Origin of the sequence: Pseudomonas sp. H11T01, assembly GCF_048515765.1 — a bacterium.
In the GTDB taxonomy this organism is placed as follows: Bacteria; Pseudomonadota; Gammaproteobacteria; order Pseudomonadales; family Pseudomonadaceae; genus Aquipseudomonas.
Genome location: NZ_JBLYED010000029.1, coordinates 1 through 57,671, shown reverse-complemented (window position 1 = coordinate 57,671; position 57,671 = coordinate 1). Strand labels below are relative to the sequence as shown.

Genomic DNA, 57,671 nt, shown 5'->3' with positions numbered 1-57,671 from the left:
TGAGCGGCTTTTCTTCGATGCTCAGGGCACGACCCGAGGCGTCGAACTCAACCACGCCAAAACGCTCAGGATCTGAAACGTGGTAACCGAACACTGTAGCGCCGTGTTGTTGGGTAGTGGCAGAGCGCAGATTATCCGAGAAGTGCTGACCGTAGAAGATGTTATCGCCCAGGATCAGACAGCATGGATCCTTACCGATGAACTCTTCGCCGATGATAAAGGCTTGGGCCAAGCCGTCCGGGCTTGGCTGCTCGGCATAAGTCAGCTGAATACCGTACAAACTGCCATCACCCAGCAGCTTGCGGAAGCACGGCAAATCTTCAGGAGTGGAGATGATCAAAATCTCACGCATACCCGCGAGCATCAGTACTGACAGCGGATAAAAAATCATCGGCTTGTCGTAGATGGGCAGCATTTGCTTCGACACACCCAGTGTCAACGGATGCAAACGCGTACCCGAGCCGCCTGCGAGGATGATGCCTTTGCGATTTGTCGTGTTGATCATTTATTGAGAACTTCCATAAGCATTCGGGTTACGCCACTTTGCCAATCCGGCAGATGCAGAGAAAAACTGTCACGCAGCTTCTGAGTATTCATTCGGGAATTCAGAGGCCGGCGGGCGGGTGTCGGATAAGCCACCGTGTCTATGGGAGTAATCTCAACCACGGCTAACTGCTCACCATTGGCCCGCGCAAAATTTATTACATGACTAGCATAGCCGTGCCACGAGACTTCGCCGGCGGCCGCCAAGTGATACACGCCCACCAGGCCAGGACGATCAACGATCTTTGGAATCGCCAACGCTGTAACGTCTGCGATCAGATCTGCACCAGTGGGTGCGCCGATCTGATCAGCAATAACGCTCAAAGTTTCCCGGTCCTTGGCCAAACGCAACATGGTCTTGGCAAAGTTGTTACCGCGGGCGCCATAGACCCAACTGGTGCGAAAGATCAGGTGCTTGCAGCCCGAAGCGGTAATGGCCTGCTCGCCAGCAAGTTTACTCGCACCGTAATGATTCACTGGCGCAACTGCGTCATCTTCTTGCCATGGCTTTTGCCCGCTGCCGCTGAACACGTAGTCCGTCGAGTAGTGAATCAGCCAGGCATCCAGGGACAACGCTTCCTCGGCCATGACCTGGCTCGCCAGAGCATTTACGCGCGTTGCGAGCTCAGGCTCTGATTCGGCTTTATCCACCGCCGTGTAAGCCGCAGCGTTGACGATCACATCGGGTTTGACCTGACGAATCGTTGCACGCAGCGCGTCAAGATCGGACAAGTCACCGCATAGCCCATCGACCGCATGACGGTCCAAAGCGATCACCTCGCCGAGTGGCGAAAGTGAACGCTGCAGTTCCCAGCCAACCTGCCCGTTCTTTCCAAGCAGTAGGATTTTCATGCTTTGCCTGAGCGATCGGCATAGTTTTTATCAATCCACTGTTGATAGCTGCCACTTTTCACGTGTGCAACCCATTCAGTGTTGTTGAGGTACCACTCGACGGTTTTGCGGATTCCGGTTTCGAATGTCTCTTCAGGCACCCAACCCAACTCACGCTGGATTTTGCTGGCATCGATTGCATAGCGCTGATCGTGACCCGGGCGATCTTGAACATAGGTGATCAAGCTTGCATGTGGGCGATGCACGGAGTCCGGACGCAGCTCATCAAGCAGCGCGCAAAGGGTATGCACCACTTCAATATTCTGCTTTTCGTTGTGACCGCCAATGTTGTAGGTCTCGCCGATGACGCCTTCGGTCACGACTTTGTACAGGGCTCGTGCATGGTCTTCGACGTAGAGCCAGTCGCGAACCTGATTGCCTTTTCCATAGACCGGCAACGGCTTGCCTTCCAGCGCGTTGAGAATGATCAGCGGGATCAGCTTCTCCGGGAAGTGGCAAGGACCGTAGTTGTTCGAGCAGTTGGTGACCAGTGTAGGCAAGCCGTAAGTACGGCTCCAGGCACGAACCAGGTGATCAGAACTGGCCTTGCTGGCCGAGTACGGCGAGCTTGGCTGGTAGGGCGTTGTTTCAGTGAAGAGGTCTTCCGGACCTTCGAGGTCTCCGTAGACTTCATCGGTAGAAATATGGTGGAAGCGAAAATTGGCTTTACGCTCATCATCCATGGCACTCCAATAGTGGCGAGCAGCCTCTAACAAAGTGTAAGTACCGATAATATTGGTTTGGATGAACTCGGAAGGACCGGAGATCGAGCGATCGACGTGGGATTCAGCCGCGAGGTGCATGATCGTATCGGGCTGGTGCTCGCGCAGGACGCGATCCACCTGATCCCGGTCGCAGATATCCACGCGCTCGAAAACATAGCGCTCACTCTGAGCAGCTTCTGCCACAGACTCAAGGTTACCCGCGTAAGTAAGCTTATCGAGGTTTACTACGGAGTCAGTAGTATTGGAAATGATATGACGAATGACTGCAGAGCCGATAAACCCGGCGCCGCCGGTTACTAGAATTTTCACGCGAAAACCATACCCTTGAGTTGCTGACAAGGCTGCATACCGAGCGCTGTCTAAACCATAAATGCAAAAGCTATCGTATTAGCCGTAGCCTCTGACGAGTGATCCGCCCGTGCCGCTATCGAGATTCCTATGAAATCTCCGGTTTTTCAGACAGACGTAGCATTTTACAGTTTAAAGACGGATTTACTAACGGATATAGACAGACAACGCGTGAAAACTTGAGGGGCATCCTGCCCTGGTCGCAATCAAACCAAGCGCTTGCGTCGCGCTCGTGAGGTGCGACTGACAAACCAGCCGATCGAAGGCCCAATCAGCATCCCTATCAACAGCGCAGCTACGGTGACAACTGATACAGGCAACTGCGGCCCAGCCCAGCCCAGGAACAGCAAGGAAACTGATTGTTGGTTCTCAAGCACAAAAGCCAGAATCGCCAGCACTAGCAAGAGAACAGCTACCAGGAGGAGCACACGCTTCAAACTACGCATGAATTGCTCCTTGAGCAGACGCTATCAAATCTCGTCCTCCTCATCCTCATTCACCCGATCCCGGAGCTCTTTGCCCGGCTTGAAGTGGGGAACGAATTTGCCGTCAAGGCTGACGGACTGACCGGTTTTTGGATTGCGACCTACGCGCGGTGCGCGGTAGTGCAAAGAGAAGCTGCCAAAGCCACGGATTTCGATACGATCACCGGTAGCCAGGCACTGGGACATTTGCTCAAGCATGGTCTTGATGGCCAGCTCGACATCCTTGGATGACAGCAGCCCTTGATGGGTGACAATTCGTTCGATCAACTCCGACTTCGTCATATTTTTCCCTTCTTTTTCAAGCAGCTAGATCAGCGCTTCAAAGGTTTTAGCATGCTCGGAGGATTTTGAACAGCCCATGTATTGACTTATCTGCACCGCGCTTGAGATAGCCCGTACAGGCCAAGAGTTACGACATTTACAGAGGCCAAAAGTTTTAGCTTTGCATTCAGGTAGCGCCGAACCTGCGCTGCTCATCGGCAGATAACCAGCATGGAACGCGAAAGGAGGCCCGCCGGATTCCAGCCAAATGGATAGTCCTCGGCGCTCTCCTTCACATCGCTGGACTTGGCGACAACCTTGTAGCCTTGCGCCTTACACTCGCGAGTGGCGCGCTTGTAGCATTTATCCCAGCCCGAGCCGAGCCCCGAACAATCGATCTCTATGCCACTAACTCCACGCACCACGTGAGTTTTGGCGCTGGTTGTACATCCTGCAAGAACCAGCACTGCCATTATAAAAATGAGCTTGTTCATTCCCCTCCTTGTGCGGGGGTGCCCCCACCCTGCAGTCGCTTGCTTCAAGTCAAAGCCTAGCCTAACCCTGAATAGACGATTGAACAGTTCGCAGGACGCATTGAGCGAACCCCCAAAAGATCAAAAGATCGCAGCCTGCGGCAGCTCCTACGGGGTTTTGTATACAGCGCGAGTTGCAGGTCAAATCGCAGGCACAAAAAAGGGCGACCGAAGTCGCCCTTTTTCTATGGTCCGACAGAACTTAGTTCTGTTTTTCCATTTGTGCACGCAACAGGTCGCCCAGAGTGGTAGGACCAGCAGCGATATCCGAAGTAGCTGGCTTCTCGCGCAGGCTCTGGATAGCTTCTTTCTCGTCTTCAACGTCTTTCGACTTGATGGACAGCTGGATTACACGGCTCTTGCGGTCAACGCTGATGATCTTGGCTTCAACTTCTTCGCCTTCTTTCAGAACGTTACGTGCATCTTCGATGCGGTCACGGCTGATTTCGGAGGCTTTCAGAGTAGCTTCGATATCGGTAGCGAGGGTGATGATGGCGCCTTTGGCGTCAACTTCTTTCACGATACCCTTAACGATTGCGCCTTTGTCGTTCTCTTGAACGTACTCGGAGAACGGATCGCTTTCCAGCTGCTTGATACCCAGGGAGATACGCTCACGCTCTGGATCAACAGACAGGATGACGGTGTCGAGCTCGTCGCCCTTCTTGAAGCGACGTACGGCTTCTTCGCCCACTTCGTTCCAGGAGATGTCGGACAGGTGAACCAGGCCGTCGATGCCGCCGTCCAGACCAATGAAGATACCGAAATCGGTGATCGACTTGATGGTGCCGGAGATTTTATCGCCCTTGTTGAACTGGCCAGAGAAATCTTCCCATGGGTTAGATTTGCACTGCTTGATGCCGAGGGAGATACGACGACGCTCTTCGTCGATGTCCAGAACCATAACTTCCACTTCGTCGCCGACTTGTACGACTTTCGAAGGGTGGATGTTCTTGTTGGTCCAGTCCATTTCGGAAACGTGTACCAGGCCTTCCACGCCTTCTTCCAGCTCAGCGAAGCAGCCGTAGTCGGTCAGGTTGGTTACACGCGCGGTTACGCGAGTGCTTTCTGGGTAACGAGCTTTGATAGCGACCCATGGATCTTCGCCCAGCTGCTTCAAGCCCAGGGAAACACGATTGCGTTCGCGATCGTACTTCAGAACCTTGACATCGATCTCGTCGCCAACGTTGACGATTTCGGAAGGATGCTTGATACGCTTCCAAGCCATGTCGGTAATGTGCAGCAGGCCATCGACGCCACCCAGATCGACGAATGCGCCGTAATCGGTGAGGTTTTTGACGATACCTTTGACTTGCTGACCTTCCTGCAAGGATTCCAGCAGAGCTTCGCGCTCAGCGGAGTTCTCGGCTTCGAGGACGCTACGACGGGAAACGACAACGTTGTTGCGTTTCTGGTCGAGTTTGATGACCTTGAATTCGAGCTCTTTGCCTTCCAGGTGCGTGGTGTCGCGCACTGGACGGACGTCAACCAGAGAACCTGGCAGGAACGCACGGATGCCGTTAACGTCGACAGTGAAGCCGCCTTTAACCTTACCGTTGATAACGCCCTTGACCACTTCTTCGGCTGCGAAGGCTGCTTCCAGAACAATCCAGCATTCAGCGCGCTTGGCTTTTTCACGGGACAGTTTGGTTTCGCCAAAGCCGTCTTCGACCGCGTCCAGCGCAACGTGAACTTCATCACCAATGTTGATGTTCAGTTCGCCAGCGTCGTTGTGGAACTGTTCCAGCGGAATGAGGCCTTCAGACTTCAAACCAGCGTGAACGGTTACCCAACCAGCTTGGTAATCGATATCAACGATGACTGCGGTGATGATGGAGCCTGCCTGAAGGTTCAGGGTTTTTAGGCTTTCTTCAAAGAGTTCTGCAAAGCTTTCGCTCATTTTAATTCCTGTTGATAAGGGCGAAGAATACGCCCATCTGCCACATCCCAGACGATGTGGGTTACGTTCATATAAAAGAAAAACCGCAGGACTATGCCTGGTGTCCCCTGCAGAATTTCTTGGTCACCCGGCGATATCGCGAATGGCGATCTCGCTCATGATGCGTTCCAGCACCTGTTCGATGGACAATTCCGTGGAATCCAGCTGTATGGCGTCAGCCGCCGGCTTGAGCGGGGCTACCGCTCGCTGGGTGTCGCGCTCATCGCGCACACGTATCTCATCTAGCAGACTCGACAGACTAACATCATCGCCTTTGGCCTTCAACTGCAAGTAACGGCGACGTGCACGTTCCTCGGCGCTGGCGGTCAGAAAAATCTTCAGCGGCGCATCGGGGAACACTACCGTGCCCATGTCCCGGCCATCAGCCACCAGACCCGGAAGCTCCTGGAACGCCCGCTGACGCTGCAGCAAAGCATCCCGCACCGCTGGCAGCGCGGCTACCTGAGAAGCCCAGGCGCCGACTTGTTCGTTGCGCAAGTCGTCGGTGACGTCATCACCTTCGAGGATAATCCGCTGCGGATGACCTTCGGTCGCCGCGACGAACTGCACGTCGAGATGAGCCGCGAGCAATTTCAGCGACTCCTCATTGGTCAGGTCGACCCCGTGATTACGCGCAGCAAATGCCAACACGCGGTACAGCGCACCGGAATCGAGCAGACACCAGTCCAGACGCTTGGCCAGGATACCCGCGATGGTGCCTTTACCCGAACCGCTCGGCCCATCGATGGTAATGACAGGTGCTTTGACGATCACGACTGAACCTCTTGCGCAACGCGGATACCAACTTGCGCGCACAACGCGAGGAAGTTAGGGAAAGACGTCGCGACGTTGGCGCAGTCATGGATACGGATTGGAGCGCTTGCCCGCAACGACGCAACGCTGAACGCCATAGCAATGCGGTGATCGCCATGACCATGCACTTCACCACCACCGATCTGACCACCATCGATGATGATGCCGTCCGGGGTCGGCTCGCATTTGACGCCCAGCGCCAGCAAACCATCGGCCATCACTTGAATACGATCCGACTCTTTGACGCGCAGCTCTTCTGCGCCACGCAGTACTGTGCGCCCGTGGGCACAGGCGGCAGCCACGAACAGCACAGGGAATTCGTCGATGGCCAACGGAACCAGCTCCTCCGGGATCTCGATACCCTTCAGTTTAGCCGCACGCACACGCAGATCAGCCACAGGCTCGCCGCCGACTTCACGCTGGTTTTCCAGAGTGATATCAGCGCCCATCAGACGCAAAATATCGATCACGCCGGTACGGGTCGGGTTGATACCGACGTGCTCAAGCACCAATTCAGAGCCTTCGGCAATCGACGCTGCGACCAGGAAGAATGCAGACGAGGAAATATCCCCCGGGACTTCAATATGGGTCGCCGTCAGTTTGTGCCCGGACTCGACCGAAGCCGTAGCGCCATTCACGGTGACCGGGTAGCCGAAACCACGCAACATACGCTCGGTATGGTCGCGAGTCGGAGCCGGCTCGGTGACAGTGGTTTTGCCATCGGCGTACAGACCAGCCAACAGCAAGCAGGATTTCACCTGAGCACTGGCCATCGGCATGGTGTAGGTCAGGCCTTTGAGCTTATTACCACCGCGAATGGTCATCGGTGGACGACCGTCTTCGGCCGTCTCGATGACTGCGCCCATTTCGCGCAGCGGATTGGCCACACGGTTCATCGGCCGCTTGGACAGCGAAGCGTCACCGGTCAAGGTGCTGTCGAAGCTCTGAGCCGCCAGCAAACCCGACAGCAGGCGCATCGATGTACCGGAGTTACCCAAGTAGATCGGACCCGGAGCGGGCTTCAAGCCGTGCAGGCCGACGCCGTGAATGGTCACGCGGCCATGGTGCGGACCTTCGATCACAACACCCATGTCACGGAAAGCCTGCAGCGTCGCCAAGGCATCTTCGCCCTCGAGGAAACCTTCGACTTCAGTGGTGCCCTCAGCGAGGGAGCCGAGCATGATTGAACGGTGGGAAATCGATTTGTCGCCTGGTACACGAATCCGCCCAGTCAGGCGGCCACCAGGATTAGCCAGGAAAATCAGGTCGTTGGAGTTCATAGCGTCCACATAGGCCCGGCGGGCCAGGATTTTACTGAAATGCTCGCGGGCAACCCGGGCGCGTGTAAAAACGCCCAACAGTTGGTGCCCGTCCCCTGCATCGACCGCGTCGCGCAAGGCGTCGAGATCGCTGCGAAATGTATCGAGTGTGCGCAGAACAGCTTCGCGATTGGCGAGGAAGATGTCGTGCCACATGACCGGGTCACTGCCAGCGATTCTTGTGAAATCGCGGAAACCGCCCGCAGCGTAACGGAAGATCTCAAGATTTTCACTTCGCTTGGCCAACGAATCGACCAAACCGAATGCCAGTAAGTGCGGTAAATGGCTTGTAGCCGCCAGCACTTCATCATGACGCTCGACCTGCATGTGCTCGACATCCGCACCCAACTCGCGCCACAGCCTGTCGACTATTGCCAGCGCAGCCGGATCGGTCTGCTCCAGCGGAGTCAGAATCACTTTGTGTCGACGGAACAACTGCGCATCGGAGGCTTCCACCCCACTCTGTTCGGAACCGGCAATCGGATGACCCGGCACGAAACGCGCCGGCATGCCACCGAATGCCTCGCTCGCAGCGCGCACCACATTGCCTTTAGCGCTGCCCACATCCGTCAGAATCGCCCGCCCCAGGTCCATGCCCGCCAAAACGGCCAGCAATTTTTCCATCGCCAGAATTGGCACTGCCAACTGAATGACGTCGGCACCGATGCAAGCGACAGCAAGGTCTTCTTCGCAGCGATCCACCACACCCAGCTCAACCGCCAGCTTGCGCGATTGCGGATCAAGATCGACGCCCACTACCTCGCGGCACAGGCCACTTTCGCGCAAGCCTTTGGCAAAGGAACCACCGATAAGCCCCAGACCGACCACCACTAGGCGACCGATCATAGGCACTGCAGGTTGCACTGCAATGACATCAACCACGAGCCAGAACCTTGGCCAGCGCCTCGAGGAAGCGGCTGTTTTCAGCCGGCAAACCGATGGTGATGCGCAGGTGATTCGGCATGCCGTAGTTGGCCACCGGACGCACGATCACACCTTCATGCAGCAGACCCTGGAACACCGGTGCCGCGACGCGACCCAGATCGACCGCAATGAAGTTGCCTTTGGACGGAATCCAGCTCAGGCCCAACTCGCGAAAGCCCGCTTCCAGCTGATGCATGCCGGATTCGTTCAAGCGACGGCTTTCGGCCAGATATTCGGCGTCCTGCAGAGCAGCACAGGCCGCAGCCAAAGCCAGGCTGTTGACGTTGAACGGCTGACGCACGCGGTTCAGCACATCGGCGACGACTGCCGTGGACAGGCCATAACCGACACGCAACGCGGCCAGACCATAAGCCTTGGAGAACGTCCGCGAGACCAGCAGATTCGGGTAAGCCGCGAGGAAATCCAGACCATCTGGAAGATCGCTTCCTTCGGCATATTCGATATAGGCTTCATCGAGTACCACCAGCACCTGCTCGGGCACATCCTGAAGGAATTCGTCCAATGCCTCGGCACCGAACCAGGTGCCGGTCGGGTTGTTCGGATTGGCAATGAAGACCACGCGGGTATTGCTGTCGATGGCTTCGAGCATCGCCGGTAAATCGTGACCCCAGTCTTTGGCCGGGATCACCCGCGCCTCGGCACCCACGGCCTGGGTGACGATCGGATAGACGGCGAACGCATGCTCACTGAACACCGCATTCAGACCGGGCGCCAGATAGGCACGGGCGACCAGCTCCAGAATGTCATTGGAACCGTTACCCAAAGTCACCTGATCGAGCTGCACACGGCACTGCTCGGCCAACAAACTCTTGAGGGCAAAGCCGTTGCCATCCGGATAACGGGTCAGCTCGACCAGCTCTTCGCGAATCGCCGCCAAGGCTTTAGGACTGGCACCCAACGGGTTTTCATTGCTCGCCAGTTTGACGATTTTTGCCGGATCTATATTCAGCTCGCGAGCCAGTTCGTCCACGGGTTTGCCTGGGACGTAAGGCGAAAGCTGTTGCACGCCCGGCTGTGCCAGAGCGAGGAAGTCACCACTCATTATTAAAGCCTCAGAGAACCGCTTTCGGGTAGGAACCCAGCACTTTGAGTGCCACTGCTTCCTGACTGATCTTCTCCAGCACAGCCTTGATCAACGGATCACGGTGATGGCCGACGAAGTCGATGAAGAACACATAGGTCCATTTGCCACTGCGCGAAGGCCGGGTTTCGATCCGCGTCAGGTCGATGCCATTGTCGTGGAACGGAACCAGCAGCTCGTGTAGCGCACCGGGCTTGTTGCTCATGGAGACGATGATAGAGGTCTTGTCGTCGCCGGTCGGTGGCACTTCCTGGCTGCCAATCATCAAGAAACGCGTGGAATTGTCCGGGCGGTCCTCGATTTTTTCGGCCAGACGAGTCAGGCCGTACAAGCCTGCCGCCATATCACCAGCAATGGCTGCCGAGTTCCACTCACCCTTGACCCGCTTGGCTGCTTCGGCGTTGCTGGAAACCGCCACGCGCTCGACATTCGGGTAATGGGCATCCAGCCACTTGCGGCACTGAGCCAGGGACTGGGCGTGGGAATAGATGCGGCTGATGCTGTCAGTCTTGGTGTTTTCACCGACCAACAGGTGATGGTGGATACGTAGCTCGACTTCGCCACAGATCACCATGTCGTGCTCGAGGAAGCTGTCGAGGGTGTGGTTGACCGCACCCTCAGTGGAGTTTTCCACCGGGACCACACCAAAATTCACCGCACCGGCAGCCACTTCACGGAACACTTCGTCAATCGCCGCCATCGGCTTGCTGATCACGGCATGACCAAAGTGCTTCATGGCGGCTGCTTGAGTGAAGGTGCCTTCCGGGCCGAGATAAGCCACTTTCAGCGGCTGCTCCAGCGCCAGGCACGAAGACATGATTTCGCGAAACAGGCGCGCCATTTCTTCGTTGCCCAACGGACCTTTATTGCGTTCCATGACTTTCTTGAGCACCTGAGCTTCGCGCTCAGGACGATAGAACACCGGCACTTCGCCTTCGGCCAGTGAAGCCATCTTTACTCGCGCGACTTCCTGGGCGCAGCGCGCACGCTCACTGATCAGCTCGAGGATTTTCTCGTCCAGGCTGTCAATGCGCAGGCGCAGTGCCTTGAGTTCTTGCTCAGACATTAGCCGTGTTCCTTCTCGAACTCTGCCATGTACGCCACCAGCGCGTTGACCGCGGTAATGTCGACGGCGTTGTAGATAGAGGCGCGCATGCCACCTACCGAACGGTGACCCTTGAGGTTCAACAGACCGCGCTCCTCGGCACCCGCCAGGAACGGCTTGTCGAGACGATCGTCAGCCAGACGGAACGGTACGTTCATCCACGAACGATCAGTCTTGTTGATCGGGTTGCTATACAGGCCGCTGGCATCGATGAAGCCATACAGCGTGCGCTGCTTGATGTCGTTGAGCTTGCCGATGGCTTCTACGCCACCTTGCTCTTTCAACCATTCGAAGACCAGACCGGACAGGTACCAGGCCAAGGTTGGCGGAGTGTTGTACATGGAGCCGTTGTCGGCCGCGACTTTGTAGTCGAGCATGGTCGGGCAGATTGAACGGGCACGACCCAGCAGGTCTTCGCGAACGATGTTGACGACGATGCCGCTCGGGCCGATGTTTTTCTGTGCGCCGGCGTAGATCATGCCGAAACGCGAGACATCCACAGGACGGGACAGGATGTCCGAAGACATGTCTGCGACCAGCGGAACATCACCGGTTTCCGGGATCCAGCTGAATTCCAGGCCGCCAATGGTTTCGTTCGGCGCGTAGTGCACGTAGGCCGCGTCTTGCGACAGCTTCCATTCGTTCTGACCGGGAATTGCGAAATAATCGTAAGGCCTGGCCGTTGCCGCCACATTGACGGTGCCAAAGCGCGAAGCTTCTTCAATGGCTTTCTGCGACCAGATACCGGTGTCGATATAGTCGGCTTTGCCAGTTTCCGGCAACAGATTCAGAGGAATCTGAGCAAATTGCTGACTGGCGCCGCCTTGCAGAAACAGCACTTTATAGTTCGAGGGGATATCCAGCAGATCACGCAGATCCTGCTCGGCCTTGGTCGCGATGGACACGAACTCATCACTGCGATGGCTCATTTCCATGACCGACAGGCCCTTGCCGTGCCAGTCCAGTAACTCGGACTGGGCACGCAACAGGACAGCTTCAGGCAGCGCAGCAGGACCCGCGCAGAAGTTATAGGCTCGTTTGCTCACATCCACTCTCGCTATGCATTCACGGTAGCGGACAGAGCAAACACTCTGCCCTGCTACGATTTCATTTAGTCTTGCGACTCTTCTTCGTCTGCGGCGCCAGCCTGCTGGCTTTCGACTGCATCGTCCGGATCGACAACCGCATCCAGCACAACACCTTCGAACTCAGCGCCTTCCTCGCCTTCCAGCTCTTCGCCTTCGACTTCGGATGGCTCCTGAACGCGCTCCAGACCGACCAGTGTTTCGTCGCTTGCCAGCTTGATCAGGGTCACGCCCTGAGTGTTGCGGCCGAGACTGGACACTTCGTCGACGCGGGTACGAACCAACGTGCCCTGGTCGGAAATCAGCATAATTTCCTCGCCGTCGAGCACCTGGACTGCACCGACCAGACGGCCGTTACGATCGTTGCTGACCATGGCGATAACGCCCTGACCGCCACGCTTGTACTCAGGGAACTCGCTGATGGCCGTACGCTTGCCATAACCACGCGCCGAAGCGGTGAGGATCTGGCTGCCTTCTTCCGGGATCAGCATGGAAATCAGCTTCTGACCTTCCGGCAGACGCATGCCACGCACACCGCGAGCGGTACGACCCATGGCGCGAACATCGGACTCTTTGAAGCGGGTAACCTTGCCGCCGTCGGAGAACAGCATGACTTCGCGCTCGCCGTCAGTGATCGCGGCGGAAATCAGTACGTCACCTTCGTCCAGCTCCAGCGCGATCAAGCCAACGCTGCGTTGACGGCTGAATTGCTCCAGCGGGGTCTTCTTCACGGTACCGTCAGCGGTGGCCATGAAGATGTAGTGACCTTCGGTGTATTCGTCGACCGGCAGCATGGTGGTGATGTATTCACCCTCACCCAGCGGCAGCAGGTTGACCAACGGACGACCACGGGCAGCGCGGGATGCTTCCGGAATCTCGTAGGTTTTCAGCCAGTAGACCTTGCCCTTGCTGGAGAACAGCAGCAGCGTGGTGTGGCTGTTGGCGACCAGCAGGTGAGCGATGTAGTCCTCATCCTTGACGCCGGTAGCCGATTTACCTTTACCGCCACGACGCTGAGCCTGGTACGCAGCCAATGGCTGGGTCTTGGCATAGCCACCGTGGGAGATGGTCACGACGCGCTCCTCTTCCGGGATCATATCACCCAGGGTCAGGTCGAGACGGGCATCGAGAATCTCGGTGCGACGCACATCGCCGTACTCGGCACGAATGACTTCCAGTTCCTCGCGGATCACTTCCATCAGGCGCACAGCGCTGTTGAGGATGCGGATCAGCTCACCGATCTGGTTGAGGATTTCCTGGTATTCGGCCAGCAGTTTTTCGTGTTCCAGGCCAGTCAGACGATGCAGACGCAGCTCAAGAATGGCTTGCGCCTGCTCTGGCGAAAGGAAGTACTTGCCTTCGCGCAGACCGTATTGCGGATCGAGGTTGTCCGGACGGCAGGAATCAGCACCGGCACGCTCGACCATCGCGACCACTGCGCTGGACTCCCAAGGCGTGCTGATCAGCGCTTCCTTGGCTTCCGACGGCGTTGGCGAAGCCTTGATCAGGGCGATGACCGGGTCGATGTTCGACAGGGCTACCGCTTGACCTTCAAGTATGTGGCCACGCTCGCGGGCTTTACGCAGCTCGAACACGGTACGACGGGTTACGACTTCGCGGCGGTGACGCACGAAGGCTTCCAGCAGATCCTTCAGGTTGAGGATCCGCGGACGACCGTCGATCAGCGCAACGATGTTGATACCGAACACGCTTTGCAGCTGAGTCTGAGCGTAGAGGTTGTTGAGGATCACCTCAGGCACTTCGCCACGACGCAGCTCGATCACGACGCGCATGCCGTCCTTGTCGGACTCGTCACGCAGCTCGGTGATACCTTCGAGCTTCTTCTCTTTAACCAGCTCGGCGATCTTCTCGATCAGACGCGCCTTGTTCAACTGGTAAGGGAGTTCGGTGATGACGATCTGCTGACGACCACCGACCTTGTCGATGTCTTCGATGATCGAACGGGCACGCATGTAAATGCGCCCGCGACCGGTACGGTAGGCTTCGATGATACCGGCGCGACCGTTGATGATCGCGGCCGTCGGGAAGTCTGGGCCGGGGATGAATTGCATCAACTCATCGATGGTCAACTCAGGGTTGTCGATGAGCGCCAGGCAACCGTCGATGACTTCACCGAGGTTGTGCGGCGGAATGTTGGTCGCCATGCCCACGGCGATACCGCTGGAGCCGTTGACCAGCAGGTTGGGGATCTTGGTCGGCATGACCGCCGGAATCATTTCGGTGCCGTCGTAGTTCGGCACCCAGTCCACGGTTTCTTTATGCAGGTCGGCCAGCAGCTCGTGCGCCAGCTTGGTCATGCGCACTTCGGTGTATCGCATGGCCGCGGCGTTGTCGCCGTCAACCGAACCGAAGTTACCCTGGCCGTCTACCAGCAGGTAGCGCAGGGAAAAAGGCTGGGCCATACGAACGATGGTGTCGTACACCGCAGTGTCACCATGGGGGTGATACTTACCGATCACGTCACCGACAACACGGGCAGATTTCTTGTACGGCTTGTTCCAGTCGTTACTCAGCTCGCTCATCGCGAACAGTACGCGCCGGTGCACGGGCTTCAAGCCATCGCGCGCATCAGGCAGTGCCCGCCCGACAATTACGCTCATTGCGTAATCGAGGTAGGACTGCCTCATCTCGTCTTCGATATTGACCGGGATGATTTCTTTGGCCAGTTCGCCCATGAGAAGCCTGATTCCTTTTTCTGGTGAAACTTCGTCACATCCATATGGGACGAACGAAGCTCGTCGACGCAGGCTAAGTGCCATGCATCGACTTACGACAAATCAACGAGTTATGCCATGGATCTGCGCAGTAAAGGCAGCCACATCGGACTGCCTTGGAAACCGCCGAATGTTATCACAATCGCCGCCACGCACCTATCCCCCAGACGCGCATGGAGCATAGTTAGTTGACCGGTGACAGCCTGATAGGGGACGAGAGAGGCTTAGAGGCTTATTGAATGAAGAATTTAAGGCTCAATGACGGTTATTTATGGCCTGAAAGGACCAAATCGCGAGCAATCGAGCGTTGACCGGCTGCTCGCGATAGCTCTCTAACGGATACCAAATACCTTCAATGCAATCGCTTGCGACACATCAACTGGGCCATTTTCGCGGTATCGGGCCGCTCGACAATGCCTTTTTCGGTGATGATCGCGTCGATCAGGTCCGCCGGGGTGACGTCGAATACCGGATTGAAGGCTTCTACATCAGCCCCGACGCGCTTGCCACCAACTTCCAGCAGTTCGCTGCCTTCACGCTCTTCGATGGGGATATCGTCACCACTGGCCAGCGTCATGTCGATGGTCGAACTCGGCGCCACCACCATGAAGCGCACTCCGTGGTGCATGGCGCATACCGCCAATTGGTAAGTACCAATCTTGTTCGCCACATCGCCATTGGCGGTAATCCGGTCAGCACCGACGATCACCCAAGTCACGCCCTTGGTTTTCATGATGTGTGCAGCGGCCGAGTCGGCGTTCAGCGTGACAGGGATCCCTTCATTGGCCAGCTCCCAGGCAGTCAGTCGCGAACCTTGTAGCCAGGGCCGGGTTTCATCGGCGTAAACCCGCTCCACCATGCCTTCCAGCCATGCACCACGAATCACCCCCAGCGCTGTACCGAAGCCGCCGGTGGCCAAGGCGCCGGTATTGCAATGGGTCAGGATTGCCTGGGCATTGCCCTGATGCTTACGGATCAGATCGACACCCAACTGAGCCATGGTCAAATTGGCTTCGCGATCGCTTTCATGAATGGCCAAGGCCTCTGCTTCAAGGACCGCCACCGGATCGGTATGCTCCTTCAGGCGCTCAAGACGCTCGCGCATGCGGTTCAACGCCCAGAATAGATTGACCGCCGTCGGCCGCGAATCCGCGAGCAAGGCAAAATCCTCTTCCAGGGCTGCTTGCCAGTCACCGCCAGCGGCGAACCGCGTGCGCGCCGCCAACACCACACCATAAGCGGCACTGATGCCAATGGCCGGGGCACCGCGCACCACCATCGAGCGAATGGCTTCTGCCACACCCGCAGCGCTGGTATAGGCAATCCAGTTTTCCTCGAATGGCAAAATGCGCTGATCAAGCAGGTACAGAGCGTCATCCCGCCAATCGATGGCCTTCACCTTCTCCGCTGCCAACAGTCGATCGCGCATGCCTCACCCCGTACTCATGAACAAAAGCCGCCGATTATAGCGATCCCCCTGCGAAGACGCTCGGGTATACTTCGCCATCCTTTATAAAAGCACTGGAACCCACCCTCGATGCCGAACCCTGCCGCTGCGCTCGACTTACTATTGCTGCCAACCTGGCTGGTACCTGTCGAACCCGCTGGCGTGGTCCTCAAAGAGCATGGTTTGGGTATCCGCGATGGCCGCATTGCGTTCATCGGACCGCGCGCCGACGCCCTGAAACTCAACGCCACTGAAGTCCGCGAGCTGCCGGGCATGTTGCTCAGCCCCGGCCTGATCAATGCTCACGGGCATGCGGCGATGACACTGTTTCGCGGCTTGGCCGATGACTTGCCGCTGATGACCTGGCTGGAGCAGCATATCTGGCCCGCCGAAGCCAAGTGGGTCGATGAGGACTTTGTTCGCGATGGTACTGATCTGGCCATCGCCGAACAGCTCAAAGGCGGCATCACCTGCTTCTCGGACATGTATTTTTTCCCGAAAGTCGCCAGTGAACGCGTACATAACAGCGGTATTCGCGCGCAAATTGCCATCCCGATCCTCGACTTCCCGATTCCCGGCGCAAGCGATGCTGATGAGGCTATCCGTCAGGGCATCGAGCTGTTCGGCGACCTCAAGCACCATCCGCGCATCAAAATCGCCTTCGGCCCCCATGCACCCTACACCGTCGGCGACGAAAACCTCGAGAAAATCCGGGTCATTGCCGAGGAGCTGGATGCCTCGATTCATATGCACGTCCATGAAACCGCCTTCGAAGTACAGCAATCCGTCGAGCAGCGCGGCGAGCGGCCAATGGCCCGACTGGGGCGTCTGGGCTTGCTCGGTCCGCGCTTCCAGGCCGTACATATGACGCAAATCAGCGATGAAGACCTGGCTTTGCTGGTAGAAAGTAACAGCAGCGTGATTCATTGCCCGGAATCGAACCTGAAACTGGCCAGCGGCTTCTGCCCGGTCGAGCGGTTGTGGCAGGCCGGGGTCAATGTGGCGGTCGGCACCGATGGTGCGGCCAGTAACAATGACCTGGATCTGCTCGGCGAAACCCGCACAGCGGCACTCTTGGCCAAGGCGGTCGCTGGCTCGGCGACCGCTCTGGATGCCCATCGCGCATTGCGCATGGCCACGCTCAACGGCGCACGAGCACTGGGACTGGACACCGAAGTCGGCTCACTGGAAGTCGGCAAGGCTGCTGACCTGGTGGCTTTCGACCTCTCAGGCTTGGCGCAGCAACCCGTTTACGACCCGGTCTCGCAGCTTATATATGCCACCGGCCGGGATTGCGTGAAACACCTTTGGGTCGATGGCAAGCAATTGCTCGACGACCGGCGCCTGACCCGCCTGGATGAACAACAGCTCTGCGCCACCGCCATCGCCTGGGGCAAACGCATCAGCGGCCATTGCGAATAGTTTTTGTGAATAGTCTTTGTAAACAGATAGAAAAACCTTGAGCTGACGTTCAAGGCCGAGCACAGAATTAATCAGATTTAGAGGATGCCCCATGAGCAACGTCGACCACGCTGAAATCGCCAAATTCGAAGCCCTGGCCCATCGCTGGTGGGACCGTGAAAGTGAATTCAAACCGTTGCACGACATCAATCCGTTGCGGGTCAACTGGATTGACGAGCGGGTAAAACTGGCCGGTAAAAAAGTCCTCGACGTCGGTTGTGGTGGCGGCATCCTCAGCGAAGCCATGGCCCAGCGCGGCGCAACGGTGATGGGTATCGACATGGGCGAAGCCCCGCTGGCCGTGGCTCAATTGCATCAACTGGAGTCTGGCGTCAGCGTCGAGTACCGGCAGATCACCGCCGAAGACCTGGCCGAAGAAATGCCGGAGCAGTTCGATGTGGTCACCTGCCTGGAAATGCTCGAACACGTGCCAGACCCCTCTTCGGTGATCCGCGCTTGCTTTCGCATGGTCAAACCCGGCGGCCAGGTGTTTTTCTCTACCATCAACCGTAATCCAAAGGCGTTCCTGTTCGCGATTGTTGGCGCCGAATACATCATGAAGCTGTTGCCGCGCGGCACCCACGACTTCAAAAAATTCATCCGCCCTTCCGAGCTCGGCGCCTGGAGCCGTTCGGCCGGCCTGACAGTCAAGGACATCATTGGCCTGACCTACAACCCACTGACCAAGCACTACAAGCTGGCCACGGACGTTGACGTCAACTACATGATCCAGACCCTGCGGGAGGAGTAAGCCCATGCGTATCAGAGCGGTTCTTTTCGACATGGACGGCACGCTGCTCGACACCGCACCGGACTTTATTGCCATCTGCCAGAGCATGCTCGCCGATCGCGGCCTGGCGCCGATTTCCGACAAGCATATCCGCGACGAGATCTCCGGCGGCGCGCGTGCCATGGTTGCCGTGACCTTTTCCATGGACCCGGAATCACCAGGCTTCGAGGAACTGCGCCTGGAGTTTCTGGAGCGCTACCTGAAGGACTGCGCGGTTCACAGCAAGCTTTTCGATGGAATGGCCGAACTGTTGGCAGACATCGAAAAAGCCAACCTGATCTGGGGTGTCGTCACCAATAAACCGCTGCGCTTTGCCGAACCGATCATGCAGCAACTGGGGTTGGCCAAGCGTTCGGCCCTGCTGATTTGCCCGGATCACGTCAAGAACAGCAAGCCTGATCCCGAGCCACTGATCCTCGCCTGTAAGATGCTAGACCTGGATCCGGCCAGCGTTCTGTTTGTTGGCGATGACCTGCGCGATATCGAGTCAGGCCGCGACGCCGGCACCAAAACTGCCGCGGTGACCTATGGCTATATTCATCCAGACGACAATCCGAGGCATTGGGGTGCCGATGTGGTGGTCGATCACCCGCTGGAGTTGCGCAAGATTCTCGATAATGCGTTGTGTGGCTGCTGAGGAGTGACGCGGAGCGTCACCGGCTGCATTCCCACGCAGAGCGTGAGAACGATCTAACTTTTGTTGAGGTTTTTTATGTTTGATTACTCCGCCCGCCCTGACTTGCTCAAAGACCGGGTCATCCTGGTCACTGGTGCCGGCCGCGGTATCGGTGCAGCCGCTGCGAAAACCTTTGCCGCGCATGGTGCGACCGTGCTGTTGCTGGGCAAGACCGAAGCCAATCTGACCCAGGTTTATGACGAAATCGAAGCAGCCGGTCACCCACAACCGGCCGTCATTCCGTTCAACCTGGAAACCGCGCTGCCGCATCAGTACGACGAACTGGCGGCGATGGTCGAAACCGAGTTCGGGCATCTCGATGGTTTGCTGCACAACGCCTCTATCATTGGCCCACGCACCCCGCTGGAGCAGCTGTCCGGCGAGAACTTCATGCGTGTGATGCACGTCAACGTCAACGCCATGTTCATGCTGACCAGCACCATGCTGCCGCTGCTCAAGCTATCCCAGGACGCATCAGTAGTGTTCACCTCGAGCAGTGTCGGACGCAAAGGTCGCGCCTACTGGGGCGCCTATGGGGTCTCGAAGTTTGCGACCGAAGGCCTGATGCAAACCCTGGCCGACGAACTGGACACGGTCGCGCCGGTACGCGCCAACAGCATCAACCCTGGAGCCACTCGCACCAGCATGCGGGCTCAGGCATACCCGGGCGAAAACCCGAGCAACAATCCAACGCCTGATGAAATTATGCCGGTCTATCTGTACTTGATGGGTCCGGACAGCAGCGGCATCAACGGTCAGGCTTTCGACGCTCAGTAACCCCCTACAAATCGCCGCGACAGAATACCGTCGCGGCGCCTGCAATAAGGTCATCATGTCCGCTACTGATGCCAAACAAATGTCACCGCGCCCCTGCATCCTGATACCTTTATCAACCAACCATCTGAATTTAAACGAATTTTATTTAGCTGAACCGAATGGCACGACTTTCGCTCTAACACGTCTCAGACACGCCGCGTGTTAGCGCAGCGGGCATTGCCTGAGCCGGGGCTTATAACGATCGGTAAAGCAGACTAGACTGTGGTCAATTGTCCTACGGGACTGATGGACCAGTATGACGCGCAGCCCGCAGCCGCTCTCACCCAGCCTGTAAGACAGCATTACGTGCTTAGGGGCTAACGCCGATGAAATCTCCTACCCAGACCAACGCAATTGACTTTGATAGCGCCAAATTGCAACGCCTGGGCTTTGGTCAGCAATCGCCCCTCCTGCATCGCCCCATCAGCCTTGCGCAATTGCGCCAGCAACTCGCCCTGCAGTTGCAAACCAGTCTTGAGCCCCAGCGCATCCTGGGATTGTTCTTCCGCGAAATTCAGCGACTCGTTCCGCTAGATGCCTTGCACTATCAGCATCAGGCCAACGATTTACGCCTGGAGTTCGGTGAACGTGGGCACCATTCCGTGAGCTACAGCCTCAGCCATGAAGGCGAGCACTTGGGCGAACTGGTGTTTCGACGCAATCAACGCTTTAGCGAACAGGAGCTGGGGAATCTGGAGTCCCTGCTATCCTCCCTGCTCTTTCCGATACGTAATGCCCTGCTATACCGGGCGGCCACCCGTAGCGCGCTGCGCGACCCACTGACGGACACCGGCAACCGCATCGCCATGGATCAGACGCTGCAGCGAGAAATTGATATGGCCCACCGACACCTGCAGCCGCTGTCGCTGCTGATGCTGGATATCGACCACTTCAAGAGCATCAACGACAACCACGGCCACAGTGCCGGCGACGAAGTCCTCAAGGCCGTAGCCGCTTCGATCAAGGGCCAACTGCGCAACATCGACATGGTGTTTCGCTATGGCGGTGAGGAGTTTTTGATCCTGCTCTCCAACACGAGCCGAGAGGCCGCTGCCATGGTCGGCGAGCGGCTGCGCCATGCGACGCAGGCTCAGGAATATAGGGCGGATGACACGCTTGTCGAACTGACAGTAAGCCTCGGCTGCTCTACCCTGTTACCCGGTGAGTCAGTCGAAAGCCTGTTGCGCCGAGCAGACAGCGCCTTGTATGTGGCGAAACGCGAAGGCCGCAATCGGCTGGCGATGGCGGGTTGAAGCTTCAGACGGTATCTACAGAGGACTGCGTACGCCCGATCAATCACGGCTGTACCCAATCGGCGTAGGAGCTGGCGCAGCCTGCGATCTTTTTGCGATTTTGAAAATCGTCGAAGATCAAGATCAAAAGATCGCAGGCTGCGCCAGCTCCTACAGGTCAACTCTCGACCAGCACCTTGCGCTCACGAGTTACCGGCGCCCTTTCCGACTGTTCCAGCTGCATGCACCGTTCCAGGAACAGGAACATGTAGTCGTAGCTCTTGCAAACGGCTTGGCGCAACTCGACTTGCAGCGATTTGCTTGGGTTCGTACCCGCCAGCGCGCAGATGATTTCCAGCGCTTCCCATGGATGAGCATCATCGTACTGGGCATGCATTTTCAACCATTTCATTGCGCGTTTGCGGTCTTCCTCCGAGAACGCCGCCGCATACATACCATTGGAGCAGACCAACGCTGACCACTCGCCGGTAGCGCCCTCGATTGCATAGTTGGTCGCGGCAATCGCCACGATCAGCGAATCAGCCGAACTGGTGTGCCAGCACCAATGGCTCAGGGCATGAAGCTCCGGGGCTACTTGTTGCGCCTGCAAATCTTCCAGGCTGACGCCGTGCGCACGACTCCAGTGCACCCAATAATCGGCGTGATTGAGTTCTACACGAATGTTACGCATCAGCCAGCGGCGCGCCATGTCTTCGCCGGGGTGACGTGCAAAGCGGGTTTTAGTCAGGTTTTGTGCCATGTACAACGCAAACTGCTCAACAACAGGCCAGCCACCGATCAGGTACTGACGCATGGTTTTTGCGCTGAGTTTGTTATCACGCATGCGCTGATACAGTTCGTGCTCGACCACACGGCGCTTGCTCTCGCTGCAATCCTGGATCAACTTCTGTGCCCAGGTGGGGTAACTTGCGGCTTCCATAAGCGGGCCGGTTCTGTTGAATGTGTCGATCACTGTCGAGCTCCTTTTGATTGTGATTGTACTGATCAGCAAGAGATTTCAACGGAATGTGCCGGGCGCCTTGAATAACAAAGGCTGTGGTCGCGCGGGTCGACACTGCAGGCTGTCACAGGTAAACAATTGCGGGCGTTCAATAATGTACCCCTGAGCGTAATCCACACCGATTTCCAGCAAGGCTTGCTCAATCTGAGGCGTCTCAACAAACTCGGCAATCGTGCGCTTACCCATGACATGACCGATGTGGTTGATCACTTCGACCATGGCGCGGTTAATCGGGTCGTCCAGCATATCCTTTACGAAACTTCCGTCGATCTTCAAGAAGTCTACAGGTAAATGTTTTAGATATGCGAACGAGGACATACCCGCACAAAAGTCATCCAGCGAGAAATGACACCCCAAGCCCTTGAGTTCATTAATAAATCTAATTGCACTCCCCAAATTGGAAATCGCACTGGTTTCTGTGATTTCAAAACAAATCATTTCAGGAGGGATGGCGTAGGAAATGAACTGCTCACGCAGGAAGTCCAGGAAGTCATCATCTCCGATAGTAATACCTGACAGATTTATCGCACACATGGCCATCGGCCCTTCTCGCCCCTGGGCAATACATTGAGCGATGATCTTGAATACGTTCTGCACCACCCAACGATCTAGTGATGTCATCAGTCCGTATCGTTCGGCGGCGGGAATAAAGCTGTTGGGCAGAATCATTCGCCCTGCTTCGTCATGCAATCGAAGTAATATTTCGATATGCCCACCCCCGCGCTCCGTCTGACCCAATGCAGCGATTTCCTGGGAATATAAACAGAAGCGGTTTTCCTCCAGTGCCATATGCAGTCGCTGCACCCACACCATCTCGCCAAAGCGCAGGGACAACTCCGAATCGTCGGCATGGTAGACCTGTACCCGATTACGCCCTTTCTCCTTCGCCATATAACAGGCCATGTCAGCAGCACGTAATGACGCTTCAAGGGTGGTGGGTACTTGGGAGACGTGCACCAGGCCGATACTGACGGTGGTCACAAAAGGCCGGCCCTTCCACACGAAATGGAGGTTCTGCACGGTCTGGCGCAACCCTTCGGCGATCTTCTCCGCGGCGTCCGGCGGGCAGTTTTCAAGCAGGATGCCAAACTCATCCCCACCCAACCGGGCCAGGGTATCGCCTTCGCGCAAGCCTGATTGCAACAAGGCACAGATATGCCGTAGTAGTTCGTCGCCCGCCGCATGGCCACACGTGTCATTAACTAACTTGAACTGATCGAGATCGAGAAACATGACCGCGTGCCGACCCGGCTGACGGGTCAGATTATGCAGGGCTTGCTCGAGGCGATATTCGAATTCGCGGCGATTGGCCAGGCCCGTCAGTGCATCGTGGGTCGCCTGCCATGACAGGTTAGCGATGTACTGCCGCTCCTGAGTCATGTCGTGCAGCACCAGCACCGTGCCACTGACTTTACCGGCGTTCTGGATCGGCGATCCGACCAAAGTGACCGACACCGTGCTGCCATCCAGGCGCTGAATCAGTTTGGAGTGCTCGCTGCCGCCACTGAGTTGACCGCTCAGAATGTGCTCGATCAGGGTAAAACCATCAGTCTGAGCGTTTTCATCCAAAAGATTGAATAACGCCGCCAATGGCAGACCGTTGGCCTGCTCGGCTTTCCAGTGCGTCAGCTCTTCAGCCGCCGGGTTCATATAGGCGATCGCGCCCTCGACATCCGTGGTGATGACGCCATCACCAATAGATTGCAGGGTGATTTGCGCTCGCTCTTTTTCCAGCTGTAAGGCATTGGCAAATGCATGACGTTGCTTCAGAAGCTTGTGGGTCCGCAGCAGCGCCAAGGCAATCAGTCCCAGAGCAGTAGCCAGGTTGGTAATCAGCAACAATCTCAAAATGACCCGCGACCCTTCGCCCAATGCATCGCTAAAGGCTTTGGCGGCAGGTGTCACGCTATCGTTGATGGCAAATATTTGGGCTTTCCAGCGTTGAATATCGCCACTCGTCGCCAGATTACTGGAAATGCCCTGGTGCATCTCCCGAGCGATCGTATCCAGTTGCACCAGGTAGCCATCGCCCACGGTCCACAGATCGATGGCTTTTTCCAGGTAACTGAAATGACGAAAGTTCAGGTACAACCAGATCAGGCTGGGGACGTCATCCGGATGGTTTCCTCCTTTGAGGATACTCAGACGCGCAGCCTCAAGATCCGGGGGCCGATGATCCAGAGCGATACGCAGCTCATGCCCACCTTGCGGTACGGCAATGGCATTCTGGTATTTGAGAAAAATGATTTCGTCGCGACTGTCGGCATACAGATTGAGGTAATAGATAGCGTCTTTTTGGCCCTTGGACCACAGACTTTCACCTGCAACATAGCCGCGCACCGCCGATAGAACGTACAGGCTGACGCCACCCAGCAATGCCTGAAATAACACAACGGCAATAAATGGCCAGACGATGCCCAACAACCGTGGCGTTCCGAGAGTCCGCTTTTGCTTCATGACGTCCCTTGCATAAGCACTGCCAGATGAACACTCGAGTGAGTTTTGCCCCTAACAGCACAGACTAGGCTAATTTTCGACAATTCGAACGTTTGGATCCCATGTTCAAAATCGATTGAGTTGCGACGCAAAAGATCAGCAGCGCAAAAGCAACATTTTCACCAATAAATTCAAGCACTAAGCACAGAAAATCGGACGATTTTCAAGGTCGCTGTACCTGCTGCAAATGACCGTAAAGCTTGGCATACAGACCGCCGTCGGCAATTAGCTGTTGATGGTCGCCATCTTCGGCAATCTGCCCGCCATCAAACACGAGTACCCGATCAGCCTGTTTTACCGCAGACAGGCGGTGAGCAATGATCAATGTTGTCCGACCGTTCAGAAAGCGCGCCAACGCCTGATGCAGGTTGTACTCGGTAGCAGCGTCCAGTGCCGAGGTAGCCTCGTCGAGTATCACCACCTTGGGTTCGGCCAGGACCATCCGCGCTATAGCCAGACGCTGTCGCTGACCACCAGAAAGGCGCACCCCGGAACGCCCGACAATACTTTCCAATCCTTGCGGCAAGGCTTTGATCGTGGCATCCAGCTGGGCAATTTCCAGCGCCTGCCAGCAGGCCTCATCACTGCGTAAACGCCCCATGGTCAGGTTGGCCCGCACCGTATCGTTGAACAGCGCCGGGTGCTGCAGCACGACTGCAACATGCTCGCGCACGGTTTCCAGGCCGATTTCCTGTTGGGTCGAACCGCCGAAACGGATACTGCCCGATTGCGGCGTGTAGAGCCCCAAAAGCAATTGCACCAGGGTACTTTTGCCACCGCCACTGGCACCGACGATCGCCACTTTTTCGCCGGGAGCGATGGACAGGTTCATCTGATTCAGGACCAACTCATCACCGTAACCGAAGCTCAAGCCACGAACCTCGATCCCCACCGTCTCACGGCCCTGAAAAGGGTTATCACCACCGGGGTATTGCGGCTCATCGGCGCGCGATAACAACTCATTGATCCGCGCCAACGCCCCACCCGCTGCGTAGTAGGCGTATTGCAAATTGAGCAACTGCTCGACCGGACCGATCATGAACCAGAGATAGCTGAACACCGCCAACATTTGGCCGATGGACAGATCAGAAAACAGCACGGTGAGCATGGCGGCCGCGCGAAAGATGTCGATACCAAACTGGAACAGCAAACCACTCGCCCGGCTGGAGGCGTCGGTCTTCCATTGCGAGTTCACCGCATAATCGCGAACTTCCTGCGCCCGCAGCCCCAAACGTCCGAGGAAAAAGCCCTGGCGGTTACCCGCACGGACTTCCTGAATAGCATCGAGGGTTTCGGTCAGCGCCTGGGTGAACCGTGAAGTGCTGTCGTTCTCCAGTTTTTTCAGGTGTTTGACTCGTTTGCCCAATTGCACCGTGGCGTAAATCACCAGCGGATTGAACAACAGAATCAACAACGCCAGTTTCCAGTGCATCCAGACCAGAATGCCCGCGGTCCCGACCAACGTCAGCATGGCCACCAGAAAACGACTGAGGGTTTCACCGACAAATTTATCGAGAGTGTCCAGGTCGGTCACCAGATGCGTGGTCACCGTACCGCTGCCCAGACTTTCGTATTCGCCGAGGGATATGCGCTTGAGTCGCTCGATCAGCCTGACGCGAATGCGGTAGACGATGTCTTTGGCCAAGCCTGCGAACAATCGCGCCTGCAGCACGTTGAACAGTAAAGCGCCGCAGCGCAGCGTCAGGGTGATCAGCAACATCAGACTGATGTAGCCGGCGGCGCTTTGCCAGCCTGTGGGTAGCGCGTGATTCATGACTTTCAGCGCGGCATCGCCATGCCCGAGCAGCACTTCGTCCACCAACAAAGGCAACAGCAAGGGGATCGGCACGCTGCACAGTGTCGCCAATACTGCTACGCCGTTAGCAATCCACAGGGCTTTTTTGTGACGTAACGCCAAACGACGAATTTCCGCCCAACTCAGCCGATCGATTCGCCTGGGTTGCTCCGCACCATCAAACTGATCATGCACAGGCGGCACGCTCCAGCCAACGACCGAGCAATGGAGACAGTTCGTTAAGCGGCTGGTAGCCATTGGTCAGCAGCGCCAATTGACCATCGCGCTCGGCGAGCAAGGTCGGGAAACCGGCGATCCCCAAGTCCTGCACCCAAGTGAAATCCGCGGCTGTGGCCGCGTGCTGCTCGGCGCGGTCGAAGGCGGCAGCAAACTCGATACGCGGCAAGCCCGCGGCCTCTGCCAGTTCCACCAACACACTGGCATGGGTGACGTCGCGACCTTCGGCATAGAAGGCGTGTTGAATCAGCTTGAGCAGTTTCCAGGCGCAATCCGGTGCCAGGCTGCGCGCGGTCACCACCGCCCGGCAGGCCGGTTCGGTGTCGTAGACAAAACCTTCGGGCAATGCGCCCTCGAGCTTGAACGGCTGGCCAGTGGCCTCGGTGACTGCCTGCCAATGCTCAAGGATGTAACGCCGCGTGGTCGGCTCCAGCGCCGCACCACTGCCAGTCCTCAACCCGCCGACCACCAGATGCAACTCAACACCTGCGGCGTGTGCCTGCTCTACCAGGGCCTCGGCTACCGGAGCGAAGCCCCAGCACCAGGAACACATCGGGTCCATAACATAGAGCAGGCGTGCGGACATGGTTCAAGCCTCGGAAGATGATTGCTTGTAGTTGTAACCGATCGGGTGCGGCATGTTGCGCGCCTTGGCCAGTTCGATCTGCTTCTGCCGATCGATAGCGCTGCGCCGGGTTTTCTCGCTCAGCTTATCCCAGCAATGGGGGCAACTGATGCCCGCCACATAGTGCTCGCAGGTGCGGTCTTCGACACTGATGGGTGTACGACAGGCATGACACTGATCGTAGTCGCCTTCACTCAGGTCGTGACGCACGGTGACCCGGTTGTCGAAGACGAAGCAGTCGCCGCGCCACTGGCTTTCTTCCTGCGGCACCTCTTCGAGGTACTTCAGAATGCCGCCCTTGAGGTGAAACACTTCATCGAAGCCCTGGCTGAGCATGAAGCTCGAAGCCTTCTCGCAGCGAATCCCGCCGGTGCAGAACATGGCGACTTTCTTGTGCTTGGCTGGATCAAAGTTAGCTTTGATGTAGTCGGGAAATTCGCGAAAACTGGTGGTTTTCGGATCGATGGCGCCTTCGAAGGTGCCGATAGAGACTTCATAGTCGTTGCGGGTATCGATCAACAGCACTTCCGGATCGCTGATCAGGGCGTTCCAGTTTTTCGGATCGACATAAGTACCGACCTGTTTGTTCGGGTCGACGCCGTCAACGCCGAGGGTGACGATCTCTTTCTTCAGTTTGACCTTGGTCCGATAGAACGGCTGATCTTCGCAGTACGACTCTTTGTGATCGATGTCGTCCATGCGCGGATCGTTCTTCAACCAGGCCATCAGCCCGTCGATGCCTTCACGGCTACCGGAAACGGTGCCGTTGATGCCTTCTTCAGCGATCAGCAAGGTGCCTTTGATGCCGTTATCGACCATCGCCTGCAGCAGGGGTTCGCGCAGGGCGACGTAATCTTCAAGGGTGACGAACTTATACAGTGCCGCCACGACAATGTTTTGTGCCATGGGTAATCTCCAGGTGGCTACCCTCGTAAAGGGTGAACCGGATGCAAAAAAAACGCGCCGACTAAGCGGCGCGTTGCGGATTCTAGCAAAAAGCCGAAGCTAGTGCTTGCTCCCGCCAGCGCAGGTCGGCGATGCCGGAGCTGCGCCGATCTTCGCCCATTCTTCAGGCGTGTAGGTATGCAGCGCCAACGCATGGAACTCACTCATCAGGTCGCCGAGAGTGGCGTAAACCTTCTGGTGACGCTTGACGCTGTTAAGCCCGGCAAACTGTTCACTGACCAGCACCGCCTTGAAGTGGGTTTGCAGCCCACGACTGTGCATATGGCTTTCATCCAGTACTTGCAGATGCTCGGGCTGTAATGCGCTCAGCGCCGATTCGATACGTTGTTGCATGGTCATTCCTGACTCCGCTTAAGGCTTTTTCTTGGCCGGTGCTGCTGCAGCTTTTGGCTCAAGCTCGGCGGTCATGTCGGCCAGCAGCTTGTTGACTACAGGTACTGCACTTTCCAGCTTGGCCTGAGTCATTTGGGCCGATTGCTGAGTCAGCTGCGGCATTTTTTCCAGAACTTTCTTGCCCAGCGGCGACTGGTAGAACGCTACCAGGTCCTTGAGTTCGGATTCGCTGAAGTTGCTGGTGTAGAGCTTGACCATGTCTGGCTTGAGCTTATTCCAGCCAATAGCCTGGTCCAGAGCGGCGTTAGCCTTGGCTTGGTAGGTTTCCAGCAGGGCTCTTTTCGACTCAGGGGCTTTGGTTTGTTCAAAGCGCTGGGCGAACATTTGCTGCACTTGCATGTACACCGGGGTGCCGAGCTTGTCGGCGTGTGCCAGAGTCAGGAAGGCTTCGGCACTGGCGTTGTGGCTGGCAGTATCGGCAAAAACCTGGCCGCTGGCGCAAACCAGAACAACCGCGGTACAGATGGCACGAAGACGAGTCATCAAGTTTCCTTTTCTAGCTGGCGAGGTAAAACCCCAAGGGGCACCATTCTGCACCTAAAAAACTCTGTCACTCAACCCCAAGCCCTGCCACGCCTGATTTGCAAGGGTCGAACGGTCAAAAAAAACGACTGATGGAACCCTAGTGGCAGATCACGGCCTAAACTGCGCAATGAAACCAACAGGAGTGTGACCGATGAGCCGTATCGAAACCGACAGCCTTGGCCAGGTTGAAGTCCCTGATGAAGCCTACTGGGGCGCTCAGACGCAACGCTCGCTGATCAACTTTGCTATTGGCAACGAACGGATGCCAATTGCGGTGCTGCACGCACTGGCCCTGATCAAGAAAGCCGCTGCACGGGTCAATGACCGCAACGGCGACCTGCCCGCCGACATCGCCCGCCTGATCGAACAGGCCGCCGACGAAGTGCTCGATGGCGAGCACGATGCCCAGTTCCCGCTGGTGGTCTGGCAGACCGGCAGTGGCACCCAGAGCAACATGAACGTCAACGAAGTGATCGCCGGACGCGCCAACGAACTGGCCGGCAATCCTCGCGGCGGTAAGACACCGGTGCACCCCAACGATCACGTAAACCGCTCACAGAGCTCCAACGACTGCTTCCCCACCGCCATGCACATTGCCGCCGCCCAAGCGGTGCAGCACCATCTGCTGCCCGCAATCAACGAATTGTCCGATGGTTTGGCGGAGCTGTCTGCGCGGTACATTAAGCTGGTCAAGACCGGCCGTACGCACATGATGGACGCGACACCGATCACGTTTGGCCAGGAACTCTCAGCGTATGTAGCGCAACTCGACTATGCCGAGCGGGCGATTAGAAGCGCCTTGCCCGCCGTCTGCGAACTCGCCCAGGGCGGCACCGCCGTGGGTACAGGGCTTAACTCGCCTCACGGTTTTGGCGAAGCGATTGCCGCCGAACTGGCTGCTCTCTCCGGCCTGCCGTTTGTCACCGCGCCGAATAAGTTCGCGGCGCTGGCCGGCCATGAGCCGCTGACTACGTTGTCCGGCGCATTGAAAACCCTTGCCGTGACCCTGATGAAAATCGCCAATGACCTGCGCTTGCTGGGCTCTGGCCCAAGAGCCGGTTTTGCAGAAGTGAAGCTGCCCGCCAACGAACCCGGTAGCTCGATCATGCCCGGCAAGGTTAATCCGACCCAGTGCGAAGCACTGTCGATGCTCGCCTGCCAAGTGCTGGGCAACGACGTGGCGATTGGCTTCGCCGCCAGCCAGGGTCACTTGCAACTGAACGTGTTCAAACCGGTGATCATCCATAACCTGCTGCAATCGATCCGCCTGTTGGGCGATGGCTGCAGCAATTTCCAGCAGCATTGCATCGCCGGGCTGGAACCTGATCCAGTGCAAATGGCGGCCCATCTGGAGCGTGGGTTGATGTTGGTGACGGCATTGAATCCGCATATCGGCTACGACAAGTCGGCCGAAATCGCCAAGAAAGCCTATGGCGAAAACCTGACCCTGCGCGAAGCAGCGTTGCAACTGGGTTATCTGACAGATGCAGAGTTCGATGCCTGGGTCAGACCGGAGAATATGCTGGAGGCGGGTAAGCAGGGGTGAGTGAGGTGAGATTTGTGGCGAGTGGGATCCTGTGGGAGCGGGCTTGCCCGCGAAACGAACACTGCGGTTTTTCAGACATTGCGCGTCATCGTTCTTCGCGGGCAAGCCCGCTCCCACAGGTTCTGCGCCAACCTTGTGGAAATGGGGTTGCCCTTTCAGCGTTCTCAAACCCGTGAAGCAAACAACGCCTGATGTTGACGGCACTGCTCGGCACTGAGCATGAACACGCCATGGCCGCCGCGTTCGAAGTCCAGCCAGGCGAAATCCACTTCCGGGTACAACGCCTCGACGTGCACCTGGCTGTTGCCGACTTCGACAATCAGCAAACCTTTTTCGGTCAGGTGATCCGCCGCCTCGCTGAGCATGCGTCGCACCAGGTTCAAGCCGTCCTCACCGCACGCCAGGCCCAGCTCTGGCTCATGCTGATATTCATCCGGCATGTCGGCGAAATCTTCAGCATCTACATACGGCGGGTTGGAAACGATCAAGTCGAAGCGCTGGCCCGGCAGACCATCGAAACCATCACCCTGAACGGTGTACACCCGCTCGTCGACACCGTGGCGCTCGATGTTCTGATTGGCGACTTCCAGCGCTTCAAACGACAGGTCGGCCAGCACCACTTCAGCATTCTGGAATTCATAAGCGCAGGCGATGCCAATACAGCCAGAGCCAGTGCACAGGTCAAGAATGCGTGCAGGCTCGGTACCCAACCACGGTTCGAAACGTTTTTCGATCAGCTCGCCGATCGGTGAACGCGGGATCAACACACGCTCGTCGACGATGAACGACATACCGCAAAACCATGCTTCACCCAGCAGGTAAGCCGTCGGGATTCGCTCCTCGATACGGCGCTTGAGCAGACGCTGCAGATTGACCAGTTCGTCTTCTTCCAGGCGGCAATCAAGATAGCTGTCGGCGATTTCCCAAGGCAGATGCAACGCGCCAAGCACCAACTGACGGGCTTCGTCCCAAGCGTTGTCAGTCCCATGGCCGAAAAACAAGTCTTCCCCATGAAAACGGCTGACGGCCCAGCGGATGTGGTCGCGCAGAGTGCGCAGGCGGGAAGTGATCACGGGGGCAAACTCCTAAAAAAACGACTGGCGATTCTAACAGCCAAAACGCGGTCCGACGACGCATGAAAAACACTAGCCCAATGTAGGAACCATCTGTTTTTTATCCTTTTGGTTGAACGCAAGCCCCCCTCTTGACAGGGCTGTAGGCCAGCAACCATATAGCCTACGTTGGTAGCGATTCACAGAAACGCTCAGCCAGAGGACAATGTCGCAAAAGCCCTACCCAAAGGAGCCCCAGAATGTCCGTTCCAAAGACGATGTTTCAACTCAGCGGTCGTGGTTATGCACCGGCCAATTTGAACCATGCCAGCCTGGTCATCATCGACGCCCAGAAAGAGTACCTCAGCGGCCCATTAGCCCTGACCGGCATGGGTGCTGCCGTCGAAAACATCAAGCAACTGGTCGCCGCAGCCCGCGCTGCCGGCCGGCCGATCGTGCATGTGCGTCACCTCGGCACCGTGGGTGGCATGTTCGATCCTCAGGGTGAGCGCGGTGAATTCATTCCAGGGCTGGAACCTCAAGGTGACGAGACGATCGTCGGCAAGCTGCTGCCGAGTGCCTTTCATGGCACTGAACTGGAAAAGCGCTTGCAGGACCTCGGTTCACTGGACCTGATCGTCTGCGGTTTCATGAGCCATTCCAGTGTCAGTACCACCGTACGCGCGGCCAAGAACCTCGGCTTTCGCTGTACCTTGGTGGAAGATGCCTGTGCGACCCGCGATCTGCCTTACAAAGGCGGCATCCTCAGCGCAGAACATGTGCAGCAGACTGAAATGGCCATCATGGCGGACAACTTCGCGACCCTCGCGATGACCAAAGATCTGATCTGATCGACTTTCGGGCAGCGGCTATCCGGCCGCTCATCCGCAAAACCCTCCCATTTGCGGAACAACCCGGACATCTCCCGGTCGAAGGGCCGATACCCATTGAGGAAGGTCGGAATGAAGATATCCGGTGGATTTGACGCTCGCCGCTTGCGCCCCAAGGGCCCAAGTAACTGGCGTTATCGCCTGGGCGCAGCCTTTTCGGCAGTGCTGGCGATGTTCGGTGTGTTGCTGGCATTGGCCGGCGCCGCCAGCTTGTTGGGCCACCCACCCGCGCTCGGCGAACTGAATGCCAGCCCGACCGGCTCGGCAGTGATTCTAGTGATTGGTCTGTTGCTGCTGTACGTCGGGATCTCGTTATGGCGTCGCAGCCGTCGCCGTCGGCGTCAGTCCCACGGGTTGAACATTGCGCCGCACCTGATGAAAAAAAATGACTGAGTGCAGGGCTGTGGTGTTTTGTCATGCCTGATCGGTCTCGACTTGGGTAAACTAGCCGCCCTTCGCGGAGGCTGACATGCAAGACGACGATTTTTCCCTGTTCAAAAGCGAGATCCGCGGCGTCAAGCCGATCAAACATGATCGCGCCGAGACGGGCAAACCCAAAGCCGACCGTGCGCAAATCGCCAAGCTGCGCCAGGCTGCTACCGTGCGCACCGATGCGACCACCGTTGACGGCTTGTCCGATCAATTCGTCATCGATGTCGGTCCGGAAGACGAGTTGATGTGGGCCCGTGACGGTGTTCAGGAAAGCCAGATGCGCAAGCTGAAGGTGGGCCAGATTCCTTTTGAAGGTAGCCTCGACCTGCACGGCATGAGCGTGGAAAAAGCCCGGGAAACCCTCTGGGCCTTTCTCGCTGAAGCGACCAAATTCGAAATCCGCTGCGTACGCGTCACCCACGGCAAGGCAGTGCGGCTGGACGGCAAGCGACCTATGATCAAGAGCCACGTCAACACCTGGTTGCGCCAGCATTCACAAGTGCTCGGTTTCACCTCGTGCCAGCCGAAACACGGCGGGGCCGGAGCGGTTTACGTGATGCTCAAACGCACTATGATGGAAGGTCGAGACGAGTAAAGCCGTTTCGCCAAGCTTGCAGCGCCGTGTCCGCCACCGTACCCTTGTTCTTTGCGTAAAATCCCACAGGTAGTTTCATGTCCCTGGAACAGAATTACACCGCGATTCTTGGCCAGCTTGGCGAAGACGTCTCCCGCGAAGGCCTGCTCGACACGCCAAAACGTGCCGCCAAGGCCATGCAGTACCTTTGCCGCGGTTATGAACAAACGCTTGAAGAAGTCACCAACGGTGCCTTGTTCAGCTCCGACAACAGCGAAATGGTGTTGGTCAAGGACATCGAGCTCTACTCGCTGTGCGAACACCACCTGCTACCGTTCATCGGCAAGGCACATGTCGCGTATATCCCTAACGGCAAGGTGCTTGGCCTGTCGAAAGTCGCGCGGATCGTCGATATGTACGCCCGCCGTCTGCAGATCCAGGAAAACCTCAGCCGGCAGATCGCCGAGGCGGTCCAGGAAGTGACCGGCGCTCTAGGCGTTGCGGTGGTCATCGAGGCCAAACACATGTGCATGATGATGCGCGGTGTGGAGAAACAGAATTCGTCGATGATTACGTCGGTGATGCTTGGTGAGTTCCGCGAAAACGCGGCGACCCGCAGCGAGTTTCTCAGCCTGATCAAGTAAGACGGTATCTGAAGAAAACCGGCGTTTATCGCCGGTTTTTTTTCGTCCTGCAAAAATCAGGTAAGCTGCCGCCCCTTCTTCTCGCCTATGAGGCTTTTGCCGTGTTGATTAAAGCGCTTCGAGTCGGCCTGGGCCAACTCATCATCTTCATCGACTTCATCACCCGCCCGCGCAAGCAGCAACGCCCTGGCGCCGCTCAGGCTCAGGTCGAGCAGGCAGCCAAGGGCCTGACCCTGTATCAGTTCCACGCCTGCCCGTTCTGCGTGAAGACCCGTCGTACCCTGCGTCGCCTGAATGTACCGGTGGCCCTGCGTGATGCGAAAAACAACGAGCAGGATCGCCAGACCCTGCTGGAACAAGGTGGCAAGATCAAAGTGCCGTGCCTGCGCATTGAAGAAAACGGCCAGACCACCTGGATGTATGAGTCCAAGGTGATCATTGATTATCTGGACAAGCGGTTTGCGGCAGTCTGAGCAACTTGTATAGCGCTCTCTGACGCCATCGCGAGCAAGCTCGCTCCTACAGGGATCGTGTTTTTTGTAGGAGCCGAGCTTGCTCGCGATGAGGCCGGCACAGGCAACACAGACCCCAGACAAAAATAAACCGGCTCATTGGCCGGTTTAATTGTTTTTGCGGTCAGCTCAATCGAGCATCCCGATGTGCTTTGGATGACTGGCCACACGCTGCAACCAAGCCTGAATCCCCGGATAACGACTCAGGTCAAAGCCACCCTCATGGGCGACGTGGGTGTAGGCATACAACGCGATATCAGCGATCGAATATTGCTCGCCCACCAGATACGGCGTGCGGCTGAGCTGATGTTCCATTACGTCCAACGCTTTGTAACCGCGCGTTTGCAGCTTTTCATACTCGTGGCGACGGTCTTCCGGTAGGCCCAGATAGAGCTGGATAAACCGCGCTACCGCAATATATGGCTCGTGGCTGTACTGCTCGAAGAACTGCCATTGCAGGACTTGAGTGCGCAACCGCGGTTCGCTCGGCAGGAACTCACTACCGTCGGCCAGAAAGTTCAGGATCGCGTTCGACTCCCACAAGCAAGTGCCATCCTCCAACTCCAGCACCGGAATCTTGCCGTTGGGATTTTTCTCCAGAAACTCGGCGGTCTGGGTGTCGCCCTTCAAAATGTCCACTGCCTGCCACTGGTACTCAAGGCCCAGTAGATTGAGCATCAGCTTGATCTTGTAGCAGTTGCCCGAACGGTAATCGCCATAAACGGTGTACATAGCCCCTCCCCTTAAGCTGCCTGCGCAGCCTGTGCTTGACGTACGACGGCGGCCAGCCGCTTGAGACCTTCGCCTAGACGCGCTGGATCGATGTGACTGAAGTTCAACCGCAAGTGACCTGGATTGCGATCCGGGTCGGCAAAGAACGGTTCACCCGGCATGAACGCCACGTCCTGCGCAAGCGCCGGCTTGAGCAAGGTGCGGGTGTCCAGCGGCTGTTTCAAGGTCAACCAGAAAAACAACCCGCCTTGGGGCACCTGCCAATCGGCCAGATCGGCGAAGTGTTCTTCAAGCGCCGCCTGAAAGGCATCCCGGCGCACACGGTAAAAGCCGCGCAGTTCGGCCAGATGGTTGCGAAATTTTTCGGTGCCGATCCATTGCATCGCCTGCCACTGACCGACGCGATTGGTGTGCAGGTCGGCCGACTGTTTCAGCCGCAGGAGGTGCGGGAACAGATCCGGGCTGGCGATCAGATAACCAACCCGTAGACCGGGGAGCAAGGTCTTGGACACCGTGCCGGTGTAGATCCAGTTGGCCTTCTTCAAACGACTGACGATTGGCGTCGCGCTGCCGCCATCGAAGGTCAACTCGCGATATGGCTCGTCTTCGATGAGGGTCACGCCGAACTCGTCCAGCAATGCCGCTACAGCATCACGCTTGGCCTCGCTGTAGCGCACCGCTGAGGGGTTCTGAAAGGTCGGGATCAGGTAAATGAACGCTGGGTGGTGTTTTTCCAGGCGGGCGCGCAGCTCCGGCAGATTCGGGCCGTCGACTTCCAGCGGGACCGTAATGCAGTCCGCACCGAACAACTGAAAAATTTGCAGTGCCGCCAGATAGGTCGGCGCTTCGAGCATGATCTCGGTGCCTTTGTCGATGTACAGCTTGGCGGCCAGATCGAGGGTCTGCTGGGATCCGCTGACCACTAATACCTGGCTGGCTTCGCACGGCACACCCAAGGCCCGAGCCTCGGCGGCGAGTGCCTCTCGCAGTGCTGGCTCGCCTTCGCTCATGCCGTATTGGCCCATGGACACTGGCATGCCGGTCCATTCGATGTTGGGCAGCATCGCTTCGGCCGGCAGGCCGCCGGCAAACGACATCACTTCCGGACGCTGGGCTGCGGCGAGGATTTCACGAATCAAAGAACTTTTAAGGCGCGAGACACGTTCGGAAAAAGCCATGGTGGTCACCGGTAGCAAAGGCCAGGGAAAGTAAGTCAAACTGCTTGACCGAAATTACGATGACTCATGCAGATACGTCAATATGCTTGACCTTAAAAATCAAATGACTCAACAAGCCGCAATGGAAGCCTTTTTCTTCGGTTACCAGGCGTTCACCGCCAAGGCCGACGAAATGCTCGCCCGGCGCGGCTTGAGCCGGGTGCATCAACGCATCGTGTTTTTTATCGCCCGCTACCCCAGCCTCAGCGTGAAAGAACTGCTGACGGTGCTCGGGGTGAGCAAGCAGGCGTTGAACATTCCGCTGCGTCAGTTGGTGGAAATGCATTTGGTGAACAGCGTTACGCCGCAGACAGACAAGCGTAAGCGTCTGCTGGAACTGACCGCTGAGGGCGCGCGCTTCGAACAGTCGCTGCGGCGTGAACAGGTGAAGCTGCTGCAACGGGTATTTGCCGAAGCCGGCGAAACTGCGGTGAATGGCTGGCTGGCGGTGAATCAGGCGCTGGGGGAAGTCAGCAAATCTGACAAGCCTGAGCGCTGACTGTGGCGAGGGAGCTTGCTCCCGCTGGGTGGCGAAGCCGCCCCAAAACCGATGCCTCCTTTCCAACTGAAAGAACGCGCCAGCCGATTTACGACTGCTTCGCACCCAAGCGGGAGCAAGCTCCCTCGCCACAAAAAGCAATTTCTACCCGCCCCTCCCTCCCTATATACCTTTCCTTTCATCCTTTTCGCACACAATATCAAAAACATTATTTGCTTTTTTTGTATACAAAAGCATAATTCGCTTCGTGCGAGTTCCTGACCTTTTGGTCAACAAAAGCCCGCAAGCCTTACATGCCTCAAAGAGCCGCTGCCCACTCACACGTGTCCGGTTCTGGAAAAAACAATAAAACTCTTGAGGAGTACTCGCTGTGGAAAGCCGCAAATCCGAAGCCCCTACGCTGGACCTTTCACCGCCGTTGAACAACGGCTGGCTGGAACGTCTCTTCAAACTCAGTTTGCACGGCACCACGGTGAAGACCGAACTGATCGCCGGTCTGACAACCTTCATCACCATGGCCTACATCATCTTCGTTAACCCGAACATCATGGCTGACGCCGGGATCGACCACGGCGCGGCCTTCGTCGCCACCTGCATCGCCGCTGCGCTGGGTTGCCTGCTGATGGGCCTGTACGCCAACTGGCCGGTTGGCCTGGCGCCGGGCATGGGCTTGAACGCCTTCTTCACCTACACCGTGGTCGGCACCATGGGCTACAACTGGGAAACCGCGCTGGGCGCAGTGTTTATTTCCGGTGTGCTGTTCATGATCCTGACCTTATCGCGAGTACGTGAGTGGCTGCTCAACAGTATTCCGGTGAGTTTGCGTTACGCGATGGGCGCAGGAGTGGGATTGTTTTTGGGCATCATCGGTCTGAAAACCTCAGGGATCATCGTCGATAGCCCAGCCACCCTGATCAAACTTGGCTCCCTGCGCGAGCCTGGCCCGCTGCTGGCGGCCGTCTGCTTCCTGATGATTGCCGTTCTCAGCTATCACCGGGTATTCGGTGCGATCCTGATCAGTATCATCGCCGTGACCGCTGCAGGCTGGGGGCTGGGTTTGGTGCAGTACAACGGAATCTTCTCCACCCCGCCTAGCCTGGCGCCGACCTGGATGGCCATGGACATCGCCGGCGTGTTCAACGTCAGCATGATCAGCGTGGTGCTGGCATTCCTCTTTGTGCACATGTTCGACACCGCCGGCACCCTGATGGGCGTCGCGCAACGGGCGGGTCTGGTGAACGCTGACGGCAAGATCGAAAACCTTTCCCGCGCACTGAAAGCCGACAGCGCCTCCAGCGTATTCGGCGCCATGGTCGGTGTACCGCCCGTCACCAGCTACGTAGAAAGTGCCGCCGGGGTAGCCGCAGGCGGCCGCACCGGTCTGACGGCGGTCACCGTTGGTGTGCTGTTCATCGCCGCGATGTTTTTTGCGCCGCTGGCTGGCATGATCCCCGCTTATGCAACCGCAGGCGCGCTGATTTATGTAGCGATGCTGATGATGGGCGGCATGGAGCACATCAAGTGGAGCGAAGCCACTGACAGCATTCCGGCGATTGTCACCATGATCATGATGCCGCTGACCTTCTCGGTCGCCGACGGCATCGCACTGGGCTTCATCAGCTATGTGGTGCTGAAGGCGGGTACGGGTAAACACAAAGAAATTTCTGTCAGCCTGTGGGTGCTGTGCGCGATCTTTATCGCCAAGTTTATTTTCTTGTAAGCAAAACATGCGTGACCCAGCCCCACCCCGCCGGGTGGGGCTTTTGCACATTTGGAGGAAAGTGATGAGTCTGGAAACCTGGCTGCTGTTCAGTAGCGCCGCACTGGTGGTAATCCTGATCCCGGGCCCCCTGTCTTTGTTGATGATCAGCAACAGTTTGAATTACGGCTTACGCCGCTCTTACCCGGCCTTTCTGGGTGGAGTGATTGCTTCGATCTGCCTGTTGAGCGCCTCGGCTTTGGGTCTTGGCGCCTTACTGTTGGCCTCGGAACAGCTGTTCAGCGCGCTGAAAATTGTAGGTGCGCTGTACCTGTTCTACCTCGCCTGGCAGAGCTGGCAGCAATCACGGCAGCCGGCCCACGCCACTGAAGTTCCGCAGGCCGCACCGGTTCCGCGCTTTCGCGCACTGTTTGGGCGCGCTTTTGTACTGGGCGCGAGCAATCCGAAAGACATTCTGTTTTTCGCTGCGTTTCTGCCGCAGTTCCTCAGCGCCGAGCAGCCGTTTCTCCCGCAGTTGCTGATCATGATCGCCACCTGGACCGTACTTGATCTGCTCTGCAAGCTGGCTTATGGCCTCGGCGCCCACGGCGCAGCGCGGTATCTACGCAGCGGCAAGGGCCAGAGCTGGTTCAACCGGATCAGTGCCGGGTTGTTCGGTGGCGCGGGCGCGGCCTCCCTGCTGAGCCGCTGAAGCTGGAAAAGCATCGTCGGAACGCCGCCTGGAGCAAGCTCGCTCCCACAGTTGATCTTCAGTGCACACAGTATTTGTGTTCGACGACGATCCAGTGTGAGAGCGGCGGTGCGGCGATCCGACTTGCTCGCGATGGCGCCCTCACCAACATCCAATTTCCCAGCAGACGAAAAAAAGCCCGCAGTGTGAGCGGGCGAAAGACCAAAGAAGCTTTTGCGCAGATTCGTGGGGGAGTCTAGCTTCCTCGGTAAGTCGAATAGCTGTAAGGCGAAATCAACAGGGGCACGTGATAGTGATCCTGCTCGGCCGAGATGCCGAAACGCAGCACCACCACATCCAGAAACGCCGGTTCAGGCAATTGAACGCCCTTGGTGCGGTAGTAGTCGCCTGCGTGGAATTGCAGTTGATAGACCCCGGAACGGTAGTCATCACCTTGCAGCAGCGGCGCGTCGCAACGGCCATCGTTGTTGGTCAGCGCGCTGGCGACCAGTTCCAGTTGCGTGCCTTCAACCCGGTACAACTCAACCTTGATCGAGCTGCCAGGGCAACCGTGTGCGGCATCCAAAACGTGTGTAGTCAAACGTCCCATTGATTCTGCGCGCCTGTCTGCAATCAAGCAGCAAGGCCTCGCGCCTCCCGGAGTCAGTTAAAAAGGAGACCGCACCGTTTCGGAGCACGAAAAAGCGCGGCGAGCGACTGATTAAGACACTTTTCAAAAAAATTGTACACAATAAAAATCACATATTTACCTTCGTCTCTATCAGCACTGAATTGGGTGTTAATTTACAGCCGCACCTTGAGATTAGCCGACCTCATATCTTTTAACTGACCGATCAGGCAGGTTTCTTGCAATCCCCCTTTTTGATGACAATCAGTGAAATTTGCGAAAATTCAGGCTTACAAAGTGACAATAAAGTTGTATACAATCACTCCATCGCTGTGACGCAAGCCTGTCATCTCACCGCCAGGCCGCCACACCACCCTTGTCATGAACAAGACACCACGAATAAGAAGGAAGACTGCAGTGAGCGCTGACTACCCACGCGACCTGATCGGTTACGGCAGTAACCCTCCTCACCCACACTGGCCGGGCAATGCCCGCATCGCCTTGTCCTTTGTGCTCAATTACGAAGAAGGCGGCGAGCGCAACATTCTGCACGGCGACAAAGAGTCGGAAGCCTTCCTCTCGGAAATGGTTTCGGCGCAGCCGCTGCAGGGTGAGCGCAACATGAGCATGGAATCCCTTTACGAGTATGGCAGCCGTGCCGGCGTCTGGCGGATCCTCAAACTGTTCAAAGAATTCGACATCCCACTGACCATCTTCGCTGTGGCCATGGCTGCCCAACGTCATCCAGACGTGATCCGCGCCATGGTTGAAGCCGGCCACGAGATCTGCAGCCACGGTTACCGCTGGATCGACTACCAGCACATGGACGAGGCGCAGGAACGCGAGCACATGCTCGAAGCGATCCGCATCCTCACCGAAATCAGCGGCGAGCGTCCGCTGGGCTGGTACACCGGCCGCACCGGGCCGAACACCCGTCGGCTGGTGATGGAAGAAGGCGGTTTCCTCTATGACTGCGATACCTACGACGACGACCTGCCGTACTGGGAACCGAACAACCCGACCGGCAAGCCGCACCTGGTGATCCCGTACACCCTCGACACCAACGACATGCGTTTCACCCAGGTGCAGGGTTTCAACAAGGGCGACGATTTTTACCAGTACCTGAAAGACGCCTTCGACGTGCTTTATGCCGAAGGCGCCGAATCGCCGAAGATGCTCTCCATCGGTTTGCACTGCCGGTTGATCGGCCGTCCGGCGCGCCTGGCCGCCCTCAAACGCTTTATCGAATACGCTAAAGGCCACGAACAGGTCTGGTTCAGCCGTCGGGTAGACATCGCCCGCCACTGGCACGAAACCCATCCTTACCAAGGGGGGACCTCGAAATGAGCACCTTTGCGACCCTCAAGCCATCGACCTTGAGCCGCGAGGCCTTCGTCGAAGCCTTCGCCGATATCTACGAACATTCGCCATGGGTAGCCGAAAAGGCTTTCGAACTGGGCCAGGACGCATCGATCGACCAGATCGAAACCCTGCACCAGCGCATGAGCGACATCCTGTTGAGTGCCGATCACGCCAGCCAGCTGGCACTGATCAACGCTCACCCGGACCTGGCCGGCAAAGCTGCCGTCCAGGGCCAGCTTACCGCAGCCAGCACTGAAGAACAGTCTGGCGCGGGTATTCACCAATGCACGGCCGAAGAGTTCCAGCGCTTCACCGAGCTGAACGAGGCCTACAAAGCCAAGTTCGCATTCCCTTTCATCATGGCGGTAAAAGGCAGCGACCGGCATCAGATCCTCGCAGCGTTCGAAACGCGCATCCACAACCCGGTGAACACCGAGTTCAAATGCGCGCTGGCGGAGATTAATAAGATCGCGTTGTTCCGATTACTGACCCTATAGCGACCCACGCCCGAGAAGCCTCATGAACGCTGACGTTTCCCTGGGCCTTGCGAGCATCCCCAGCCACTAATTTCAAGGCAGACAAAAAGAATGAAAGCTTACGCCGTACCTTTCGAGAAGTTCGTCAACCTGGCCGACGCCCGCCTGGGCACCAAAATCATCTCGGTCACCGATGACTGGTTCGCTGATGCCAACCGCCTGTTCCAGCCAACCCCGGCTGTGTGGAAGGAAGGCGTTTTCGATGACAACGGCAAGTGGATGGACGGCTGGGAGTCGCGGCGCAAGCGCTTCGAAGGCTATGACAGCGCGGTAATCCGCCTGGGCGTGCCTGGCTCGATCAAAGGCGTGGACATCGACACTTCATTCTTCACCGGCAACTTCCCGCCGTCTGCCTCCCTGGAAGCCTGCTTCCTGGCCGAAGGCGAGCCGACTGAAAACACCCAGTGGGTTGAAGTGCTGTCGGCAGTCGAGTTGCAAGGCAACAGCCATCACTTCCACGAGATCAATAACGATCAGGCCTTCAGCCACCTGCGCTTCAACATCTACCCGGATGGCGGCGTAGCGCGTCTGCGCGTATACGGCATTCCGTTCCGCGACTGGTCTGCGGTCGGCGACAACGAGCAGATCGATCTGGCAGCGGCCCTGAACGGCGGTCGCGCCCTCGCCTGCTCCGACGAACACTTCGGTCGCATGAGCAACATCCTCAACCCCGGTCGTGGCGTCAACATGGGCGACGGCTGGGAAACTGCACGTCGTCGTACGCCAGGCAATGACTGGGTGATCGTCGCCTTGGGTCATCCGGGCGTGATCGAGAAAGTCATCGTCGACACCCTGCACTTCAAGGGCAACTACCCCGACACCTGCTCGATCCAGGGCGCGTTCGTCAAGGGCGGCACCGACAGCCAGATCGAAACCCAGAGCTTGTTCTGGCGTGAACTGTTGCCCGCCCAAAAACTGGAAATGCACGCCGAACACACCTTCGCCGAGCAGATCAAAGCCCTTGGCCCGATCACCCACATCCGCCTGAACGTGTTCCCTGACGGTGGTGTGAGTCGCCTGCGGGTTCTCGGCAAGGTAGCGAAGTAACTGATGATCGTTCCCACGCTCTGCGTGGGAATGCAGCCCGTGACGCTCCGCGTCACAAAGCGGACGCGGAGCGTCCAGTGAGGCGTTCCCACGCAGAGCGTGGGAACGATCAATTCAAAAGATTAAGAAGACCAGCATGCGCACATTGATGATTGAACCGTTGACCAAAGAAGCCTTCGCCCCTTTCGGTGACGTGATCGAAACCGACGGTAGCGATCACTTCATGATCAACAATGGTTCGACCATGCGCTTCCATCGTCTGGCCGAGGTGCAAACTGCCACGCCGGACGACAAGGCGATCATCAGCATCTTCCGCGCCGAGGCGCAGGACATGCCGCTGACCGTTTGCATGCTGGAGCGCCATCCGCTGGGCAGCCAGGCTTTCATACCGCTGCTCGGCAACCCCTTTCTGATCGTGGTCGCGCCACTTGGCGATGAACCGGTATCAGGCTTGGTCCGCGCCTTCGTCACCAACGGCAGGCAGGGCATTAATTACCATCGCGGCGTTTGGCACCATCCGGTGCTAACGATCGAAAAGCGGGATGACTTCCTGGTGGTTGATCGCAGTGGCACAGGCAATAACTGCGATGAGCATTTTTTCAAAGAGGATGAGCGGTTGATCCTCGCCCCCCACCAATAAGAGAAGGTCTGATCACTCGACAACAGAGTGACAGGCGAGAGGTAAAGACTGTGGAAGCACATCTGTTGGAATGGCTGAACCTGAGCGTGCGCTGGGTTCATATGATCACTGGCGTCGCCTGGATCGGCGCTTCGTTCTACTTTGTCTGGCTGGAAAACAACCTCAACCGGGTCAACCCGAAAGAGGGGCTGGCCGGCGATTTGTGGGCGATCCACGGTGGCGGTATCTATCACCTGGAAAAATACAAACTGGCCCCACCGACCATGCCGGACAACCTGCACTGGTTCAAATGGGAGGCCTATTTCACCTGGATGTCGGGCGTTGCGCTGCTGTGCGTGGTGTTCTACTCCAACCCGACACTGTATCTACTGGCACCGGGCAGCAGCTTGAGCGGTCCTGAAGGCGTGCTGTTGGGCATTGGCTCGTTGTTCGTCGGCTGGTTCGTCTACTCCTTTCTGTGCGACTCGGCCCTGGGCAAACGCCCTGCCCTGCTCGGTCTGATCCTGTTCGTGCTGTTGATCGCCGCGGCGTATGGCTTCAGCAAAGTGTTCAGCGGTCGTGGTGCGTACCTGCATGTCGGCGCCATCATCGGCACCATCATGGTCGGTAACGTGTTCCGCATCATCATGCCGGCACAACGCGCGCTGGTCGCCGCCATCGCCGAGAACCGCACGCCCGATCCGGCGCTGCCGGCCAAAGGCCTGCTGCGTTCGCGGCACAACAACTACTTCACCTTGCCGGTGCTGTTCATCATGATCAGCAACCACTTCCCGAGCACCTATGGCAGCCAATACAACTGGCTGATCCTCGCTGGGATCGCGGTGCTGGCGGTGTTGGTGCGTCACTACTTCAATACCCGTCACAACAGCCACAAGTTCGCCTGGACCTTGCCTGTTGCGGCACTGGGCATGATCAGCCTGGCTTACGTGACCGGTCCGGCGCAGATGTCGAGCGCACCTGATGTGGCCAAGGCCCCGGCGAAGATCGAGTATCAGCCGATTCCTGAAACAGCCATCAGTGGCGCCAAACCTGAAGCGACACCAGCAACACCTGCTGCGGCACCGGCGCAAGCTTCAACTGCCAACGCCAGCGGCCCGGACTTCAACAAAGTTCACAGCGTGATTCAGGAACGCTGCGCCGTGTGCCATTCGGCCAAGCCGACCAGCCCACTGTTCAGTGCAGCTCCCGCCGGTGTGATGTTCGATACCCCGCAGCAGATCCAACAACTGGCACCGAGGATTCAGGCCCAGGCCGTCGCCTCTCAGATCATGCCGCTGGGCAACATCACGCAGATGACCCAGCAGGAACGTGACCTGATCGGCGCCTGGATTGCCCAGGGAGCCAGGACTAACTGAGACCCTGTGGCGAACGGGCTTCGACCAGTTAAGAGGTTAAGCGAACCGGAGCAGCTGGCGAAGCCTGCGTCCGGCTACGCAGTAGTCGTAAAACCAAGCACTGCGGTATTCCAGACAAACCGTGGAACCAGGGATTACGACTGCGGCGCAGCCGGACGCAGCCTTCGGCAGCTGCTACGAGAGACCGTGCTGAACCTGAAACACCTAACTCCAACACACCCATAACAGACGGACCTGGCTGCACGCCAGGTCGCAGTCAGCGGCTGTCTGCGCCTTAACAATAAAAATAATAAGGAGCAACACGATGAAGCGAACACACTCCAGCCTGCTGCGCAGCAGCGGACTGCTTCTCAAGGCGTACGCCTGAGATGGCCCGCAACCGTGCCCCAATGTTGTCGCAGGTGCTCTGTTCCGGGGCACTTGAGCCGCGTCGCGCGAGCCAGTATTCTCCGCGGCCGCCCGAATCTGCTCTAAAAAAAACTCCAGATTTAAAACCTGACCAAAAAGCCAACTTATCCCGGCACTGGTTAGTCCCGAGGCCAACCCAAACCAACTCTCAATCGACTGTTTTCAGGCAGCCGAGCGGGAGTTTTTTTGTTTCTTTCGCCTTGGCTCAGCTCTTGCTAACAGCAGTAAAGCTGACCGATTGGATGACTTTTACCGCAACGATAAAAGGCGCCACACCAGAGCGCCAACTTTTAAAAAAACGTGGATCAACCTACTTTAGGAGCAACCGAATGAAACGTACGTGTACAAGCCTGATGCTTGCCGGATCCTTGCTGGCTGGGGGCCAAGCCATGGCCGGCGATCTGCTGCAATGGCAGAACAACAGCCTGACCTATCTCTACGGCAAAGACTTTAAAATCAACCCGAGTATCCAGCAAACCGTGACCTTCGAGCACGCCGATGCCTGGAAATACGGGGACAACTTCCTGTTCATCGACAAGATTTTCTACAACGGCAAACCTGACGCCTACGTCGGCAATAACACCTACTATGGTGAGTTCAGCCCGCGTCTGTCGTTCGGTAAAATCTTCGACCAGAAACTCGAATTCGGCCCGATCAAGGACGTCCTGCTGGCCATGACCTACGAGACCGGTGAAGGCGATGTCAACTCCTACCTGATCGGTCCGGGCTTCGACCTGGCCATTCCTGGTTTCGATTACTTCCAGCTGAACTTCTACAATCGCCATACCGACGACAAACGACCGGGTAACAACATCTGGCAGATCACCCCGGTCTGGTCCTACACCATCCCGGTGGGCAACTCCAGCGTGCTGATCGACGGTTTCATGGACTGGGTGGTCGACAACGACAAGAACAGCCAAGGCACCTACCACGCCAACCTGCACTTCAACCCACAGATCAAGTACGACTTGGGCAAAGCCTTGCACTGGGGCGAGAAGCAGTTGTACGTCGGTGTCGAGTACGACTACTGGAAGAACAAGTACGCCATCCAAGACACGAAAGACTTCACAACCAATCAGAGCGCCACGAGCTTGCTGGTGAAGTACCACTTCTGATTGATAGTGCCGATCTATGATCGTTGATCGTTCCCACGCGCAGCAAAGGAATGCCGCCGCGGACGCTCCGCGTCCATCTTCGGCAGTGACGCGGAGCGTCACAGGATGTATTCCCACGCAGAGCGTGGGAACGATCTTCGAGACAATAAACATCGAACAACCCGATAACAACCCCGCAAAATTCGCAACCATTGATCAATCCGCTTGGCATAGCATGTCGCCATTCACACTTGATCAGGAGTTGCACTGATGACTCAATTTCGCAAAGTACTGAGCATTCATACCGGCCAGCCCGCATCCGACGGTGCTGGGGTGAAACTGACCCGGGTTTTCGGTGGCCAGGGCGTCGAGCGTTTCGATCCCTTCCTGATGCTCGATGAATTTGGCTCGGAAAATCCTGACGATTACATCGCCGGCTTCCCACCGCATCCCCACCGTGGTTTTGAAACCGTGACCTACATGCTCGAAGGTCGCATGCGCCACGAAGACCATCTGGGCAATGTCGGCCTGCTGGAGGGCGGCGGCGTGCAATGGATGACCGCGGCAAAGGGCATCATTCACAGTGAAATGCCGGAGCAGGAAGAAGGCGTGATGCGCGGTTTCCAGCTGTGGCTGAACCTGCCGGGTAAACACAAACTCGACACCGCCAGCTATCGGGATATTCAGCCGGCAGATATCCCACGGGTGAAAACCGCAGAGGGTGTCGAGGTGGTGGTGATCGCCGGTCAGTTCGATGACGGTCAGATTCAACAAACCGGTGCAGTCCTGCGTCCGGATACCGAGCCTCATTACTTTGACTTCCATCTGCCAGCGGGCGGTCGCATCAGCCCTCGCCTGCCCGACGGCCATCGTGCGCTGCTGTATGTTTACGAAGGCCAGGTGGAGCTGCCGGGACAGGCGCAAAGTGTCGGCGCCAGTAAGCTGATTCGGCTCTCGGATGAAGGTGAGTTGCAACTGAGCAGCCCGTCAGGTGCGAAGGTGCTGCTGATCGCCGGCAAGCCCCTGGGCGAGCCGATCGTGCAATACGGGCCATTCGTGATGAACACTCGGGAAGAGATCGAACAGGCACTGCGGGATTTTCGGGATGATCGGTTGACCGCCTGACAAACATTTTGCGGTGCCAATCAGGTCCCCATCGCGAGCAAGCCCGCTCCCACACTGGATTGAAGGTGTGCCACCCATTTGTGGCACAGCGCATATCTAATGTGGGAGCGGGCTTGCTCGCGATTGCAGCACTACAGATTTCAAGGCAACGTGGCAAACACCGGCAATCCCAAAAACCGGCACAACTCCTCGCGCTTGGCCAAGGCATCGCGACGACCAAGTTCGATCAGTTCGCTGCAATACCCCGACTCGAACAGCAAATAGCTGAGGACCCCCGCACCACTGGTCTTGGTCGCACCCGGCCCGCGCAGGAACAATCGCAAGGCGGCCGGCAATTCTTGCCGATGCCGCGCAGCGATTTCATCGATCGGCTGGCTAGGGGCAATCACCAATACATCCACCGGTGTCACCCCAAGACTGCGGCTCGGCACTCCCGCTGGCAGCAAATGGCTGAATTGATTCAGACGCTGAAGCAACTCAATGTCACTTTCCAGGCTGTCAATGAAGGTACTGTTGAGCATGTGCCCACCGATCTGCGCCAGCGTCGGCTGTTGCCCGGTGTACGTGCGCTGCAACGGATTCTGAGGGTCGAACCCTCGAGGGTTACCGCTGACCCCGACCACCAGCACCCGACTTGCCCCCAGGTGCAATGCCGGACTGATCGGCGCGGACTGACGCACAGCACCGTCACCAAAATATTCCGGCCCGATTTTGACCGGAGCGAACAACAACGGGATCGCTGAACTGGCCAGCAAGTGTTCGACCGTCAGTTGAGTCGGCACGCCGATACGCCGATGACGTAGCCAGGCCTCAATAGTGCCGCTGCCTTGGTAGAAGGTTACCGCCTGGCCGGACTCATAGCCGAAAGCCGTGACCGCCACCGCCTGCAATTGCTTTTGCCGGATGGCTTCGTCGATCCCGGACAAATGAAGCTTGCGGTTCAACAAACGCCGTAACGGCGAGCTATTGATCAGCGCCACCGGCACGTGAGCGCCCAGCCCCAGCAAGCTATGCCCGACAAACCGAGTGGCCTGGCTGATCACCCCCGGCCAATCGCTGCGCATCACCTGACGGCTGCGAAAGCCTTGCCAGAACTCCGTCAGCCGATAGATCGCACCAGCGAAATCCATCGCCCCACTGGCCAGGCTGACCGCATTGATCGCGCCGGCAGAAGTGCCAACGATCACCGGAAACGGGTTCGGTGCACCCGCTGGCAACAACTCGGCAATCGCCGCCAACACCCCTACCTGATATGCCGCCCGAGCCCCACCGCCGGAAAGAATCAAACCTGTGACCGGTTCAGCTGAACTCATCGCAACACTCCATGGCGCTTGGGGACAATCAATCTAACGGTATTGCGTCAGCCACGTTTCTCATACAACTTCGGCTCACCTGGCGGCCGGCTCTTGAAGCGTCGATGGGCCCAGAGATATTGCTCTGGACATTCGCGCAGCGCCCCCTCGACCCACTGGTTGATCCGCAGACAATCGGCCTCTTCACTCTCCCCCGGGAACTGCGTCATCGGCGGATGGATGACCAAGCGGTAACCGCTGCCATCGGCCAGACGTTCCTGGGTAAAAGGCACCACCAGCGCTTTACCCAGTCGAGCGAACTTACTGGTGGCGGTGACCGTCGCCGCCTGAATGCCGAATAGCGGCACGAACAGGCTTTGCTTGGCGCCGTAGTCCTGATCCGGCGCATACCAGATCGCGCGGCCGGCACGCAGCAGCTTGAGCATGCCGCGCACGTCATCGCGCTCCACCGCTAGGGAATCGAGGTTGTGCCGCTCGCGACCACGGCGCTGAATAAAGTCGAATAACAGGTTCTTATGCTCGCGGTACATGCCGTCGATGGTGTGCTGCTGACCGAGCAAGGCCGCGCCGACTTCCAGCGTGGTGAAATGCAGGGCCATCAGGATCACGCCCTTGCCCTCGCGCTGGGCTTGCTTGAGATGCTCCAGCCCTTCGACATGGGCCAGGCGCGCCAGACGCGGTTTGGACCACCACCAACTCATGGCCATTTCGAAAAAGGCGATGCCGGTGGAGGCGAAGTTCTCCTTGAGCAGCCGTTTACGCTCGGCGGCGGACTTTTCCGGGAAACACAGCTCCAGGTTGCGCCTGGCAATGCGCCGTCGGTCGCCGGCCACCCGATACATCAATGCACCCAGAGCGCGACCGATCTTCAGCAGCACCGGATACGGCAACTGAACGATCAGCCACAGCAGGCCGAGGCCAAACCACAGTGGCCAGAAACGCGGAAGAAAAAATGCAGCTCGAAAACGCGGGCGATCCATTACAGATTCCGGACAGACAACAAGGTCGCGCATTCTACAACGGTTCGACCCGGGTTGCGGCCCGCGGGCGTTCTCGCTATAAGTCTCGGCACTTTTAGTGACAAGCCGTTTAATGCCGACCATGAGCCAAACCGAACCGCTAGACCAAGATCCTGTGTTCCAGTTGAAGGGCAGCATGCTCGCCATTACGGTGCTGGAACTGGCCCGCAATGACCTCGAAGGCCTCGATCGCCAGCTGGCCGCGAAGGTCGCCCAAGCGCCGAACTTCTTCAGCAATGCCCCGCTGGTGCTGGCCCTGGACAAACTGCCGGCCACCGAAGGCGCCGTCGACCTGCCTGGTCTGATGCGCATCTGCCGCCAGCATGGCCTGCGCACGCTGGCCATCCGCGCCAGCCGCATCGAAGACATCGCCGCCGCCATTGCGGTGGATCTTCCGGTGTTGCCACCGTCCGGTGCTCGGGAGCGTCCGCTCGATCCGCACGAAGGCGAGAAGAAAAAACCGGAAAAACCGCCGGAACCGACCATTAAACCAACCAAAATCATCACCTCGCCCGTACGCGGCGGGCAGCAAATTTACGCCCAGGGTGGCGATCTGGTGGTGGTTTCCTCGGTCAGTCCCGGCGCGGAACTTCTCGCCGATGGCAACATCCATGTATACGGTCCCATGCGCGGTCGCGCCCTGGCTGGGGTCAAGGGCGACACCAAGGCCAGAATTTTTTGTCAGCAATTGAGTGCCGAACTGGTGTCGATCGCCGGCCAATACAAGGTTTCCGAAGACTTACGCCGCGATCCGCTATGGGGCTCCGGCGTTCAGGTCAGCCTGTCGGGTGACGTGTTGAACATCACTCGTCTTTAACGGATACTGCCGCATTTTCCAAGCATCTCTAAAACGTAGCGAAAACGGCTCAAACGAAGTAGGAAATCGGCGAAAAGCAGGCTTTACCGAAGGTAAACCCGCTTCAAACCGAATTTCAGCCAAGGCTGTTCGACTGCAGTAGTTTTCAAGAGATGTTTTTCAGGGGCTAAAAGTCCTTTTTCCTTAGGGGTGAAACACCTTGGCCAAGATTCTCGTGGTTACATCCGGCAAGGGTGGTGTGGGTAAGACCACCACCAGCGCCGCTATCGGTACCGGCCTCGCTCTGCGCGGTCACAAAACAGTCATCGTCGACTTCGACGTCGGTTTGCGTAACCTCGACCTGATCATGGGCTGTGAACGCCGCGTGGTGTACGACTTCGTCAACGTGGTCAACGGCGAAGCGAACCTGCAGCAAGCCCTGATCAAAGACAAACGTCTGGAAAACCTCTACGTGCTGGCCGCAAGCCAGACGCGTGACAAAGAAGCGTTGACCAAAGACGGCGTCGAAAAAGTTCTGATGGAACTCAAACAGACCTTCGAATACGTCGTCTGCGACTCACCTGCAGGCATCGAGACCGGCGCTCACCTGGCCATGTACTTCGCTGATGAAGCGATCATCGTGACCAACCCGGAAGTGTCCTCGGTACGTGACTCCGACCGCATGCTGGGCCTGCTGGCCAGCAAATCGCGCCGCGCTGAAAAAGGCGAAGAGCCGATCAAGGAACACTTGCTGCTGACCCGCTACAACCCGGAGCGTGTGAGCAAGGGCGAAATGCTCGGCGTCGAAGACGTCAAAGACATTCTCGCGGTGGCCCTGCTGGGTGTCATCCCGGAATCCCAAGCGGTACTCAAGGCTTCGAACCAGGGCGTGCCTGTGATCCTCGACGACCAAAGCGACGCCGGTCAGGCGTACAGCGATGCCGTCGATCGTCTTCTGGGCAAAACCGTGGAGCATCGTTTCCTCGATGCACAGAAGAAGGGATTCTTCGAGCGCCTGTTTGGAGGCAATTAAACAATGAACATTTTTGACTTCTTTCGTGCCACCAAAAAGGTAAATACCGCGTCGGTCGCGAAAGAGCGTCTACAGATCATCGTGGCGCACGAACGCGGCCAACGCACCACCCCGGATTACCTGCCAGCCTTGCAGAAGGAATTGGTCGAGGTGATACGCAAGTACGTCAATATCGGGTCCGACGACGTGCAAGTCGCTCTGGAAAACCAGGGCAGCTGCTCGATTCTGGAACTCAATATCACCCTGCCTGATCGCTGATCGATCCAGCTGGAGCCACGGCGGCTCAGGTTCCTTCTGCCCGTTGTAGGAGCCGAGCTTGCTCGCGATAGAATCAACCCGGTGTTCCAGATTCACCGAGTTGCCTGCATCGCGAGCAAGCTCGGCTCCTACAGAGGGGTTTGAAGGGCCTGAGTCGCCGTTGGCGTTTGTTACGAGGCTGTTTTAATGCCGTTGTCGAATATCCGTATCATCCATCAGGACGCCGCCGTTCTGGTGGTGGACAAGCCTACCCTGCTGCTTTCCGTGCCCGGCCGGGCCGATGACAACAAGGACTGCCTGATCACCCGCCTGCAAGAAAACGGCTACCCGGAAGCGCGAATCGTCCATCGCCTGGACTGGGAAACCTCCGGCATCATCCTGCTGGCTCGTGATCCTGACACTCACCGCGAGTTGTCTCGGCAATTTCACGACCGCGAAACCGAAAAAGCCTACACCGCTCTCTGCTGGGGCCAACCGGAACTGGACAGCGGTAGCATCGACTTGCCGCTGCGCTATGACCCACCGACCAAACCACGGCATGTGGTGGACCATGAGTTCGGCAAAAACGCGCTGACTTTCTGGCGCGTGCTGGAGCGTTGCGGCGATTGGTGCAGGGTTGAACTGACGCCGATCACCGGCCGTTCGCACCAATTGCGCGTGCACATGCTCTCCATCGGCCACCCGCTGCTGGGTGACGGGCTCTACGCCCACCCGCAAGCCCTGGCCGCCTGGCCACGGTTGTGTCTGCACGCGAGCATGCTCAGCTTCACTCACCCGCAAAGTGGCGAACGTCTGCGTTTCGAGTGCCCGGCACCGTTTTAAAGCGTGAAGACGATCTACTGTGGGAGCGGGCTTGCTCGCGATAGCGGACTGTCAGGCAGCATGAGTGTTGAATGTAAGACCCTCATCGCGAGCAAGCCCGCTCCCACAAGGTCTGCGCTAGCCCCAATTTCTCAGTCAATACGGTAAACTCCCGCCACTGCTGTCTGGAGTTACTTATGCGCGAAGAGTTGAACCAAGGCCTGATCGACTTCCTCAAGGCCTCCCCTACCCCGTTTCATGCCACTGCCAGCCTTGTTCAGCGCCTGGAAGCGGCGGGTTATCAGCGCCTTGATGAGCGCGAGCCCTGGACCACTGAAACCAATGGTCGCTACTACGTTACCCGTAACGACTCCTCTATCGTCGCGTTCAAGCTCGGCCGGCACTCGCCGCTGCACGGCGGTATTCGCATGGTGGGGGCGCACACCGACAGCCCGTGCCTGCGCGTAAAACCGCAGCCTGAACTGCAACGCCAGGGCTTCTGGCAACTGGGTGTCGAAGTCTATGGCGGCGCCCTGCTCGCCCCGTGGTTCGATCGTGATCTGTCCCTGGCCGGTCGCGTGACCTTCCGCCGTGACGGCAAGGTCGAGAGCCAGTTGATCGACTTCAAACTGCCGATCGCCACTATCCCCAACCTGGCGATTCACCTCAATCGCGAAGCCAACCTTGGCTGGGCAATCAACGCCCAAACCGAACTGCCACCGATCCTCGCGCAGTTTGCCGGCGATGAGCGCGTGGACTTCCGCGCCGTATTGACCGACCAGCTGGCTCGGGAACATGGCCTGAACGCCGACGTGGTGCTCGATTACGAGCTGAGTTTCTACGACACCCAAAGCGCCGCGATCATCGGCCTGCATGGCGACTTCATCGCTGGCGCACGCCTGGACAACCTGCTGTCCTGCTACGCCGGCCTGCAAGCCTTGCTCACCGCCGAGACCGACGAAACCTGCGTACTGGTCTGCAATGATCATGAAGAAGTCGGCTCTTGCTCCGCCTGTGGCGCCGATGGCCCGATGCTTGAGCAAACCCTGCGCCGCTTGCTGCCAGAAGGCGACGAGTTCGTACGGACCATTCAGAAATCGCTGCTGGTCTCGGCCGACAATGCCCACGGCGTACATCCGAACTACGCCGACAAACACGACGCCAACCACGGCCCGAAACTCAATGCCGGCCCGGTGATCAAGGTCAACAGCAACCAGCGCTACGCCACCAACAGCGAAACCGCGGGCTTCTTCCGCCATCTGTGCATGGCTGAAGAAGTGCCGGTGCAAAGCTTCGTGGTGCGCAGCGACATGGCCTGTGGCTCGACCATCGGCCCGATCACCGCCAGCCACCTTGGGGTGCGCACGGTGGACATCGGCCTGCCGACCTTTGCCATGCATTCCATCCGTGAACTGTGCGGCAGCCATGACCTGGCGCATCTGGTGAAAGTGCTCAGTGCGTTCTACGCCAGCCGCGATTTGCCGTAAGCCACGCATGTCGAGACCAGGGCGCCCGACGGCGCCCTGATTCACTTCTGAAACACACCAACCCAGGATACGAGAAAGCCACCTAGACTTGGTTCATCCCCTTCGACAAGGCAGTCGCCATGATCTCGATGTCTGCGTTCCACTCCATGCTCATTCCGATCCTGGCAGGCATGATCCTGCTGGCCATTGGTTTCAACTTCCGCGATAAAAACGCTGGCATCTTCAGTATGTGGATCGGCATGCTGCTGATTCTCGCCACCGTGGTTTTCAAAATCCTCGCCAAACTCAACGAATAAAAGCACTCGGTGCGCTCGCATTGGTTTTAAGTGCCTCGTACACTCGGTCGATCCGCACTTCTCGAGGTTGACCGCCTAGTGTTCGCTCGTCTTTTCGCCCTGCCCTCTTGTCTCCTCATCTGCCTGTTGATGCTGCTCCCTATCGTTCCAGCCCAGGCTGTCGGTCTGCCAAGTCTGCTCAACAGCTCGGCGAAAACCCAGCCGCAGGCAGAGGAACCCCTTGGGCAATCACTGGATGAAGTCATCAAGTCGCTGGAGAACGACCAGCAACGCGCGAAACTGCTGACCGACCTGAAGAAACTTCGCGACGCCACCAAAAAGGCCCAACCCGCTACCGAAGAAGGTGTGCTCGGGTTGATCGGCGGCACATTGGCCAGTTTCGAGAAGCAGTTCTCCGGCGCCGACAGCCCCATCACCCTGTGGTCAGAGGAGTTCGATCTGGCCCAGGACGAACTGGTGGCATTGATGTTGCCGGCCAGCGAATGGCTGCCCATTATTTTCGGGTTTGCCTTGATTCTGATGCTCTGGAGCCTGCTGGCGGCTGCGCTGATCTGGCTCAGCCATCGGGTGCGGTTGCGCTTCGGTCTCACCGAAGAATTACCGCAACATCCCAAGACCTGGGACATGCTGCGCTTTGCCTTGCGCAAGCTGGGTCCTTGGCTGATCGCGCTATTGATCACTGTCTACATGAGTTACGCCCTGCCTTCGTCACTGGGTAAAGACCTGGCGATGGTGCTGGCTTACGCACTGGTGGTCGGCACCTGTTTTTCGGCGGTCTGCGTAGTGGCGTTTTCCGTGCTCGACGGCCCACACCGGCACCGTGCGTTGTACATCCTTCGGCATCAGGCCTTCCGCCTGCTGTGGCTGATCGGCAGCTTTGCCGCCTTCGGCGAAGCCTTGAACGACCCACGTCTGGTGGCCAGTCTGGGCAGCCATCTGGCGCATACCGCCGCGACCTTCGCCAATGTGCTGGCGGCGCTGTCCACCGGGATGTTCATCCTGCGTTTCCGGCGGCCGATCGCACATTTGATCCGCAACCAGCCGTTGTCACGACGCCTGACCCGTCGTGCCCTAAGCGACACCATCGATATTCTCGGAACCTTCTGGTACTTGCCAGCACTGGTGCTGGTGGCGATTTCGCTGTTCGCCACGTTCGTCTCGGCCGGCGATACCAGCACCGCGCTGCGCCAGTCACTCATCTGCACCGTGCTGCTGGTGTTGTGCATGGTGATCAACGGGCTGGTACGCCGCCATGCGCTCAAACCCCATCGCGGGCACAAACGCCATGCGCTGTATTCGGAACGTCTTAAGAGTTTCTTCTATACCCTCGCGCATCTGGTGGTGTGGCTGACGTTTATCGAGCTCGGGCTACGCGTCTGGGGCATGTCGCTGATCCGCTTTACTGAAGGCGAAGGTCACGAAATCAGCGTCAAACTGTTCAGCCTCGGCGGCACGCTGATCTTCGCCTGGCTGATCTGGATCCTCAGCGACACCGCCGTGCATCACGCCCTGACCCGCTCACGCAAAGGCCTGGCCAATGCCCGCGCGCAAACCATGATGCCGCTGATCCGCAACGTGCTATTCGTGGCGATTTTCATCATTGCGTTGATCGTCGCACTGGCAAACATGGGCATGAACGTCACCCCACTGCTGGCCGGTGCCGGGGTAATCGGTCTGGCCATCGGTTTCGGCGCCCAGTCGCTGGTCGCTGACCTGATCACTGGCTTGTTCATCATCATCGAAGATTCCCTGGCCATCGACGACTACGTGGACGTCGGCGGCCACCTCGGCACCGTCGAGGGCCTGACCATCCGCACCGTGCGCCTGCGGGACATCGACGGTATCGTCCACACGATTCCGTTCAGCGAAATCAAAAGCATCAAGAACTACTCGCGCGAATTCGGCTACGCGATCTTCAGGGTGGCGGTTCCCTACAACATGGAAATCGACGACGCGATCAAACTGATGCGCGAGGTCGGGCAGAAAATGCGTACGGATCCGTTGCAACGTCGCAATATCTGGTCACCGCTGGAGATTCAGGGTGTGGAGAGTTTCGAGTCCGGTAGCGCGATTTTGCGGGCGCGTTTCAAGACTGCACCGATCAAACAATGGGAGGTTTCCCGGGCGTTCAATTTGTCGCTCAAGCGGCATCTGGATGAGGCTGGGCTGGATTTGGCGACACCACGCATGAGTGTTCAGGTGGTGACGGCGGGGGGTGGGTTGGAGAAGGAGTGAGGCTGCCGGGTGCCAGGTTGGACCTGCTTTGACAGTGTACTTATCCGTTTCTGGGTAATGGCTGCCGGTGATTTTTACCGAGTACATATCCATTTCTGCGGTAACGGCTACTTAGGGTTTCGCCCTTACGGCGAGGCACTTTTGTCAAACGCCGGGCTTTGGCTTTTGACTGTGATCTTGATCCACCCGCCCCTTCGGCAGGCCGAGTGGAGGTGTTCATCAGGGGGTTGGCGCGTAGCGCCGTCAGCGAAGCTGACTCCGCCGCATTGCGGCGCCCCATGATGGACGCCGGAGCGAGGGAACACCGAGCCTTGGCGAGGTGCCGTACGCTCGGGGCGAAGACCTAATGAGATGGTCAGCCCGGTGAGAACCTCGGCGAGTCTAAACTTGCCGAGGCTCTCTCTTTACCGAAGGAGGATCTCTCATGAACACCGTAACGCTTCTGGGTATCGACATCGGCAAAAA

55 protein-coding genes (1 of these 55 running past the window's edge) are annotated in these 57,671 nt (G+C 57.7%); 28 read left to right on the top strand and 27 right to left on the bottom strand.

What is annotated here, in order from left to right:
• The 14 genes from rfbA to mtnA all read right to left on the bottom strand — a co-directional run.
• Positions 1-502: the 5' portion of a glucose-1-phosphate thymidylyltransferase RfbA gene (rfbA, locus tag ACN1C3_RS27875; RefSeq protein ID WP_419118964.1), read on the bottom strand. The gene continues 389 nt to the left of window position 1, outside the view; 502 of the gene's 891 nt are visible here — the first part of the coding sequence; it begins with the start codon at positions 500-502; its stop codon lies beyond the left edge, outside the window.
• On the bottom strand, positions 502-1,395 hold the full coding sequence (rfbD, locus tag ACN1C3_RS27870) for a dTDP-4-dehydrorhamnose reductase (protein ID WP_419118947.1): 894 nt from the start codon (positions 1,393-1,395) through the stop codon (positions 502-504). Before rfbD ends, rfbA begins: the two co-directional genes overlap by 1 nt.
• Positions 1,392-2,468, bottom strand: a complete 1,077-nt coding sequence (rfbB, locus tag ACN1C3_RS27865; RefSeq protein ID WP_419118946.1) for a dTDP-glucose 4,6-dehydratase — start codon at positions 2,466-2,468, stop codon at positions 1,392-1,394. Before rfbB ends, rfbD begins: the two co-directional genes overlap by 4 nt.
• 245 nt (positions 2,469-2,713) lie before the next feature.
• Entirely contained in the window at positions 2,714-2,953 is a 240-nt protein-coding gene (locus ACN1C3_RS27860; protein ID WP_419118945.1) for a LapA family protein, read from the bottom strand.
• A gap of 24 nt (positions 2,954-2,977) precedes the next feature.
• On the bottom strand, positions 2,978-3,274 hold the full coding sequence (gene ihfB, locus ACN1C3_RS27855) for an integration host factor subunit beta (RefSeq protein ID WP_419118944.1): 297 nt from the start codon (positions 3,272-3,274) through the stop codon (positions 2,978-2,980).
• A 191-nt stretch (positions 3,275-3,465) separates the two neighbouring features.
• A complete protein-coding gene (locus ACN1C3_RS27850) occupies positions 3,466-3,747 on the bottom strand; it encodes a hypothetical protein (protein ID WP_419118943.1) in 282 nt (93 codons plus the stop codon).
• 241 nt (positions 3,748-3,988) lie between these two features.
• The gene (gene rpsA, locus ACN1C3_RS27845; protein ID WP_419118942.1) at positions 3,989-5,683 is read right to left on the bottom strand and encodes a 30S ribosomal protein S1; all 1,695 of its coding nucleotides are present in this window, start codon (positions 5,681-5,683) and stop codon (positions 3,989-3,991) included.
• A 123-nt stretch (positions 5,684-5,806) separates the two neighbouring features.
• Positions 5,807-6,496, bottom strand: coding sequence for a (d)CMP kinase (cmk, locus tag ACN1C3_RS27840; RefSeq protein WP_419118941.1), 690 nt, complete (start codon positions 6,494-6,496; stop codon positions 5,807-5,809).
• Positions 6,493-8,700, bottom strand: a complete 2,208-nt coding sequence (locus ACN1C3_RS27835; protein ID WP_419118940.1) for a bifunctional prephenate dehydrogenase/3-phosphoshikimate 1-carboxyvinyltransferase — start codon at positions 8,698-8,700, stop codon at positions 6,493-6,495. The genes cmk and ACN1C3_RS27835 overlap by 4 nt, the downstream gene beginning before the upstream one ends.
• Positions 8,701-8,728: 28 nt before the next feature.
• Positions 8,729-9,841: a histidinol-phosphate transaminase gene (gene hisC / locus ACN1C3_RS27830; protein ID WP_419118939.1), complete on the bottom strand. Its 1,113-nt coding sequence runs from the start codon at positions 9,839-9,841 to the stop codon at positions 8,729-8,731.
• A gap of 10 nt (positions 9,842-9,851) precedes the next feature.
• Entirely contained in the window at positions 9,852-10,946 is a 1,095-nt protein-coding gene (pheA, locus tag ACN1C3_RS27825) for a prephenate dehydratase (protein WP_419118938.1), read from the bottom strand.
• Positions 10,946-12,031 (bottom strand): 3-phosphoserine/phosphohydroxythreonine transaminase, encoded by a 1,086-nt coding sequence (serC, locus tag ACN1C3_RS27820; RefSeq protein WP_419118937.1) that lies wholly within the window; start codon positions 12,029-12,031, stop codon positions 10,946-10,948. The genes pheA and serC overlap by 1 nt, the downstream gene beginning before the upstream one ends.
• A 65-nt stretch (positions 12,032-12,096) precedes the next feature.
• On the bottom strand, positions 12,097-14,766 hold the full coding sequence (gene gyrA, locus ACN1C3_RS27815; protein WP_419118936.1) for a DNA gyrase subunit A: 2,670 nt from the start codon (positions 14,764-14,766) through the stop codon (positions 12,097-12,099).
• 391 nt (positions 14,767-15,157) lie between these two features.
• Complete coding sequence (gene mtnA, locus ACN1C3_RS27810) at positions 15,158-16,234, bottom strand: S-methyl-5-thioribose-1-phosphate isomerase (protein ID WP_419118935.1); 1,077 nt, start codon at positions 16,232-16,234, stop codon at positions 15,158-15,160.
• Positions 16,235-16,342: 108 nt separating this feature from the next.
• Between mtnA and ACN1C3_RS27805 the strand changes: the two genes are divergently transcribed.
• The 5 genes from ACN1C3_RS27805 to ACN1C3_RS27785 all read left to right on the top strand — a co-directional run bounded on the left by ACN1C3_RS27805 (position 16,343) and on the right by ACN1C3_RS27785 (position 21,248).
• Positions 16,343-17,674: a TRZ/ATZ family hydrolase gene (locus ACN1C3_RS27805; protein ID WP_419118934.1), complete on the top strand. Its 1,332-nt coding sequence runs from the start codon at positions 16,343-16,345 to the stop codon at positions 17,672-17,674.
• A gap of 91 nt (positions 17,675-17,765) precedes the next feature.
• Complete coding sequence (ubiG, locus tag ACN1C3_RS27800) at positions 17,766-18,464, top strand: bifunctional 2-polyprenyl-6-hydroxyphenol methylase/3-demethylubiquinol 3-O-methyltransferase UbiG (protein WP_419118933.1); 699 nt, start codon at positions 17,766-17,768, stop codon at positions 18,462-18,464.
• A 4-nt stretch (positions 18,465-18,468) separates the two neighbouring features.
• The gene (gene mupP / locus ACN1C3_RS27795) at positions 18,469-19,140 is read left to right on the top strand and encodes an N-acetylmuramic acid 6-phosphate phosphatase MupP (RefSeq protein ID WP_419118932.1); all 672 of its coding nucleotides are present in this window, start codon (positions 18,469-18,471) and stop codon (positions 19,138-19,140) included.
• Between the two features lie 75 nt (positions 19,141-19,215).
• Positions 19,216-19,956 (top strand): YciK family oxidoreductase, encoded by a 741-nt coding sequence (locus ACN1C3_RS27790; RefSeq protein ID WP_419118931.1) that lies wholly within the window; start codon positions 19,216-19,218, stop codon positions 19,954-19,956.
• A gap of 365 nt (positions 19,957-20,321) precedes the next feature.
• A complete protein-coding gene (locus ACN1C3_RS27785) occupies positions 20,322-21,248 on the top strand; it encodes a GGDEF domain-containing protein (protein WP_419118930.1) in 927 nt (308 codons plus the stop codon).
• Between the two features lie 157 nt (positions 21,249-21,405).
• On the opposite strand, the gene ACN1C3_RS27780 is transcribed toward ACN1C3_RS27785, so the two are convergent.
• From ACN1C3_RS27780 to ACN1C3_RS27750, 7 genes are all read right to left on the bottom strand, one after another.
• Positions 21,406-22,167: a TenA family transcriptional regulator gene (locus tag ACN1C3_RS27780; RefSeq protein ID WP_419118963.1), complete on the bottom strand. Its 762-nt coding sequence runs from the start codon at positions 22,165-22,167 to the stop codon at positions 21,406-21,408.
• A 78-nt stretch (positions 22,168-22,245) separates the two neighbouring features.
• Positions 22,246-24,705: an EAL domain-containing protein gene (locus ACN1C3_RS27775; RefSeq protein WP_419118929.1), complete on the bottom strand. Its 2,460-nt coding sequence runs from the start codon at positions 24,703-24,705 to the stop codon at positions 22,246-22,248.
• A 202-nt stretch (positions 24,706-24,907) separates the two neighbouring features.
• On the bottom strand, positions 24,908-26,734 hold the full coding sequence (locus tag ACN1C3_RS27770) for an ABC transporter ATP-binding protein (RefSeq protein ID WP_419118928.1): 1,827 nt from the start codon (positions 26,732-26,734) through the stop codon (positions 24,908-24,910).
• Positions 26,727-27,329 carry a DsbA family protein gene (locus ACN1C3_RS27765; RefSeq protein WP_419118962.1) on the bottom strand — a complete coding sequence of 201 codons (603 nt, stop codon included), beginning with the start codon at positions 27,327-27,329 and terminating at the stop codon, positions 26,727-26,729. Before ACN1C3_RS27765 ends, ACN1C3_RS27770 begins: the two co-directional genes overlap by 8 nt.
• Positions 27,330-27,365: 36 nt before the next feature.
• Positions 27,366-28,307, bottom strand: coding sequence for a rhodanese-related sulfurtransferase (locus ACN1C3_RS27760; protein ID WP_419118927.1), 942 nt, complete (start codon positions 28,305-28,307; stop codon positions 27,366-27,368).
• A gap of 99 nt (positions 28,308-28,406) precedes the next feature.
• On the bottom strand, positions 28,407-28,706 hold the full coding sequence (locus ACN1C3_RS27755) for a BolA family protein (protein ID WP_419118926.1): 300 nt from the start codon (positions 28,704-28,706) through the stop codon (positions 28,407-28,409).
• A 12-nt stretch (positions 28,707-28,718) separates the two neighbouring features.
• The gene (locus ACN1C3_RS27750) at positions 28,719-29,243 is read right to left on the bottom strand and encodes a DUF2059 domain-containing protein (protein ID WP_419118925.1); all 525 of its coding nucleotides are present in this window, start codon (positions 29,241-29,243) and stop codon (positions 28,719-28,721) included.
• Positions 29,244-29,436: 193 nt separating this feature from the next.
• Here ACN1C3_RS27750 and ACN1C3_RS27745 point away from each other — a divergent pair, with 193 nt between their 5' ends.
• Entirely contained in the window at positions 29,437-30,831 is a 1,395-nt protein-coding gene (locus ACN1C3_RS27745; RefSeq protein WP_419118924.1) for a class II fumarate hydratase, read from the top strand.
• A gap of 164 nt (positions 30,832-30,995) precedes the next feature.
• Here ACN1C3_RS27745 and prmB read toward each other — a convergent pair whose 3' ends face one another.
• A complete protein-coding gene (prmB, locus tag ACN1C3_RS27740) occupies positions 30,996-31,904 on the bottom strand; it encodes a 50S ribosomal protein L3 N(5)-glutamine methyltransferase (RefSeq protein WP_419118923.1) in 909 nt (302 codons plus the stop codon).
• A 239-nt stretch (positions 31,905-32,143) separates the two neighbouring features.
• Here prmB and ACN1C3_RS27735 point away from each other — a divergent pair, with 239 nt between their 5' ends.
• The 5 genes from ACN1C3_RS27735 to ACN1C3_RS27715 all read left to right on the top strand — a co-directional run bounded on the left by ACN1C3_RS27735 (position 32,144) and on the right by ACN1C3_RS27715 (position 34,896).
• Positions 32,144-32,734, top strand: coding sequence for a cysteine hydrolase family protein (locus ACN1C3_RS27735; RefSeq protein WP_419118922.1), 591 nt, complete (start codon positions 32,144-32,146; stop codon positions 32,732-32,734).
• A gap of 111 nt (positions 32,735-32,845) precedes the next feature.
• On the top strand, positions 32,846-33,166 hold the full coding sequence (locus ACN1C3_RS27730; protein ID WP_419118921.1) for a hypothetical protein: 321 nt from the start codon (positions 32,846-32,848) through the stop codon (positions 33,164-33,166).
• Positions 33,167-33,242: 76 nt separating this feature from the next.
• Positions 33,243-33,800, top strand: coding sequence for a Smr/MutS family protein (locus ACN1C3_RS27725; RefSeq protein ID WP_419118920.1), 558 nt, complete (start codon positions 33,243-33,245; stop codon positions 33,798-33,800).
• A 77-nt stretch (positions 33,801-33,877) separates the two neighbouring features.
• Entirely contained in the window at positions 33,878-34,423 is a 546-nt protein-coding gene (gene folE, locus ACN1C3_RS27720; protein WP_419118919.1) for a GTP cyclohydrolase I FolE, read from the top strand.
• Between the two features lie 101 nt (positions 34,424-34,524).
• Positions 34,525-34,896: a glutathione S-transferase N-terminal domain-containing protein gene (locus tag ACN1C3_RS27715; protein ID WP_419118918.1), complete on the top strand. Its 372-nt coding sequence runs from the start codon at positions 34,525-34,527 to the stop codon at positions 34,894-34,896.
• A gap of 168 nt (positions 34,897-35,064) precedes the next feature.
• On the opposite strand, the gene ACN1C3_RS27710 is transcribed toward ACN1C3_RS27715, so the two are convergent.
• The gene (locus tag ACN1C3_RS27710; protein ID WP_419118917.1) at positions 35,065-35,667 is read right to left on the bottom strand and encodes a glutathione S-transferase family protein; all 603 of its coding nucleotides are present in this window, start codon (positions 35,665-35,667) and stop codon (positions 35,065-35,067) included.
• 11 nt (positions 35,668-35,678) lie between these two features.
• Positions 35,679-36,845: a PLP-dependent aminotransferase family protein gene (locus ACN1C3_RS27705; protein ID WP_419118916.1), complete on the bottom strand. Its 1,167-nt coding sequence runs from the start codon at positions 36,843-36,845 to the stop codon at positions 35,679-35,681.
• 82 nt (positions 36,846-36,927) lie between these two features.
• Here ACN1C3_RS27705 and ACN1C3_RS27700 point away from each other — a divergent pair, with 82 nt between their 5' ends.
• The 3 genes from ACN1C3_RS27700 (at position 36,928) to ACN1C3_RS27690 (ending at position 39,794) form a co-directional block, all read left to right on the top strand.
• Positions 36,928-37,383, top strand: coding sequence for a MarR family winged helix-turn-helix transcriptional regulator (locus ACN1C3_RS27700; RefSeq protein WP_419118915.1), 456 nt, complete (start codon positions 36,928-36,930; stop codon positions 37,381-37,383).
• Between the two features lie 370 nt (positions 37,384-37,753).
• Positions 37,754-39,103, top strand: a complete 1,350-nt coding sequence (locus ACN1C3_RS27695; protein WP_419118914.1) for an NCS2 family permease — start codon at positions 37,754-37,756, stop codon at positions 39,101-39,103.
• A 64-nt stretch (positions 39,104-39,167) separates the two neighbouring features.
• Entirely contained in the window at positions 39,168-39,794 is a 627-nt protein-coding gene (locus ACN1C3_RS27690) for a LysE family translocator (protein WP_419118913.1), read from the top strand.
• 235 nt (positions 39,795-40,029) lie between these two features.
• Here ACN1C3_RS27690 and uraH read toward each other — a convergent pair whose 3' ends face one another.
• Positions 40,030-40,383: a hydroxyisourate hydrolase gene (gene uraH, locus ACN1C3_RS27685; protein WP_419118912.1), complete on the bottom strand. Its 354-nt coding sequence runs from the start codon at positions 40,381-40,383 to the stop codon at positions 40,030-40,032.
• 435 nt (positions 40,384-40,818) lie between these two features.
• Between uraH and puuE the strand changes: the two genes are divergently transcribed.
• The 7 genes from puuE (at position 40,819) to ACN1C3_RS27650 (ending at position 47,968) form a co-directional block, all read left to right on the top strand.
• Positions 40,819-41,748 carry an allantoinase PuuE gene (gene puuE / locus ACN1C3_RS27680; protein ID WP_419118911.1) on the top strand — a complete coding sequence of 310 codons (930 nt, stop codon included), beginning with the start codon at positions 40,819-40,821 and terminating at the stop codon, positions 41,746-41,748.
• Entirely contained in the window at positions 41,745-42,260 is a 516-nt protein-coding gene (gene uraD, locus ACN1C3_RS27675; RefSeq protein ID WP_419118910.1) for a 2-oxo-4-hydroxy-4-carboxy-5-ureidoimidazoline decarboxylase, read from the top strand. The genes puuE and uraD overlap by 4 nt, the downstream gene beginning before the upstream one ends.
• A 90-nt stretch (positions 42,261-42,350) precedes the next feature.
• Positions 42,351-43,346, top strand: coding sequence for an allantoicase (gene alc / locus ACN1C3_RS27670; RefSeq protein ID WP_419118909.1), 996 nt, complete (start codon positions 42,351-42,353; stop codon positions 43,344-43,346).
• 136 nt (positions 43,347-43,482) lie between these two features.
• Positions 43,483-43,986: an ureidoglycolate lyase gene (locus tag ACN1C3_RS27665; protein ID WP_419118908.1), complete on the top strand. Its 504-nt coding sequence runs from the start codon at positions 43,483-43,485 to the stop codon at positions 43,984-43,986.
• Positions 43,987-44,036: 50 nt separating this feature from the next.
• A complete protein-coding gene (locus ACN1C3_RS27660) occupies positions 44,037-45,341 on the top strand; it encodes a urate hydroxylase PuuD (protein ID WP_419118907.1) in 1,305 nt (434 codons plus the stop codon).
• Positions 45,342-46,078: 737 nt separating this feature from the next.
• Entirely contained in the window at positions 46,079-46,864 is a 786-nt protein-coding gene (locus ACN1C3_RS27655) for an outer membrane protein OmpK (protein ID WP_419118906.1), read from the top strand.
• A gap of 249 nt (positions 46,865-47,113) precedes the next feature.
• Positions 47,114-47,968 (top strand): pirin family protein, encoded by an 855-nt coding sequence (locus ACN1C3_RS27650; RefSeq protein ID WP_419118905.1) that lies wholly within the window; start codon positions 47,114-47,116, stop codon positions 47,966-47,968.
• Positions 47,969-48,108: 140 nt separating this feature from the next.
• Here ACN1C3_RS27650 and ACN1C3_RS27645 read toward each other — a convergent pair whose 3' ends face one another.
• Together ACN1C3_RS27645 and ACN1C3_RS27640 are read right to left on the bottom strand one after the other, a co-directional pair.
• Entirely contained in the window at positions 48,109-49,281 is a 1,173-nt protein-coding gene (locus ACN1C3_RS27645; RefSeq protein WP_419118904.1) for a patatin-like phospholipase family protein, read from the bottom strand.
• Between the two features lie 47 nt (positions 49,282-49,328).
• Complete coding sequence (locus ACN1C3_RS27640; protein WP_419118903.1) at positions 49,329-50,261, bottom strand: lipid A biosynthesis lauroyl acyltransferase; 933 nt, start codon at positions 50,259-50,261, stop codon at positions 49,329-49,331.
• Between the two features lie 121 nt (positions 50,262-50,382).
• Between ACN1C3_RS27640 and minC the strand changes: the two genes are divergently transcribed.
• From minC to ACN1C3_RS27605, 7 genes are all read left to right on the top strand, one after another.
• Positions 50,383-51,117 carry a septum site-determining protein MinC gene (gene minC / locus ACN1C3_RS27635; protein ID WP_419118902.1) on the top strand — a complete coding sequence of 245 codons (735 nt, stop codon included), beginning with the start codon at positions 50,383-50,385 and terminating at the stop codon, positions 51,115-51,117.
• A 199-nt stretch (positions 51,118-51,316) separates the two neighbouring features.
• Complete coding sequence (gene minD / locus ACN1C3_RS27630; RefSeq protein WP_419118901.1) at positions 51,317-52,129, top strand: septum site-determining protein MinD; 813 nt, start codon at positions 51,317-51,319, stop codon at positions 52,127-52,129.
• 3 nt (positions 52,130-52,132) lie between these two features.
• Positions 52,133-52,387, top strand: coding sequence for a cell division topological specificity factor MinE (minE, locus tag ACN1C3_RS27625; protein ID WP_419118900.1), 255 nt, complete (start codon positions 52,133-52,135; stop codon positions 52,385-52,387).
• A 186-nt stretch (positions 52,388-52,573) separates the two neighbouring features.
• Positions 52,574-53,209, top strand: a complete 636-nt coding sequence (locus ACN1C3_RS27620; RefSeq protein WP_007928667.1) for an RluA family pseudouridine synthase — start codon at positions 52,574-52,576, stop codon at positions 53,207-53,209.
• Between the two features lie 176 nt (positions 53,210-53,385).
• Positions 53,386-54,675: a M18 family aminopeptidase gene (locus ACN1C3_RS27615; RefSeq protein WP_419118899.1), complete on the top strand. Its 1,290-nt coding sequence runs from the start codon at positions 53,386-53,388 to the stop codon at positions 54,673-54,675.
• Positions 54,676-54,794: 119 nt separating this feature from the next.
• Positions 54,795-54,971 (top strand): hypothetical protein, encoded by a 177-nt coding sequence (locus tag ACN1C3_RS27610; protein WP_419118898.1) that lies wholly within the window; start codon positions 54,795-54,797, stop codon positions 54,969-54,971.
• 78 nt (positions 54,972-55,049) lie between these two features.
• Positions 55,050-57,206 (top strand): mechanosensitive ion channel domain-containing protein, encoded by a 2,157-nt coding sequence (locus ACN1C3_RS27605; protein WP_419118897.1) that lies wholly within the window; start codon positions 55,050-55,052, stop codon positions 57,204-57,206.
• Positions 57,207-57,671 lie beyond the last annotated feature (465 nt).

Bases quoted from the DNA above. Each gene is read 5' to 3' on its own strand.
- rfbD (WP_419118947.1), bottom strand. From the start codon at position 1,395: ATGAAAATCCTACTGCTTGGAAAGAACGGGCAGGTTGGCTGGGAACTG.
- ACN1C3_RS27860 (WP_419118945.1), bottom strand. From the start codon at position 2,953: ATGCGTAGTTTGAAGCGTGTGCTCCTCCTGGTAGCTGTTCTCTTGCTA.
- ihfB (WP_419118944.1), bottom strand. From the start codon at position 3,274: ATGACGAAGTCGGAGTTGATCGAACGAATTGTCACCCATCAAGGGCTG.
- ACN1C3_RS27850 (WP_419118943.1), bottom strand. From the start codon at position 3,747: ATGAACAAGCTCATTTTTATAATGGCAGTGCTGGTTCTTGCAGGATGT.
- rpsA (WP_419118942.1), bottom strand. From the start codon at position 5,683: ATGAGCGAAAGCTTTGCAGAACTCTTTGAAGAAAGCCTAAAAACCCTG.
- ACN1C3_RS27835 (WP_419118940.1), bottom strand. From the start codon at position 8,700: ATGATCGGTCGCCTAGTGGTGGTCGGTCTGGGGCTTATCGGTGGTTCC.
- hisC (WP_419118939.1), bottom strand. From the start codon at position 9,841: ATGAGTGGTGACTTCCTCGCTCTGGCACAGCCGGGCGTGCAACAGCTT.
- pheA (WP_419118938.1), bottom strand. From the start codon at position 10,946: ATGTCTGAGCAAGAACTCAAGGCACTGCGCCTGCGCATTGACAGCCTG.
- gyrA (WP_419118936.1), bottom strand. From the start codon at position 14,766: ATGGGCGAACTGGCCAAAGAAATCATCCCGGTCAATATCGAAGACGAG.
- mtnA (WP_419118935.1), bottom strand. From the start codon at position 16,234: ATGCGCGATCGACTGTTGGCAGCGGAGAAGGTGAAGGCCATCGATTGG.
- ACN1C3_RS27805 (WP_419118934.1), top strand. From the start codon at position 16,343: ATGCCGAACCCTGCCGCTGCGCTCGACTTACTATTGCTGCCAACCTGG.
- ubiG (WP_419118933.1), top strand. From the start codon at position 17,766: ATGAGCAACGTCGACCACGCTGAAATCGCCAAATTCGAAGCCCTGGCC.
- mupP (WP_419118932.1), top strand. From the start codon at position 18,469: ATGCGTATCAGAGCGGTTCTTTTCGACATGGACGGCACGCTGCTCGAC.
- ACN1C3_RS27790 (WP_419118931.1), top strand. From the start codon at position 19,216: ATGTTTGATTACTCCGCCCGCCCTGACTTGCTCAAAGACCGGGTCATC.
- ACN1C3_RS27785 (WP_419118930.1), top strand. From the start codon at position 20,322: ATGAAATCTCCTACCCAGACCAACGCAATTGACTTTGATAGCGCCAAA.
- ACN1C3_RS27780 (WP_419118963.1), bottom strand. From the start codon at position 22,167: ATGGAAGCCGCAAGTTACCCCACCTGGGCACAGAAGTTGATCCAGGAT.
- ACN1C3_RS27775 (WP_419118929.1), bottom strand. From the start codon at position 24,705: ATGAAGCAAAAGCGGACTCTCGGAACGCCACGGTTGTTGGGCATCGTC.
- ACN1C3_RS27765 (WP_419118962.1), bottom strand. From the start codon at position 27,329: ATGTGTTCCTGGTGCTGGGGCTTCGCTCCGGTAGCCGAGGCCCTGGTA.
- ACN1C3_RS27760 (WP_419118927.1), bottom strand. From the start codon at position 28,307: ATGGCACAAAACATTGTCGTGGCGGCACTGTATAAGTTCGTCACCCTT.
- ACN1C3_RS27755 (WP_419118926.1), bottom strand. From the start codon at position 28,706: ATGACCATGCAACAACGTATCGAATCGGCGCTGAGCGCATTACAGCCC.
- ACN1C3_RS27750 (WP_419118925.1), bottom strand. From the start codon at position 29,243: ATGACTCGTCTTCGTGCCATCTGTACCGCGGTTGTTCTGGTTTGCGCC.
- ACN1C3_RS27745 (WP_419118924.1), top strand. From the start codon at position 29,437: ATGAGCCGTATCGAAACCGACAGCCTTGGCCAGGTTGAAGTCCCTGAT.
- ACN1C3_RS27735 (WP_419118922.1), top strand. From the start codon at position 32,144: ATGTCCGTTCCAAAGACGATGTTTCAACTCAGCGGTCGTGGTTATGCA.
- ACN1C3_RS27730 (WP_419118921.1), top strand. From the start codon at position 32,846: ATGAAGATATCCGGTGGATTTGACGCTCGCCGCTTGCGCCCCAAGGGC.
- ACN1C3_RS27725 (WP_419118920.1), top strand. From the start codon at position 33,243: ATGCAAGACGACGATTTTTCCCTGTTCAAAAGCGAGATCCGCGGCGTC.
- folE (WP_419118919.1), top strand. From the start codon at position 33,878: ATGTCCCTGGAACAGAATTACACCGCGATTCTTGGCCAGCTTGGCGAA.
- ACN1C3_RS27710 (WP_419118917.1), bottom strand. From the start codon at position 35,667: ATGTACACCGTTTATGGCGATTACCGTTCGGGCAACTGCTACAAGATC.
- ACN1C3_RS27705 (WP_419118916.1), bottom strand. From the start codon at position 36,845: ATGGCTTTTTCCGAACGTGTCTCGCGCCTTAAAAGTTCTTTGATTCGT.
- ACN1C3_RS27700 (WP_419118915.1), top strand. From the start codon at position 36,928: ATGCTTGACCTTAAAAATCAAATGACTCAACAAGCCGCAATGGAAGCC.
- ACN1C3_RS27690 (WP_419118913.1), top strand. From the start codon at position 39,168: ATGAGTCTGGAAACCTGGCTGCTGTTCAGTAGCGCCGCACTGGTGGTA.
- uraH (WP_419118912.1), bottom strand. From the start codon at position 40,383: ATGGGACGTTTGACTACACACGTTTTGGATGCCGCACACGGTTGCCCT.
- uraD (WP_419118910.1), top strand. From the start codon at position 41,745: ATGAGCACCTTTGCGACCCTCAAGCCATCGACCTTGAGCCGCGAGGCC.
- alc (WP_419118909.1), top strand. From the start codon at position 42,351: ATGAAAGCTTACGCCGTACCTTTCGAGAAGTTCGTCAACCTGGCCGAC.
- ACN1C3_RS27665 (WP_419118908.1), top strand. From the start codon at position 43,483: ATGCGCACATTGATGATTGAACCGTTGACCAAAGAAGCCTTCGCCCCT.
- ACN1C3_RS27655 (WP_419118906.1), top strand. From the start codon at position 46,079: ATGAAACGTACGTGTACAAGCCTGATGCTTGCCGGATCCTTGCTGGCT.
- ACN1C3_RS27650 (WP_419118905.1), top strand. From the start codon at position 47,114: ATGACTCAATTTCGCAAAGTACTGAGCATTCATACCGGCCAGCCCGCA.
- ACN1C3_RS27645 (WP_419118904.1), bottom strand. From the start codon at position 49,281: ATGAGTTCAGCTGAACCGGTCACAGGTTTGATTCTTTCCGGCGGTGGG.
- ACN1C3_RS27640 (WP_419118903.1), bottom strand. From the start codon at position 50,261: ATGGATCGCCCGCGTTTTCGAGCTGCATTTTTTCTTCCGCGTTTCTGG.
- minC (WP_419118902.1), top strand. From the start codon at position 50,383: ATGAGCCAAACCGAACCGCTAGACCAAGATCCTGTGTTCCAGTTGAAG.
- minE (WP_419118900.1), top strand. From the start codon at position 52,133: ATGAACATTTTTGACTTCTTTCGTGCCACCAAAAAGGTAAATACCGCG.
- ACN1C3_RS27620 (WP_007928667.1), top strand. From the start codon at position 52,574: ATGCCGTTGTCGAATATCCGTATCATCCATCAGGACGCCGCCGTTCTG.
- ACN1C3_RS27615 (WP_419118899.1), top strand. From the start codon at position 53,386: ATGCGCGAAGAGTTGAACCAAGGCCTGATCGACTTCCTCAAGGCCTCC.
- ACN1C3_RS27610 (WP_419118898.1), top strand. From the start codon at position 54,795: ATGATCTCGATGTCTGCGTTCCACTCCATGCTCATTCCGATCCTGGCA.